Here is a 57,309-nt window from a genome sequence, read left to right on the forward strand (position 1 = left end):
GCGATTGAAGATTCACGCGTCATTCGTCGCAGCGCGCTGCAGTATAAAGTGCACTATGACACTACGCTGAATGGCGGCTTCGCCACGGCGATGTCGCTGAATGCGGATCCCACGGAAAAAGTGATTTCTGTTCAGGAAATGCACGCGCTTATTAACGGTTAATTTCCGTTCATAATTAAACGGCCCTTTTGGGCCGTTTTTTTTATTTTTTTATCACCAAATTTGATAATAAATAACTATAAACGATTAAAGTTTTGCTTATTTGTCTTTAGGCTTAGCGCATGGTGCTATTGCTGACATTTTCAGATAAAATCGCACAAATTTATAAAGCGAAAGCGCATCGGCTCAGCGTAATATTTCGCCGCCCATTCTTCCGGGCCAATCAGGGACCTATAAAAAAATGAAAATGCGTGCTTTCACACTAAGCGCTATTGCTGCGTTAATGGCTGCTGCGCCATTTGCCAGCCAGGCTGAAATTACTCTTCTTAAACAAGATCCGCAGGCAGGCGATCCGCTGAGCCGTCTGAACTTCACCGTGGGCGGCAGTATTCGTCCGCAGTTTGAACATCAGACCGGCGTCAACGACAAATCTTACAAACGTAATGGCTTCGACGGCGGTACGCGTTTCCGCTTCGCCGCTGATTATTATCTGTTCGATGATATTAGCTGGGCCAGCTATTACGAAGTGGGCGTAAATATTCCGGCCGTATTTGACTGGGATAACCATTATAAAGATGGCGCCAACGATACCACGCGTCGCCAGCTCTATACCGGTCTGAAAAGCAAAACCTGGGGCGAGATCTATTTCGGCCAGCAGAACAGCGTCTTCTATGACGTGGTGGGCGCGAAGACCGATATCTGGGACTACGACATGAAAGGCCAGGCGCCGGGCAACGGCATCAACGGCGACTATGACGGCTCCTACCGCTCGCGCAAACAGCTGAAGTATAAAAACACCTTCGGCGCGGTCGATCTCTACGCTTCTTACCTGTTCAGCGACAACGAATATCTGCCGGGCAACGGCCTGCGCTACAAGCGCAAAGGCGGCGGTTCGCTGGGCGTGGATTACCACATCACGGATGACCTGACCTGGGGCACCGCGTGGAACTATACCCGCGCCACTATGCGTAACCCGCGCAACGGCGATGACGGCGACTACAACCAGAACATCTACGGCACCGCATTAAGCTGGAAGCCGGGCAACTGGACGCTCTCTGCGGGCGGTGGCTGGTATCAAAACTTCCTGCTGACCAAACGCAGCAATGTTAACGACTACTTCGCCGACGACGCGTGGGGCCTGGAATACTTCGCCGGCTATAAAATCCCGGTCAAGCAGTACGGCCTGAAAGCCGTTCAGCCTTACGTGATGGGCGATCGTCTGGAGTATGTGAACGGCCGCAACTACCAGCGCATCGACAACGGTCTGGGCGTGACGCTGTTCCTCGACTACGGCTTCCGCGTCGACTACGAACACGTCTTTACCTCCAGCACCGACAACCTGGGCGATATCAACGTGGTACGTCTGCGTTACGATTTCTAATCGTCAAAAGCGTAAAACGGCTCCCGAGGGAGCCGTTTTTTTTACTGGGCTGGCGCCGCCTCATCCAGCGGATCGGGACCAAAGCGGTTTGGGCCGACCGTACCGCGCAGGCAAAAGTAAATCAGCAGCAGCAGCGTTCCCAGCAGGGGAATAAGCATAATCAGCAGCCACCAGCCGGAGCGATCGAGATCGTGCAGGCGGCGCACGCCGACGGCGACAGAAGGGATCAGAACAGCAACGGAATACACCAGCGAAAGCAGACCCTGGTCAGAAAAAACCTTCAGTCCGAGCAGTTCGTCTACCGCGCTACATGCCAGCGAAAACAGCGTGCTGAATAATAAAAAGAGCCAGAATGTTTTACGACGGCAGCGGCCATTGACCACCGCATACATTTTTAAAACGGTCAGATAGTGGTGCACTTAAATTTTCCTTTTTGATGAAACCCCGAGCTGCAGCTTCCGTTACGTCAAGCTGAAACGCACTATTCCTGCCCTTGTGCCAGGTAACCTATTTTATCTGGCGGCTTAGGGTACTGCACAGGTAAAAAGCGGTGTAAAACTCTGTCGAGTAATAAAAACGTGGAGGCAAAAGCGCTTTACGTAATTAGACTCTTCCCGCTATCGACGAAAGTTTCGCCTTTACGTATGATGGCGCCAATTTTTTATCTGTGAGTCTTTTAACATGATTAGTCTGATCGCGGCATTAGCAGCGGATCGCGTCATTGGTATGGAAGGTGCCATGCCGTGGAACCTGCCTGCAGATTTGGCGTGGTTTAAACGTAACACCTTAAACAAGCCGGTGATTATGGGGCGTCTGACCTTTGAATCAATTGGTCGTCCGCTGCCGGGACGTCTCAATATTGTGGTCAGCCGTCAGCCGGGCACTGCGGAAGGCGTCACCTGGGTCACCTCGCTGGATGAGGCGATTAAAGCGGCTGGCGACGTACCGGAGATTATGGTGATTGGCGGTGGGCGTATTTATGAGCAGATGCTGAAGCGCGCCGATCGTCTTTATCTCACGCATATCGACGCTGAAGTAGAAGGGGATACGCAGTTCCCGGATTACGAACCGGATGAGTGGCAGTCGACCTTTAGCGAGTTTCACGATGCCGACGAGCAGAACTCGCATAGCTACTGCTTCGAAATTCTTGAGCGTCGCTAACAGCCGACAGGTTTAAGAGAAGGGCAACCTTACGATCGCGCCCTCTCTACCGCCGCGGCACGCTTTGCAGCATTTCACGCCTTGTCTCTGACAAGGCGTTTTCGTTTGCGCGTCGTCAGGCGGACTGCTGCGGCGGGACGCTGTCAGTTGCCGACGGCTGGCGGTTCGATGCCTGCGTATAGTAGCGCTGGCTCTCCCAGTGCAGCAGCGTCAGCACGCCGCCCCAGCAGCAGCCGGTATCCAGCCCAATCACGCCGCGCGGCGTGCCTTTGCCCTCCAGCGAGGCCCAGTGGCCGAAGACCTGGGTATAACCGTCCGGCAGCTTGCCTGGAATAGTGAACCAGGGTTTCAGCGGCGGCGGCGCGGACTCCGGCGCCTCTTTGCAAATCATATCGAGCTGGCCGTTGGGAAAGCAGAAGCGCATGCGCGTCAGCGCGTTGGCGGAGAAACGCAGGCGCGCCAGACCGCTCAGTTCCGGCGTCCAGTTATTCGGCATATCACCATACATGGCGTCCAGGAACAGCGGGTAGCTGTCGCTGGAGAGCACGGCTTCCAGCTCGCGCGCGCAGGCTTTCGCCGTTTCTAAATCCCACTGCGGCGTAATACCGGCGTGCGCCATAACCAGCTTTTTTTCTTCATCTACCTGCAACAGTGGCTGACGGCGAAGCCAGTTGATTAGCTCGTCGGCATCTTCCGCGTCCAGCAGCGGCGTCAGGCGATCTTTGGGCTTGTTGCGGCTGATGCCGGCAAACACCGCCAGCAGATGCAAATCGTGATTGCCCAACACGATACGCACACTCTGGCCCAGCGATTTTACGTAGCGCAGCACGTCAAGCGAGCCAGGGCCGCGCGCGACCAGATCGCCGGTCAGCCACAGCGTATCCTGTTCAGGCGTAAAGTCGACTTGCTTCAGCAGGGCGCGCAGCTCATCGTAACAACCGTGAACGTCGCCAATCAGATATGTGCTCATAGAGAATAATCCGCAATAAAAAACCGCGCCCGGCAGAACCGGGCGAAGCGTAAAAAGATCAGTGTATGTGGGTTTCTACAGCGAGGCGAAACACCGGGATGTCGATGTTAAAGGTTTCACCCTCTTCATCCTGCATCACATAGTGTCCCTGCATGGTGCCCATCGGCGTTTCGATAATGGCGCCGCTGGTGTACTGAAATTCGCTACCGGGCGCGATCACGGGCTGTTCGCCCACCACGCCTTCGCCCTGAACTTCGGTTTCGCGCCCGTTGCCGTTAGTGATTAGCCAGTAGCGACCCAGCAGCTGCACGGCATTGCGGCCCAGATTGCGGATGGTGATGGTATAAGCAAAGACGAAGCGCTCCTCTTCCGGCGAAGACTGGGAAGCGATATAGAGACTTTGTACCTGAACAGACATCCGGGCCGATTCACTCATGCATTACTCCAGCGGTTCACCTTGATGTGTCGCCAGCCAGTTGGCTAACTGACAATATTGCGCCACCGACACGTTTTCCGCACGTAAACCTGCATCGATGCCCAGCTCATCCAGCGCGCCGGCTTCAAACAGATAGCCGAGGCTATTGCGCAGGGTTTTGCGGCGCTTACCGAAGGCCTCGGTAGTGATGCGGCTCAGTACGCGAATATCGCTTACCGGATGCGGCGGCTCCGCATAGGGCACCAGGCGCACTACGGCCGAATCCACTTTAGGCGGCGGCGTAAACGAGTGCGGCGGTACTTCAAGCACCGGGATGACCTGGCAATAGTATTGCGCCATCACGCTGAGTCGGCCGTAGGCCTTGCTGCCTGGGCCTGCGACGAGGCGGTTAACCACCTCTTTCTGCAGCATGAAGTGCATATCTTTGATCGAACCAGTATAGCTGAAAAGGTGAAACATCAGCGGGGTCGAAATATTGTAAGGCAGGTTGCCAAATACGCGCAGCGGCTGGCCTTTTTCCTGCGCCAGCGCGGCGAAATCGAAAGCCATCGCATCCTGCTGATAGATCGTCAGTTTGGGGCCGAGAAACGGATGGGTCTGCAGACGCGCAGCCAGATCGCGGTCCAGCTCGACCACCGTTAAGGCGTCGAGACGTTCGCCGACGGGTTCCGTCAGCGCGCCGAGGCCAGGGCCGATCTCCACCAGCGCTTCGCTGCGCTGCGGATGAATGGCGGAGACAATGCTATCGATAATGTACTGATCGTTCAGGAAGTTCTGCCCGAAACGTTTACGGGCATAGTGCCCCTGATGGACGCGATTATTCATTACTGCTCTTGATCATAGTGATGGCGAGGTTAAGCGCCGTAATAAAGCTGCCCGGCTCCGCCTGACCCAGTCCGGCCAGCTCAAGCGCAGTGCCGTGGTCAACGGAGGTACGGATAAAGGGCAGGCCAAGCGTGATATTCACCGCGCGGCCGAACCCCTGAAATTTTAGCACCGGCAAACCCTGATCGTGATACATCGCCAGCACCGCATCGGCGTGCTGCAAATATTTTGGCTGGAACAGGGTGTCGGCCGGAAGCGGCCCGGTGAGATGAATGCCCTGTTCGCGCAGGGAGTCGAGCGCCGGAATAATTGTGTCGATCTCTTCGCGTCCCATATGTCCGCTCTCGCCCGCATGGGGATTAAGCCCACAGACAAAGATATGCGGCTGCGGGATAGCGAACTTCTGCTGCAGATCGCGATGCAGAATGGTAATAACTTCACGCAGGCTGGCATGGGTAATCGCCGCAGAGACATCTTTCAGCGGCAAATGCGTCGTCGCCAGCGCGACTCGCAGCTCTTCGGTCGCCAGCATCATCACCACGCGATGGCCGCCAGCGCGATCGGCGAAGAATTCGGTATGCCCGGTAAACGGGATGCCCGCATCGTTAATCACCCCTTTATGTACCGGGCCGGTGATCAACGCGGCGAATTCGCCGTTCAGGCAGCCGTCGCAGGCGTGCGCCAGGGTCGCCAGCACGTAGGGACTGTTAGCGGCATCGAGTTTGCCGGGCGTAACCGGCTGAGCGAGCTCTACCGGCAGAATCGTAAGCGAGCCCGCCTGCTGCGGCTGCGGCGCAAGGCCGGGCTGATAGTCGCGCAGCGTCAGCGGCAAACCGAGCTGAGCGGCGCGTTCACGCAGCAGCTGTGGCGACGCGCATACGACCAGCTCAACTGGCCAGTTCTGCTGGGCCAGTTGAATGGTGAGATCGGGACCAATCCCGGCGGGCTCGCCGGGAGTGATCGCTACGCGATAGTTACTGGGCATTGCCATCCAGAATCTTCACGTAGGCGCTGGCACGCTGTTCCTGCATCCAGGTTTGCGCTTCTTCAGCAAACTTGCGGTTGAACAGCAGGCGATAGGCGCGCTCTTTTTGCGCCGCATCGGTCTTGTCGACCTGACGGGTATCCAGCAGCTGAATCAGGTGCCAGCCGAAGGAAGAGTGAACCGGCTGGCTGGTCTGGCCTTTTTGCAACTGCAGCAGGGCGTCGCGGAACGCCGGATCGAACGCTTCCGGCGAGGACCAGCCCAGATCGCCGCCCTGGTTGGCAGAGCCCGGATCGTCAGAGAATTGCTTGGCGGCAGCGGCGAAGCTGGTTTTACCGCTGCGGATATCCGCAGCAATCTCTTCCACTTTCGCGCGCGCCTGGGCATCGGTCAGAATCGGCGACGGTTTGATCAGGATATGACGCGCATGCACCTCGGTGACGGAGATATTTTTGCTCTCGCCGCGCAGGTCGTTCACCTTCAGAATATGAAAGCCGACGCCGGAGCGGATCGGGCCGACAACATCGCCTTTCTTCGCTGTCGATAGCGCCTGTGCGAACAGGGTAGGCAGCTCTTCAATCTTGCCCCAGCCCATGTTGCCGCCTTTCAGCGCCTGCGGATCGGCGGAGTAGGTCACGGCCAGCTTGCCGAAATCCGCGCCGCCTTTCAGTTCGCCCATCAGCTGCTTAGCCAGCGCTTCCTGATCGTCTACCTGCTGCTGCGACGGGTTTTCCGGCAGCGGCAGCAGGATCTGGCTGACGTTCAGCTCGGTGCCCTGGGCATTTTGCGCGCCGACCTGAGTAGCCAGCGTATCGACTTCCTGCGGCAGGATAGTGACGCGACGACGCACTTCATTGTTGCGCACTTCGGCGATCAGCATCTCTTTACGGATCTGTCCGCGATAGTCGCTGTAGTTAACGCCGTCATAGGCCAGGCGGCTGCGCAGCTGATCGAGGCTCATATGGTTCTGCGCGGCGATATTGCTGATTGCCTGGTCGAGTTGCTGATCGTTGATCTGCAGGCCCGCTTTTTCGCCCATCTGCAGGATGATGTTGTCCATGATCTGACGTTCAAGGATCTGGTGGCGCAATGTCTTGTCGTCCGGCAACTGCTGGCCGGCCTGTTGCGACTGCGCTTTTACGGTGCGCAGCATATTATCTACGTCACTCTCCAGAACGACGCCGTTATTCACAACGGCAGCGACTTTATCAACCACTTGTGGTGCTGCGAACGCGGTGTTGGCGGCTACCGCCACACCCAGAATCAGCATTCTCCAGTTCTTCATACTTTTTCCATAGTTGTTTCCGCAGAGCGGGAATTACCAGTCAAACATCGCAACATCAGAAAGCGCGCTGATAAGGGATAATGCCCTGACGCAGCATCTGCTCGGTGCCTAAGCCATAACCAGAGCTCAAACCGCGCAGCTCAATGTTGAATGAGATTTGGTTGTCATACTTACTGTCGTTGTTTTCCCAACCGTTGATCTTACGTTCGTAACCGACGCGGATCGCGTAGCAGCAGGAGCTGTACTGCAGGCCAACCAGCTGCGAAGCGGGTTTGCTGTTGCGCGTATCGTAGTAGTACGCACCCACCACTGACCAGGCGTCTGCGATGGGCCAGCTGGCGGTGCCGCCGACCTGGGAAATCCCGTTTTTATAGATCGGGTTGTTCACCAGGCTGGAGTTGTTCAGCGCGGTCGCTACATACTCCGGACTGCTGTAGCGATAGCTCAGCTGCACAACGCGGTCGGCGTCGCGACGATACTCCAGCACGGTATTGCCCTGTGCGACGTTATCGAGACGGGTATCGTACTGCAGCCCGCCGCGTACCGCCCAGCGATCGCTGACTTTCCAGTAGGTGTCACCGGCCCAAATCAGGCTGCCGGTGTCATCTTCTTTGTTAGTCTGGTTTACGCCGGTACGTGAAGGGGTAAACGAGTAGATTTGACCCACGGAAACGTTAAAACGTTCAACCAGATCCTGATCATAAATACGCGAGGTGACGCCGGTCGACACTTCGTTAGCCGAGGCGATACGATCCAGGCCGCTATAGGTGCGGTCGCGGAACAGGCCGGTATAGTCAGTCTGCAGCAGCGTCGAGTCGTACGGATAGATGTCGCTCTGGTTGCGGTATGGAATATAGAGATACTGAACGCGCGGCTCGAGCGTCTGGGTATAGCCTTCCGCCCAGTCCATATCGCGATCGAATACCAGTCTGCCGTCGACCTTGAATTGCGGCAGGGTGCGGTTCACCGAACTTTTCAGCTGGCCGCTCTGACTGTTCTCGTTATTCGCCAGATTAGCGTTGTAGTAATCCAGCGAATCCTGCTGGTAGTGCGTCGCCAGGAACTTCGCTTCGGTATCCAGGCTCGCCCAGCCGTTGGAAAGCGGCAGGTTAAGCGTTGGTTCGATATGCAGACGAGTTGCTTCAGGCATGCGATCATTTACATTGGTGAACTTCACCGCCTGCGCATAGATACGGCCGTCAAACGGACCCATATCGTTCTGGTAGAAGTTCAGATCCAGCTGCGGCTGCGCGCGATAGACGTTGCTATTGCTGGTGTCGCCGAAGACCTGGAAATCACGACTGGAGAGCGTGGCGTCCCAGTTGGTGTCGGCGTAGCCGAAGCTAAATTTCTGCGTCGCGTAGCCGTCGGTCGAATTGTAATATTTCGAGTCGAGATCGTTAAAGTAATAAGGATCGCTGACTTTGGTGTAGTCGGCGTTGAAACGCCAGTGCTGGTCATAGACACCGGCGTGGCGCCAGTAGAAGAGCCAGCGGTCATTGCTTTTATCTTCCGCGATGCCGCGTACCGCTTTGTCTTTATCGTACTGGTCGTCTGACGGCAGATAGTCAAACTCCATCAGGCCGGCGCCGAACTGCGTCAGATAGCGGAATTCGTTCTCCAGCTGCATGCCGCGCTTCGACATATAGTGCGGCGTAATGGTGGCATCCGCCTGCGGCGCGATGTTCCAGTAGTAGGGCAGAATAAACTCGAACCCTTTGCTGCTGCCATATTTCGCGTTGGGGATCAGGAAGCCGGAGCGGCGGCGATCGCCAATCGGCAGCTGCAGATAGGGGCTGTAGAAGATCGGTACGGAGCCTAGCTTAAAGCGCGCGTTCCAGATCTCCGCCACTTCTTCCTGGCGATCCTGGATCACCTGCGATCCCACTACGCTCCAGCTATTGTAGCCGGGCAGACAGGAGGTGAAGCTGCCGTTTTCCAGAATGGTATAGCGATTATCGGCGCGCTGCTTCATCAAATCGGCGTCGCCGCGCCCCTGACGTCCCACCATCTGGTAGTTACCGTTCCAGACGTTGGTATCTTTACTGTTCAGATTGGACCAGGCTTTCGGACCTTTCAGGATGACCTGATTGTCGTCGTAGCGCACATTACCCAGCGCGTCGACGGTGCGTACCGGCGTGGTTTGCCCCTCTTGCTGGCGCTGATGCAGCTGCATTTCATCCGACTGCAGACGGCTGTTGCCCTGCTGAACATCTACGTTTCCGGTGAATACCGCGTCGTCCGGATAGTTTCCCTTCGCCGCGTCGGAATGGATCGTGACCGGCAGCTGGTTCGTCTGGCCATTGACCAGCGGGCGATTATAGCTCGGCACGCCCAGCATACACTGCGACATAAGATCGTCGGCCAGAGCAGACTGACTGGATATCGCTGCGCCAATCATGGTGGCCAGCAGGGTAGGTAGTCGTTTATTCATACGCGGTATCGAGAATTCCATGAAAACTGGCATCATGCCGACAATCGGGTCAGAGACTAACGTACTGCCCGGCGTTGTGCCAGTGTTAATCCTTGTCTGTCCGCGTTGCCGTTAGGCGCTGGGGTAAATGACAGGTATGATAATGCAATTTTCAGCCGCAAGCATGGCGAATTGAGGAGTTTATGCGCTACTGGGGAAAAGTTATTGGGCTGGTGCTGGGGCTGCTTTCCGGCGCCGGTTTTTGGGGCATTGTGTTCGGCCTGCTGATTGGCCATTTGATCGATAAGGTTCGCAGCGCAAAAGGACAGGCCTGGTTCGCGAATAACCAAACCCGCCAGACGCTGTTTTTTCAGACCACATTTCAGGTAATGGGCCACCTTACCAAATCGAAAGGGCGCGTTACCGAAGCCGATATTCAAATCGCTTCTTTATTAATGGATCGCATGCAGCTGCATGGCGAGGCGCGTACTGCCGCGCAGCGCGCCTTCCGCGAAGGCAAACAGGGCGATTATCCGTTACGCACCAAACTGCGCGAACTGCGCAGCGCCTGTTTCGGCCGCTTCGATCTGATTCGGATGTTTCTGGAAATTCAGATTCAGGCTGCCTTCGCCGACGGTTCGCTGCACCCGAATGAGCGGCAGGTGCTTTACGTCATCGCCGAAGAGCTGGGCATTTCGCGCATTCAGTTCGATCAGTTCCTGCGCATGATGGAGGGCGGCCAGCAGTTTGGCGGCCAGGGCGGCGGCTATCAGCAGGCGCAGCGCGGGCCGACGCTGGAGGACGCCTGCAGCGTGCTGGGGGTCAAAAGCAGCGATGACGCCACCACCATTAAGCGCGCCTACCGCAAGCTGATGAGCGAGCACCATCCCGACAAGCTGGTGGCGAAAGGTCTGCCGCCGGAGATGATGGAGATGGCGAAACAGAAGGCGCAGGAGATTCAGGCGGCTTACGATCTGATTCGCCGCGAGAAAGGATTTAAGTAACCGCAGGCGCGAGGTTAAAAATCTGCTGGCTGGCGAAACGTCATGCTGTTGCCGAACGCCGGATGGGTAATAGTCAGCGACTCGGCATGCAGCAGCAGACGCGGCGCGCGCGCCTTCGCCTCAGGATGAGCGTAAAAGCCGTCGCCGAGAATAGGATGACCCAGCGCCAGCATATGCACGCGCAGCTGGTGCGAACGGCCGGTAATCGGCTTTAGCGCCACGCGCGCGCTGTTGTCGGCCAGATACTCCAGCACTTCATATTCGGTCTGCGCCGCTTTGCCGGTTTCAAAACAGACCTTCTGTTTTGGCCGGTTCGGCCAGTCGCAAATCAGCGGAAGATCCACCACGCCTTTTTCCGCAGCCGGATGACCCCAGACGCGCGCCACGTAGCGTTTAGAAGGTTCGCGCTCGCGAAACTGACGCTTCAGCTCGCGCTCCGCCGCTTTGGTCAGCGCCACCGCAATCACGCCGCTGGTGGCCATATCGAGGCGATGCACCGACTCCGCCTGCGGGAAATCGCGCTGAATGCGTGTCATTACGCTGTCTTTGTGCTCTTCCAGACGGCCAGGTACCGACAGCAGTCCGCTCGGCTTATTGACCACCATAATGTGCGCATCCTGATAAAGGATATGCAGCCAGGGTTCGCGTGGCGGATTGTAGGGTTCCATTTTTATATCTGCTTATAGATCAAAGAAAAGGGGCGAGATGGCCCCTGCGTATATTCTCACTTCGCCAGCGCGGCGAGAGGGCGCTATAGCAAAGACGTTAAAGGCGCGTCCCGCCTCATCTCTGATGCGGAACGCTGCCGCTTCGGTTCCTCTCGCCCGACGGAGAGAGATTACTGATGCGTGACCACGATCAGGCGCAGCGCGTCGAGACGCCAGTTCGCCTGACTCAGGCTTTCCAGCACCTGCTGACGATTGCTCTCCAGCGCCTCAATCTCATCTTCACGGATGTTGGGATTGACCGCCTTCAGCGCTTCAAGACGCGACAGCTCCGCGCCCAGCCTCTCATCCGCTTCGGCGCGCGCCGCGTCGATCAGCGTCTGCGCTTCCGCCACCACTTTCTCTTCAGCCTGCATCAGAATCGCGTGTACGTCCTGCTGCACTGCGTTGACCAGCTTGCTGCCGGTGTGGCGATTCACCGCATTGAGCTGACGGTTAAAGCTTTCAAACTCGACCTTGCCCGCCAGGTTGGTGCCGTTGCGATCCAGCAGCATGCGGATCGGCGTCGGCGGCAGAAAACGGGTCAGCTGCAGATGCTTCGGCGCCTGCGCTTCTACCACATAGATCGTCTCGACCAGCAGCGTGCCTACCGGCAGCGCCTTGTTTTTCAGCAGCGACAGCGCGCAGCTGCCGGTGTCGCCGGAGAGGATCAGATCCAGACCGTTGCGGATCAGCGGATGTTCCCAGGTGATGAACTGGGTATCTTCACGCGACAGCGCCTGGTCACGGTTAAAGGTGATGGTGCAGCCATCTTCCGGCAGACCAGGGAAATCGGGTACCAGCATATGATCGGAGGGCGTCAGCACGATGAGGTTATCGCTGCGATCCTCCTGATTGATACCGACGATATCGAACAGGTTGAGCGCGAAGTTCACCAGCTCGGTGTCGTTATCCTGCGCGGCGATCTCCGCCGCCAGCACCTGCGCCGCTTCGCCGCCGTTGGAGTTGAGCTCCAGCAGACGGTCGCGCCCGTGCTCCAGCTGCGACTTCAGCGACTCGTGCTGCTTGCGGCACTCGGCGATAAATTCATCCAGACCTTCGCTGTTTTCCGGCGCGGCAAGGAAGTTAATCAGCGGCTGATGGACGCTGTCGTAGATAGTGCGGCCGGTCGGGCAGGTATGCTCGAACGCGTCGAGCCCTTCGTGATACCAGCGCAGCAGCACCGCCTGAGCGGTCTTCTCCAGCCAGGGCACCATAATCTGAATGTCGTGCGCCTGACCGATACGATCGAGACGACCGATGCGCTGCTCCAGCAGATCCGGATTAAAGGGCAGATCGAACATCACCAGGCGGCTGGAGAACTGGAAGTTACGCCCTTCAGAACCAATTTCCGAGCAGAGCAGCACCTGCGCGCCGTTCTCTTCCGAGGCGAACCAGGCGGCGGCGCGGTCGCGTTCGATAATCGACAACCCTTCGTGGAACACGGCGGCGCGGATGCCTTCGCGCTCGCGCAGCACCTGCTCCAGCTGTAGCGCGGTGGCCGCTTTGGCGCAGATCACCAGCACTTTCTCTTTGCGGTTGCTGGTCAGGTAGCCAAGCAGCCACTCGACGCGCGGGTCGAAGTTCCACCAGGTGCCGCTGTCGCCTTCAAACTCCTGATAAATTTGCTCGGGGTAGAGCAGGTCGCGTGCGCGCTCTTCCGCGCTTTTGCGGGCGCCCATAATACCGGAGACCTTGATGGCGGTCTGATACTGAGCGGGCAGCGGCAGACGGATCTGATGCAGCTCGCGTTTCGGGAAGCCCTTCACGCCGTTACGCGTGTTGCGGAACAGCACGCGGCTGGTGCCGTGGCGATCCATCAGCATAGAGATCAACTCTTTGCGCGCCTCGAGTTTGCCGTCGCGCTCGCTGTTGGCGACCTGCAGGAGCGGCTCAATATCCTCTTCGCCCACCAGATCGTTGATCATATTCATCTCATCCTGCGAGATGGCTTTATCAGCCAGCAGTGAGGAGACCGCGTCGGCAATCGGACGAAAATGCTGTTGCTCCTCGAGGAACTGCGCGAAGTCGTGGAAACGATCAGGGTCGAGCAGACGCAGACGCGCGAAGTGGCTCTCCATACCCAGCTGTTCCGGCGTCGCGGTCAGCAGCAGCACGCCGGGGATCTGTTCCGCCAGTTGTTCAATAACCGCATATTCGCGGCTCGGCTCCCCTTCGCTCCAGGCGAGATGGTGCGCTTCGTCGACCACCATCAGATCCCATTCAGCCTCCGCCAGCAGTTCAAGGCGCTGCTTGTTGCGACGAACGAAATCGAGCGAGCAGATAATCAGCTGTTCGGTCTCAAAGGGGTTGTCGCTGTCGTGCTGCGCCTCGGCGTAGCGATCGTCGTCAAACAGCGCGAAACGCAGGTTAAAGCGGCGCAGCATCTCTACCAGCCACTGATGCTGCAGGGTTTCCGGCACGATGATCAAGACGCGATCGGCGCGCCCGGCCAGCAGCTGCTGCTGGATAATCATGCCGGCTTCAATGGTTTTGCCGAGGCCCACTTCGTCCGCCAGCAGCACGCGCGGCGCGTGACGGCGGCCCACGTCGTGGGCGATATGCAGCTGATGCGGGATCAGGTTGGTGCGCATGCCGCGCAGACCGCTGACCGGCAGGCGATACTGGGCGCTCTGATATTTGCGGGCGCGATAGCGCAGGGCGAAGCGGTCCATGCGGTCGAGCTGACCGGCGAACAGGCGATCCTGCGGTTTGCTGAACACCAGCTTGCTGTCGAGCATCACTTCCCGCAGCACCACTTCGCTTTCGTCAGTATCAAGACGCGTGCCGATATAGGTCATCAGGTCATTTTCATTGCGTACTTCATCGACGCGCATTTGCCAGCCTTCGTGGCTGGTCACCGTATCGCCCGGATTAAAGATAACGCGAGTCACCGGGGAGTCGTTACGGGCATAGAGGCGGTTTTCACCCGTTGCCGGAAACAGCAGCGTAACCATGCGCGCGTCTGCCGCCACGACCGTGCCGAGTCCCAGTTCACTTTCCGTATCACTAATCCAGCGCTGACCTAATGTAAAAACCATATCTTTTTAGCTCGAATTTTTAAGGTGTTTTTGGTAATGTTTCCCCGCCACAGGCAATACCTTTTCCCCAGACAAAGGGAGGTCTGGTCAGGTTTTAAGAGCGGTGAGATGCAGGAAGGGCGCTATGGTACTGGAAGGCAGGCCGTTCGTCACCTGTCAAAAAAGCCCCAGCTGCCCAGTAATCAGTGTAGCAAAGTCGCCGTCGACGAAAGGCAAAATGCCGTCGGCCACCGGCTGTAGCTGCTTGCTGACGTAGTGATCGTAATCAAGCGGCGTGACGCGCGCCTCCAGTGGTTCAGGGCCTGCCGTGGCGATAACATAGCGGATCGAGCCACCGTTCTGATACTGCAAAGGGCGGTTCAGCTTGCGGTTCTGCTCATCCGCCAGCCGCGCGGCGCGCACGTGCGGCGGCACGTTGCGCTCATAGTCAGCCAGGGGACGGCGCAGCCGTTTTTTATAGATCAGCAGGTCGTCCAGTTCGCCCGCCAGCAGCCGCGCCACCGTGTCGCGCACGTAATCCTGCCAGGGTTCGCCGCGGAAGATATGGCCATAGAGCGCCTGCTGAAACTGCTGCGCCAGCGGCGTCCAGTCGGTGCGCACCGACTCCAGACCTTTGAATACCAGCCGCTCCTGCGCGCCGTCGCGGATCAGCCCGGCGTAACGCTTTTTGCTGCCCTGTTCGGCGCCGCGAATGGTTGGCATCAGGAAACGGCAGAAGTGGTTTTCATACTCCAGCTCCAGCGCGCTGGCGAGGCCGTACTGCTGCTGCAGATGCTCACGCCACCACGCATTTATCTGCTGCGCCAGAGAGCGGCCGATCGCTGCCGCCTCCGCTTCGCTGTGCGGCGATTTCAGCCAGACAAAGGTCGAATCGGTATCGCCGTAAATAACGTCGTAGCCCTGCGCCTCTATCAGTTCGCGCGTCTGCTGCATAATAAGGTGGCCGCGCAGCGTAATTGATGAGGCGAGACGAGGATCGAAGAAGCGGCAGGCGCTGGTGCCGAGCACGCCGTAAAAGGCGTTCATAATGATCTTCAGCGCCTGCGACAGCGGTTTGTTGCCCTGTTTTTTAGCCGCTTCGCGCCCCTGCCAGATCTGCTCGACGATAGCGGGCAGGCAGTGGGTGTGACGCGAAAAGCGCGCCTCGCGGAAGCCGGGCACTGAATCGGCGTCGTCCGGGTGGGCCAGGCCTTCAACCAGCCCGACCGGATCGATCAGGAAGGTGCGGATAATCGACGGGTAAAGGCTTTTGTAATCCAGCACCAGCACCGAGTCGTAGAGGCCGGGGCGGGAATCCATCACGTAGCCGCCGGGGCTCGCTTCCGGCGTAACTTCGCCGAGGCCGGGTGCCACAAAGCCCGCGCGGTGCATACGCGGAATATAGAGATGGCTAAAAGCCGCCACCGATCCGCCGTGGCGATCCACCGCCAGGCCGTTGACCGCCGCGCGCTCCAGCAAAAAGGGCATAATCTCGGTTTTATGGAAAATGCGCGTCACCAGCTCGCAGTCTTTCAGGTTGTAACGCGCCAGCGCTGGCTTATCGTTGGCGAAGCGCCAGTTGATCTCTTCCATGCGATGCCAGGGATTATCGATCGCTTTGCCTTCGCCCAGCAGCTGTTGCGACACCGCTTCCAGACTGAATGAGGGAAAAGTCCAGAAGGCGGATTTCAGCGCCTCGATGCCGTCGATAATCAGGCGGCCAGCGGCGCTGGCAGAAAAGACGCCGGGCTTAAAACCGTGTTCGCGCCACTCCAGCGGCGCATTCTGGCGTCCCAGGCGCAGCGGGATGGCGTAGCGGTCGGCATGTTTCTGCAGGACACGCAGGTCGAACTGCACTAGGTTCCAGCCGATTATCACGTCGGGATCGTGCTGCGCAAACCAAGCGTTGAGCGCCTCCAGCAGCTGCGGACGCGTATCGCAATAGATCAGTTCGAAATCGAGCGCGCTGGCGTCGCCGTTGGGCGGCCCCAGCATAAAAACCTGACGCTGGCCGCAGCCTTCAAGGCCGATGCAGTAGAGTTCGCCGTGTTGGGTGGTCTCGATATCCAGCGACACCCACTTAAGCGGTGGACGGTAGTCGGGATGGGGCTTCAGGCGGGCATTGATCAGCGCGTCGCCCTGCGGCTCGCCGCTGAACCAGACCGGCGCGGTGATAAAGCGCTCCATCAGAAAACGCTCCGGCGGCCGGATATCCGCCTCAAAGACCGGGATGCCCTGTTCGCGCAGCAGCTTCTCCAGCCGCTGCAGCTGACGGTGCTGGCGGCAGTAGAGGCCGAATACCGGACGACGGCGAAAATCCTTTAGTTCCAGCGGCTGCAGGCGCACCTGACGTTCGTCACGCAGCAGTGCTTCCACCTGCGGCTGATAGTCGCGCGGAATAAAGGCCACCGACTCCTGAACCGGCAATACCAGACGCTGCGGGCCGTTGTCTGTCGCCAGCCAGAAAATGATTTCGGTGCCCTGAGCGCTGTCGCGCCAGTGGCGGGTAAGCAGGAATCCTGCGCGGGGCGTATTCACGTCGGCTCCAGAGGAAAAAACAGCCAGAGTATAACATGGTTATTTATCCAGTGCGCGCGGCGTGCTTTTGTCAACATCGCCCTACAATTCTTGCCTTGACGCTGTCACGCCGCCTCTGGACAATCCAGCTTCGAAATTTTGTTAAGGAAGGTTATGGAAGCCTGGATTCAACATCTGTTTACGCAGTCGCTGGAGTATGCGCTTATTGCCGTTGCGCTGGTGACCTTTCTTGAATCGCTGGCCTTTGTCGGCCTGCTGCTGCCGGGCACCGTTATGATGGCAAGCCTGGGCGCGCTGGTTGGCAGCGGACAGATCGGGCTTTATCCCGCGTGGGCGGCGGGCTTTGTCGGTTGTCTGGTGGGCGACTGGCTCTCTTACGGCATCGGCTGGAAGTTTCAGGGACCGCTGCACCGCTGGAAATATCTGCAAAAGTATAAAGGCCTGCTGGATAAAACCGAGCACGCGCTGCACCAGCACAGCATGTTCACCGTTCTGGTCGGGCGGTTCGTCGGGCCGACGCGTCCGCTGATCCCGCTGGCGGCTGGCATGCTGGAGCTGCCGGTGCGCAAGTTTCTGCCGCCGAACCTGATCGGCTGCCTGCTATGGCCGCCGCTCTATCTTCTGCCGGGCATTCTGGCGGGCGTGGCGATCGACGTGCCGAAGGATGCGCAGAGCGGCGCATTCAAGTGGCTGCTGCTGCTGGTCGCGCTGCTGGTCTGGCTGGGCTGCTGGCTCGGCTGGCGCTGGTGGCGCAGCGGCAAAAGCCGCGACTGGGCCACGGCCTGGCTGCCGCCGCAGCGTCTGCGCTGGCTGGCGCCGCTGGGAATAGCCATCGCGCTTGCCGCCTTTACGGCGATCCAGTTCCATCCGATGATGCCGATGTTCCGCCAGCTTTTATGGCGCGTCTTCTTTGCCTGACGAGCGCGCAATGCCAAGCACGTCGGCCTCGTGCGTGTCGCCCGACAGCAGCGTTTCGGTCGCGCCATCCCAGTAGACGCGGCCATCCACAATCACCAGACTGCGCGGCGCAATCTGCTGCGCATCCTCAAGGCTATGCGACACCATCAGCAGGGTAATGGCCCGCGCCTCGCAGACGCGCCGTACCAGCTGCAACATCTCATTACGCAGGGCGGGATCGAGCGCCGAGAAGGGCTCGTCCAGCAGCAGGACCGGACGGTCGCGCAGCAGGCAGCGCGCCAGCGCCACACGCTGCCGCTGACCGCCGGAGAGCTGGCCCGGCAGGCGCGTCAGCAGATCGCTTAATCCCACCTGATGGGCAATCTCCTCCAGCTGTTGCCGCTGCGCGGCGTTCAGCTTCAGGCCAGGATGCAGGCCCAGCGCCATGTTCTGCTGCACGCTGAGGTGCGGGAACAGGTTGTTCTCCTGAAACAGCATCGAAACCGGGCGCTGCGCCGGTACGCTGTGGGTGTGATCCGCGCCATCAATGCGCAGCGCGCCCTGGCTGACCGGCAAAAATCCGGCGATCAGGCTGAGTAGCGTGCTTTTGCCTGCACCGCTCGGGCCGAGCACAGCCAGCCGCTCGCCGCGCTCAGCGCTAAAGCTGAAACGCATCGGCAGATGTTGATAGAGGTAGGTCAGATTAGTCAGTGTCAGCATGGCGGCCTGGTAATTTTTCCATCAGGGTAAAGAGCAGCAGGCAGATCGCTAACAGCAGCAGGGCGGTGACCGCGCCGTCCGCACCGCGATAGGCGCCAGTCTGCTGGTAGAGGTAAAAGGGCAGCGTGCGGAAGTCGGCGCTGCCAAACAGCGCCACTACGCCGAAGTCGCCGATCGACAGCACGCAGGCGAAGGCGAGCGCCTGCGCCAGCGGGCGTTTCAGCGCGCGCAGCTCGATCAGCCACAGCCGGTTCCAGCCGCTGATGCCCAGCGAGGCGCACAGGTGAGCGTAGCGCTCGGCGCTGTCGCGCATCGGGTTTTCCAGCACCTTTAATGCATAGGGAATAGCGAGCAGAGCGTTGGCGAAGATGACCAGCCCGTCGGGCGAGTCGGGCAGGCCCGTGGTGGCGTTGAACAGCAGAAAGAAGCCCGTTGCCAGCACGATGCCGGGCATCGCCAGAATCAGCATGCCGCTGGTCTCCATCAGCTGCGCAGGCAGCGCGCGCTGGCGCAGACGCAGCTCGCGGCTGCTCCACAGCAGCATCATGGTCAGCGTGACGCAGAGCACGCCCGCGCCGATTGCGATACGCAGCGACGTCAGGGTCGCCTGCCAGAGCGCTGGCTGGGCCAGCGCGCCGCCCAGTCCGCCGCGCAGCCCGTCAACGACGACCGCCAGCAGCGGCGGCAGCAGCAGCAAGAGCGCCAGCGCGATAATCAGACCGTCGCCGACCTGCGCGCGCCGCGAGTCCTGCGGATCGCGCCAGCCTCGTAGCAGCGCCCGGCCAGCCGGGATCGCCTTGCTGAAACGCTGGCTCAGCAGCACCAGCGTCAGACAGAAAGCGAGCTGGATCAGCGCCAGCAGCGCGGCGCGACCAGGATCGTAGTCGAAACTCAGCGCCTGAAAGATCGCCAGCTCAATGGTGGTGGCCTGCGGGCCGCCGCCGAGCGAGAGGACGGTCGCGAAGCTGGCGAAGCAGAGCATGAAAATCAGCGCGCCGGTCGGCAGCAGCTGACGGCGCAGCCAGGGCCACTCCAGCAGGCGGAAAAAGTGCCAGCCGCGCAGGCCGAGCTGGGCGGCGAGCTGGCGCTGTTCACCCGGAATATTTTCCAGCGTCTGGAGCATCAGACGCGTCGCCAGCGGCAGATTAAAAAAGCAGTGCGCCAGCAGAATGCCCTGCAGCCCATAGGGGGAGAAGCGGTAGTCGATGCCGAGCAGCTGACAGATCTGCGCCAGCCAGCCGACGCGGCCATAGACCATCAGCAGGCCAAATACCGCCACCAGCACCGGCAGCACCAGCGTCATGGCGCAGAGGCGCAGCAGCAGCTGACGGCCGGGGAAGCGCCTGCGGTAAAGCGCGCGCGCCAGCGGTATTGCCGGCAGCAGCGAGAGCAGGGCGGAGAGCAGCGCCTGCATGAAGGAGAAAAGCACTACATGGCGCAGATAGCTGTCGTGCAGCAGCGCGCGCCAGTCGCCTTGCGGCGCGCTGAACCAGAGCGCGCCGAACGCCAGCAGCGCCACGGCGCACAGCAGCAGCGCGGCGCTGCTGCCAGGCACCATCCACAGCGGGATTAGCGGCTGACGGCGCGTTGCCATGCACTGATCCAGTTTGCGCGCTGCTGCGCCACTTCCTGCGGGCTGTACTGGAGCGCGGTTTGTGGCACGCTAAGCGTCTGGAAACCTGCCGGCAGGTCGCTTTTAATTACCGGATACATCCAGTTGCCCGTGGGGATCGCGTTCTGAAAGGCAGGCGTCAGCATAAACTGCATAAACTGCTGCGCCAGCTTCGGCTGCTTGCTGCTGGCGAGCTGCGCGGCGACCTCAACCTGCAGATAGTGGCCTTCGGTGAACGGCGCCGCGGCGTAGTTCTCTTTCTTCTCTTCGATAAGATGATAAGCGGGCGAGGTGGTGTAGCTCAGCACCAGATCGCCTTCGCCTTTCAGGAACAGGCCGTAGGCTTCGCTCCAGCCTTTGGTGACGGTAACGGTTTTGCGCGCCAGCTTCTGCCAGGCTTCCGGCGCGTTATCGCCATAAACCTTCTGCATCCAGAGCAGCAGACCCAGGCCAGGGGTGCTGGTGCGCGGATCTTCATAAATCACGCGCCATTTTTCTGGACTCTCCACCAGCTCTTTCAGGCTGGTCGGCGGGTTTTTAAGGCGTTTTTTGTCGTAGACGAAGGCGAAGTAGCCGTAGTCGAAAGGCACAAAAGTCTGATCCTGCCAGCCGCCCGGCAGCGCCAGCGTGCGGGTATCGACCCCGCTTTTGGCGAACAGGCCGGTCTGCTGTGCGGCCTGCAGCAGATTGTTGTCGAGGCCGAGTACCACGTCAGCTTTACTGTTTTTACCCTCCATGCGCACGCGGTTCAACAGCGAGACGCCATCCTCCAGCGCCACATAGCGCAGCTCGCAGCCGCACTGCGCTTCGAAGGCTTTTTTCACCGCCGGGCCGGGGCCCCATTCTGCAGAGAACGAGTCGTAGGTGTAGACGGTCAGGAGAGGTTTTGCCGCCAGCGCTGGCAAGGACAGTAACATCAGCAGAGGGAGAATCTGTTTAACCACTTTGCGCTCCTTGGGGAGAGTTGTTATGAGTCGCAAAGGATCTGAGCGTAGCAGCCTCTCAAATCCCTACGTCGGTATTAACCGAATCAGGTTCGACGGGTTTCTCTCAGCCTTTTGCAGGCACCCCGTTGAGAACGGCTCATTCTAGACATTTCGTCGACAGGGGGAAAGCGTCACAGCGTCGGCGGCGCGAACCAGGCGGATTTAAAGTCAAACCAGCCGAGCGTATTGAGCCGCACGCCGCGCATGCTGCGCTGGCCCTCCAGCAGTAGCCAGTGATGGAACAGCGGATGCACACCGTCTGTGTCCAGCAGCCGTTTGCTCCATTCGGCGAGCGGCAGCGCTTTACGTCGCCAGCGCGCGGCGTCCTCTTCCCAGTCGAGCGGCAGGCAGCGATGCAGCAGCGGGATCTCATAAAGCTGGGCAAACAGCGCATACTCCAGCGGCAGAGTGAAGTTCACGCTGCCGAGCCAGACATCGCTTTCCGCTTCGCCCTGATGCCAGGTCTCGTAGTCGACCGCGCGGGTAATCAACCGTACATTATGCTGTGCCAGCAGCGGACGCAGCGCGTTGGCAATGCCCTCATGTTCGACGTGCTGGCTGTACCAGGTCAGCGTCAGGCTCTCAAGTCCGGGCGGTTTCGTCGCTGGCGTCAGGTCGCGGCGGTGATGCCAGCGCGGCAGCAGCCCGTAAGCGGGATACCAGTAGCGCTGATAGCCCGTCTCGGCATGATTGAGAAGGGCGACAGGGTTAAACAGATGACAGAGCCAGCGCCGGATAGCCGCGTCGCGCCCCTGGGCCGAACGCTGGTCGAACAGTAAAAAATAGCAGCCCTCTTCAAGGCGGCTCTCTTCCAGTTTTTCATCCTCGGCGGCGCCTTGCAGCCGCACGCCAGAATAGACCAGCTCGTCGCTAATCTCCGGCAGCACCCAGATAGAGACGTCATCTATCAGCGCGCGAAAGCCGAAGTAGTCGTCAAACGCCTCGATCTTCAGCTGGCTGTGCTGGTTGCGCACCACGCGGTAGGGACCGGTGCCGACGGGATGGCGTGCGAAGTCGCGCATCTGCGGCCACTCGCGCGGCAGGATCATGGCGCTGACGCTGCCGAGCAGCCACGGCAGCCAGTCGTCCGGCACGCTGAGACTGATATCCAGCGTCCAGGGGGCGGGCGAATCGATCTGGCGGATATGGGAGAAGAGCGGCAGCGCACGCAGGCGCTCCAGGCTTGCCATCACATCCGCTATTTCCAGTTCGCGACCGTGATGAAAGCGGATCGCCGGGCGGACGTAAAAGCGCCAGTGCAGCGGCGAAAGCGCCTGCCAGTGATGCGCGATATCCGCCTCGACTTCCCCATTTTCCTCATTTATGCGCGTCAGACCGTTAAAAATCTGGCGGGCAAGATGCGTTTCAGAGCGGCGCAGCGGCGAACCGGGAAGCAGATTCAGCAGCGGTCGATAGTAAAGCACGCGCAAAATATGTTTGCCCTGCCGGAAACTGCGGCCAAGATGTGCGCGGATCATCTGGCCCACTTCCGCCTTGTCGCCAACCAGTTGCACCAGCTGATCGATGCGATCCTGCTCCAGCAGATCTTCAGCGCGCTGCTGCTGTAGCGCGAGGCCGGTGTAGCAAAAGGTGAGCTGTGAACGTTTGCCGCGCCCCGCCTCCGCCTGCCAGGTAAGCCAGCCCGCCTCCTGCATCGCATTGAGCAGGTTGCGCATATGGCGACGCGAACAGTGCAGCCGCTCGGCCAGTTCGTTTAGCGTCACCAGCTGGCTTTCGCCCTGACAGCTTTGCCACAGCCGGATGAACTGCTGCTTGAGGCGTGATGAGGACATAAAAGAGGAACTCCCTGTGAAAAGCGCTCAGTTTTTCCTGCCTCATATTAAGGGCAAACTTAGCACTATTGGAAGAGCGGGAGGCATTCACGACTGAATGGCGCTCGACCATGATGCCGCTGCGGCGGGATCTTTTCTGAGTAGGGTGCAATTACACCGCCAGCAGAGATTTTTCCTGCTGGCTTTTTTATGTTGCGTTAGAATTTATCTTCTTGTTTTTCCTGCTTCGACTTCAAAGGGATTTCGCTATGAAATCGCTGTTAACCCGGAAGCGCCGTATCAATCCGGTCTTTCTTGCCTTTATGGCAGCCTCTTTTATGATTGGCGTCGCCGGCGCGCTGCAGGCGCCGACGCTGAGCCTGTTTCTGACCCGTGAAGTACAGGCACGTCCTTTCTGGGTAGGGCTGTTTTTTACCGTTAACGCCATCGCAGGTATTGCCGTCAGCATGCTGGTGGCGAAGCGCTCCGACAGCCGCGGCGATCGCCGCACGCTCATCCTCTTTTGCTGTCTGATGGCCTTTTGTAACGCGCTGCTGTTCGCCTTTACCCGCCACTATCTGACGCTGATTACGCTTGGCGTGCTGCTCTCGGCACTGGCCAGCGTCTCGATGCCGCAGATTTTCGCGCTGGCGCGCGAGTATGCCGACCAGTCGGCGCGCGAAGCGGTGATGTTCAGCTCGGTTATGCGCGCGCAGCTTTCGCTTGCCTGGGTAATTGGCCCGCCGCTGTCGTTTGCGCTGGCGCTTAACTTTGGCTTCGTTACGCTCTTTCTGGTGGCGGCCGCGCTGTTTCTGCTCTGTATTCTGCTGATCAGGTTTACGTTGCCTTCGGTGCCGCGCGCCGCGCCGCTGATGCAGAGCGGCGGTATGCCGTTGAGCGGCTGGCGCGACCGCGATGTACGCCTGCTGTTTATCGCCTCGATGACCATGTGGACCTGCAATACCATGTATATCATCGATATGCCCCTTTATATCAGCGTGACGCTGGGGCTGCCGGAGAAGCTGGCGGGTCTGCTGATGGGGACGGCGGCTGGGCTGGAGATCCCGGTGATGCTGCTGGCCGGGCACTATGCGAAGCGCGTCGGCAAGCGCAATCTGATGCTGATCGCGCTGGCGGCGGGCATCCTGTTTTACGCCGGGCTGGCGATGTTCGCTTCGCAGACCGCGCTGATGGCGCTGCAGCTGTTTAACGCGGTTTTTATCGGCATTATCGCCGGTATCGGCATGCTGTGGTTTCAGGATTTAATGCCGGGCAGGCCGGGGGCGGCGACCACGATGTTCACCAACTCCATTTCTACCGGGATGATTCTGGCAGGTGTGATTCAGGGGACGTTAAGCGAGCGCTTCGGGCATATTGCGGTCTACTGGCTGGCGCTGGGACTGGCTGTCGCGGCCTTCGCTATGTCGGCGCGCGTGAAGAACGTATAAAAGGAAGGGCGACGCAGTGGTCGCCCTGGGCTTGAACCGTGGCCGGCGTGGGTGGCATGGGCCGATCGCAAAGTCGCTCAAGGCATCCATGCTCGCTCGGCCCATGGCACCCGCGCTTTAACTCTGGTGTCGTCTGGGCTTGAGGCTTTATCCGCCTTAATTCAGAAACGCAGGCTGGCGCTGTTCGTAGTCGCTGATAGCGGTTTCGTGCTGCAGCGTCAGACCGATGCTGTCGAGGCCGTTCAGCATGCAGTGACGGCGGAAGCTGTCGATCTCGAATGGATAAACTTTATCGCCCGCCGTTACCGTCTGCGCTTCAAGATCGACGGTAAAGCGAATGCCCGGCTGCGCCGCGACAAGCTTAAACATCTCGTCGACCTGCTCGTCGCTGAGGCGAACCGGCAGCAGCTGGTTGTTAAAGCTGTTGCCGTAGAAAATGTCAGCAAAGCTCGGCGCAATCACAACGTGAAAACCAAAGTCGGTCAGCGCCCAGGGGGCGTGCTCGCGCGATGAGCCGCAGCCGAAGTTTTCACGCGCCAGCAGAATGCTGGTGCCCTGAAACTCCGGCTTGTTCAGCACAAAGCTGGCGGTAGGCACGGTGCCCGCGTCGTCGTCAAAACGCCAGTCGTGAAACAGATGTGCGCCAAAGCCGGTGCGCGTTACCTTCTGCAGGAACTGTTTGGGAATAATGGCGTCGGTGTCGACGTTCGCCGCGTCCAGCGGGGCGACGATGCCGGTATGCTGAGTAAATTTATTCGCCATGATTAAGCTCCTGTCAGTTCACGGATATCGGCAAAATGGCCGGAAACAGCGGCGGCGGCGGCCATCGCCGGGCTGACCAGGTGGGTGCGTCCGCCGCGGCCCTGGCGGCCTTCGAAGTTACGGTTGCTGGTGGAGGCGCAGCGCTCGCCCGGATTCAGGCGGTCATTGTTCATCGCCAGACACATCGAGCAACCCGGCAGACGCCATTCAAAGCCAGCCTCGAGGAAAATCTTGTCCAGACCTTCCGCTTCTGCCTGCGCTTTTACCGGGCCGGAGCCTGGCACCACCATCGCGACCACGCCCGGCGCGACCTTACGCCCTTTGGCGATAGCCGCTGCGGCACGCAGATCTTCAATACGCGAGTTGGTGCAGGAGCCGATAAATACTTTATCGATCGCCACGTCAGTCAGGCGAATGCCCGGCTGCAGATTCATATAGGCCAGCGCTTTCTCAGCGGAGGCGCGCTCGACCGGATCGGCAAACGAGGCCGGATTCGGGATCGCCTGATCCACGGCGATCACCTGGCCTGGGTTGGTGCCCCAGGTCACCTGCGGCGCGATATCGGCGGCGTTCAGCGTGACGACGGCGTCATAGTGCGCGCCTTCATCCGACTTCAGGGTACGCCAGTACTCTACCGCCTGTTCCCACTTCTCGCCCTGCGGCGCGAACTGACGACCTTTCAGGTAGTTGAAGGTGGTATCGTCCGGCGCGACCAGACCCGCTTTGGCGCCCATCTCAATCGCCATATTGCACAGCGTCATACGACCTTCCATGCTCAGCGCTTCGATAGCCGGACCGCAGAATTCGACCACATGGCCGGTGCCGCCCGCGCTGCCGGTTTTACCGATAATCGCCAGCACGATATCTTTCGCGGTAATGCCTGGGGCGGCTTCGCCCAGCACTTCGATTTTCATGGTCTTCGCGCGACCCTGCTTCAGCGTCTGGGTAGCGAATACATGCTCTACTTCCGAGGTGCCGATACCAAAGGCGAGCGAACCGAATGCGCCGTGGGTGGCGGTGTGCGAATCGCCGCAGACGATGGTCATGCCCGGCAGCGTCATGCCTTGCTCAGGCCCGATAACGTGCACGATGCCCTGGAAGGGATGGTTCAGATCGTAGAGCTGCACGCCGAACTCGGCGCAGTTCTTGATCAGCTCTTGCATCTGGATGCGCGCCATCTCGCCAGAGGCGTTGATGTCTTTGGTCTGGGTCGAGACATTGTGATCCATGGTGGCGAACGTCTTCGACGGCTGACGCACCTTGCGGCCATGCGCGCGCAGACCGTCAAAAGCCTGCGGAGAGGTCACCTCATGAATCAGGTGACGATCGATATAGAGCAGCGGCGTCTCGTCAGGCGCTTCGTGAACGACATGTGCATCAAATAACTTCTGGTATAAAGTTTTCATTATTTTATTTTTCCTCGGCGATAAAGCGGGCAATGATGCTGCCCATCTCATCAGTCGTGACGGCGGGGCCGTCACCGGCCAAATCTCGGGTGCGGTAGCCTTCTTCCAGCGCGCGGCTGATGGCGCGCTCAATGCTGTCGGCGGCAGCGTCTGCATTCAGGCTGTAGCGCAGCAGCAGCGACAGCGACAGGATCTGCGCCACCGGGTTAGCGATATTCTGTCCGGCGATATCCGGCGCGGAGCCGCCTGCCGGCTCATACAGACCAAAGCCCTCTTCGTTCAGGCTGGCTGAGGGCAGCATGCCCATCGAGCCGGTAATCATGGCGCACTCGTCAGAAAGGATGTCGCCAAACAAGTTCGAGCAGAGCAGGACGTCGAACTGCGACGGATCTTTAATCAGCTGCATGGTGGCGTTGTCGATATACATATGGCTCAGCTGCACATCGGCATAATCCTGTGCCACTTCATTCACGATCTCGCGCCACATCACTGACGTTTGCAGCACGTTGGCTTTATCGATCGAGGTGACTTTATTGCGGCGCTTGCGCGCCGATTCAAAGGCGATGCGCGCAATGCGTTCAATCTCGAAGCGGTGGTAGACTTCGGTGTCAAAGGCGCGCTCATGCGGGCCGCTGCCTTCGCGTCCTTTCGGCTGGCCGAAGTAGATGCCGCCGGTCAGTTCGCGCACGCACAGGATATCGAAACCTTTTGCGGCGATATCGGCGCGCAGCGGGCAAAAAGCTTCCAGACCCTGATAAAGCGCGGCTGGGCGCAGGTTGCTGAACAGTTTGAAGTGCTTGCGCAGCGGCAGCAGCGCGCCGCGTTCCGGCTGTGAAGCGGGCGGCAGGTGCTCCCATTTCGGGCCGCCGACCGAGCCGAACAGAATCGCGTCGGCCTGCTCGCAGCCCGCAACGGTGGCGGGCGGCAGCGGTTCGCCGTGACGGTCGATGGCGATGCCACCGACGTCATATTCGCTGGTGGTAATACGCATATCAAAGCGGTGACGAATGGCGTCCAGCACTTTCAGAGCCTGCGCCATAACTTCCGGGCCGATGCCGTCGCCAGGCAATACTGCGATATGAGAAGAGGTAGACATAGTTACACCGTTTCCTTCTGAAATTTGCGCTGCAATTCTTTTTCGACTTCTTTGGCGCGCCAGATGTTATTCAGCGCGTTAACCATCGCTTTCGCAGATGATTCGACAATATCGGTCGCCAGACCGACGCCGTGGAATTTGCGGCCGTTGTAGTTGACCACGATATCCACCTGGCCCAGCGCATTCTCGCCGTGGCCTTTCGCCGTTAACTTGTAGTTCATCAGCTCGGCTTCAAAACCGGTAATGCGGTTGATCGCCTGGTAAACCGCGTCGACCGGGCCGTTGCCGGTGGCGGCATCCGCTTTGGTCTCTTCGCCGCAGCCCAGCTGCACTGACGCGGTTGCCGTGACGCTGGAGCCGGTCTGCACGTTGAACTCGTTCAGCTGGAAATATTCCGGCTCTTCATGCTGCTTGTTGATAAAGGCCAGCGCTTCCAGATCGTAATCAAATACCTGGCCTTTTTTATCAGCCAGCTTCAAGAAGGCGTCATACAGCGCGTCCAGGCTGTAGTCGCTCTCTTTGTAGCCCATCTCTTCCATACGGTGTTTCACCGCGGCGCGGCCGGAACGCGACGTCAAGTTCAGCTGGATTTTGTGCAGGCCGATCGATTCCGGCGTCAGGATTTCGTAGTTTTCACGGTTTTTCAGCACGCCGTCCTGGTGGATGCCGGAGGAGTGCGCAAAGGCGTTAGAGCCGACCACCGCCTTGTTCGCCGGGATCGGCATGTTGCAGATCTGACTGACCATCTGGCTGGTGCGGTAAATTTCCTGGTGATTGATGTTGGTATGGACGTTCAGGATCTGCTGACGGGTTTTAATCGCCATAATGACCTCTTCCAGCGCGCAGTTGCCGGCGCGCTCGCCCAGGCCGTTCAGTGTGCCTTCGACCTGACGCGCGCCCGCCTGGACCGCGGCCAGCGCATTGCCGGTCGCCATGCCTAAATCGTCATGGGTGTGCACCGACAGGATCGCTTTATCGATATTGGGCACCCGATTGATCAACTGGCTGATGATACTGGCGTATTCGCCCGGCAGGGTGTAACCCACGGTGTCTGGAATGTTGATAGTGGTTGCGCCCGCGTTGATTGCCGCTTCTACCACGCGACACAGGTCGTCAATCGGCGTACGGCCGCCATCTTCGCAGGAGAATTCAACGTCGTTAGTGTAGTTACGGGCGCGTTTCACCATCTGTACCGCGCGCTCAATCACTTCAGGCAGCGTGCTGCGCAGTTTGGTGGCGATATGCATCGGCGACGTCGCGATGAAGGTGTGGATACGATAAGCCTCCGCCACGCGCAGCGCTTCATAAGCTGCATCAATATCTTTTTCGACGCAGCGTGCCAGTCCGCAGACGCGGCTGTTTTTAATGGTGCGCGCGATGGTCTGTACGGATTCGAAGTCGCCCGGCGACGAGACCGGAAAGCCGACTTCCATCACGTCTACGCCCATGCGCTCCAGCGCCAGTGCGATCTGCAATTTTTCTTTCACACTCAGGCTGGCCTGTAATGCCTGCTCACCGTCGCGCAGAGTGGTATCGAAAATAATGACTTGCTGGCTCATCGTATTCATCCTTATTCGTTAGCTTCACCGTGCAACGAGCATAAAAAAACCCGCGCAAGGCGCGGGTTTTTAACTTTCAGCAGGTTCGAATCAGTGTTTGATTCTGCCCACGAGTCTACCGCGCAAACTGAATGCGTTAAGTAGTAGACCGAGTAGGCGGAATGAATGAAACATGGATTCGAACCTCGTAAATTTTGTGCTGCACATATTGGTACTGGAATCAGGTCGGGATGTCAACCATAAGCAAAAGGGTATTTTCAATGCGCGCTAAGGAAAATATCCTGCGATTTACCGCCAGCTTAGTGGAACTGGTAATCCCTGAAAAAACAGGGCGTAAATCGGCCTTTATGACAGGAGCTGTTTATTTTAACTCTTTGAAAGTTATCTTTTTTACTGATTGTTTATCGCCTGCTGCCCAGAATTATTTTACCGCTGTGGGGCAGCATATTGTCGCGCGTCGGCTTTATTTAAGAGTTAATAACGCCAGAAATGAATTTTACAGGAAAATTGTGGGCTAAAGGATACGGAATTATTTTTTTGTTATTTCTTATAACCCGCTGGAAATGAATTGGTCTCCAGCATTTTCTTCTGCCTAACTTCCGGTGAATTAGATAATTCCGCGCGCGGTCAACTTATCGCGCAGAGGCTTTAAAGCCCGCTTAACGATAAGTGCGGAGTCTGACGTTTGCCTGCCGGGTTTTCTACGGTTATGGTAATCGACCAACTCTTAAAACAATCAACCAAGCAGATTTCTCTGTATCTGGATGTCGGAAACGAATTCCGGCGTCTGCGCATAAACATAAGGTTTTGATCTTAACTGGCGAAACTGGGGCAGGATGCCAGTGGCGCGCTGGAACAGCGAGCGTCAGTGGATTCAGTTCCTCAAGCCTGGAGGCAGAAAATGGAGATGTTGTCAGGAGCCGAGATGGTCGTCCGTTCGTTGATCGATCAGGGCGTAAAACAGGTGTTCGGTTATCCGGGCGGCGCGGTGCTGGATATTTATGACGCGCTGCAAACCGTCGGCGGAATTGATCACGTACTGGTGCGCCATGAGCAGGGCGCGGTGCATATGGCGGATGGCCTGGCACGCGCCACGGGCGAAGTCGGCGTGGTGCTGGTGACGTCGGGTCCCGGCGCAACCAATGCGATCACCGGTATCGCCACCGCCTATATGGATTCGATCCCGCTGGTGATCCTGTCGGGTCAGGTGCCTTCCTCGCTGATTGGCTACGACGCCTTTCAGGAGTGCGACATGGTGGGGATTTCCCGTCCGGTGGTGAAGCACAGCTTTCTGGTGAAAAGCACCGAAGAGATCCCGACCGTGCTAAAAAAAGCCTTCTGGCTGGCGGCCAGCGGGCGTCCAGGCCCGGTCGTTATCGATCTGCCGAAGGACATTCTGAACCCGGCCAATAAACTGCCTTACGTTTATCCGGAATCGGTGAGCATGCGCTCCTACAACCCGACCATTCAGGGGCACAAAGGGCAGATCAAACGCGCTTTAAACACGCTGCTCGCCGCGCACAAACCGGTTATTTACGCTGGCGGCGGCGCGATTACCTCAGCGTGCGAAGCGGAGCTGCTGCAGCTTGCGGAAAAGCTGAATATTCCGGTCACTACGTCGCTGATGGGGCTGGGCGCGTTTCCCGGCACGCACCGTCAGGCAGTGGGTATGCTCGGCATGCATGGCACCTATGAAGCCAACATGACGATGCATAACGCCGATCTGATCTTTGCCGTCGGCGTGCGCTTTGACGATCGCACCACCAATAATCTGGCTAAATATTGCCCGAACGCGACGGTGCTACATATCGACATCGATCCTACCTCGATTTCGAAAACCGTGGCGGCGGATATCCCTATCGTTGGCGATGCGAAGCAGACGCTGCAGCAGATGCTGGAGCTGCTGGCGCAGAGCGAAACGAAGCAGGAGTTCGACAGCCTGCGCGACTGGTGGCAGAGCATTGAAGGCTGGCGCAGCCGTAAATGTCTGGCGTTCGATCGCAGCAGCGACGCGATTAAACCGCAGGCGGTGATCGAGACGATCTGGCGCCTGACCAACGGCGACGCTTACGTCACCTCGGATGTCGGCCAGCATCAGATGTTCGCGGCGCTTTACTATCCCTTTGATAAACCGCGTCGCTGGATCAACTCAGGCGGACTCGGCACCATGGGCTTCGGTCTGCCAGCCGCGCTGGGCGTCAAAATGGCGCTGCCAGAGGAAACGGTGATTTGCGTGACCGGCGACGGCAGCATTCAGATGAATATCCAGGAGCTCTCTACCGCGCTGCAGTACGATCTGCCGGTGCTGGTGCTGAGCCTGAATAACCGCGTCCTCGGCATGGTGAAACAGTGGCAGGATATGATCTATTCAGGCCGCCATTCGCAATCTTATATGGAGTCGCTGCCGGACTTTGTGCGTCTGGCTGAGGCCTACGGTCACGTCGGCATCGCCATTCAGCATCCTTCCGAACTGGAAGAGAAACTGCAGCTGGCGCTGGATACGCTGGCGAAGGGCCGCCTGGTATTTGTCGACGTCACCGTCGACGGCAGCGAGCATGTGTACCCGATGCAGATTCGCGGCGGGGCGATGGATGAGATGTGGCTGAGCAAAACGGAGAGAACATAATTATGCGTCGTATTTTATCGGTTCTGCTGGAGAATGAATCCGGCGCATTGTCGCGCGTGGTGGGCCTCTTTTCTCAGCGCGGCTACAACATCGAAAGCCTGACCGTCGCGCCGACTGACGACCCAACGCTGTCGCGTATGACCATTCAAACCGTCGGTGACGAGAAGGTGCTGGAGCAGATTGAAAAGCAGCTGCATAAGCTGGTGGACGTGCTGCGCGTCAGCGAGCTGGGGCAGGGCGCCTACGTCGAACGCGAGATCATGCTGGTGAAGCTGCAGGCCACCGGTTACGGCCGCGAAGAGGTAAAGCGCAGCGCCGAAATCTTCCGCGGTCAGATTGTCGACGTGACGCCAACGCTGTACACGGTTCAGCTTGCGGGCACCAGCGATAAGCTCGACGCCTTTCTCAATACCGTGCGCGAAGTCGCTGAGATTGTCGAAGTGGCGCGTTCCGGCATCGTCGGCGTGTCGCGCGGCGATCGCATTATGCGTTAATCACAACAGGTTACTGTCTCTAACCCGGCGTAATGCCGGGTTTTTTTATTTTATGCGCTAAACAGGGATCGCTAAGAAAAGCGGTTGCTCAGCGCGGAGTTCTGCTGTTAGATGTTACAAACGAGTTACCCTTAGCTTAGTTGCGGACATCTGTCGCAACGCGGCTCGCCGTGAAGTATGGAGTTATCGTGAAACTGGATGAAATCGCGCGTCTGGCGGGCGTGTCGCGCACCACGGCCAGTTATGTCATCAATGGCAAAGCGCGGCAGTATCGTGTCAGCGAAAAAACCGTCGAGAAAGTGATGGCGGTCGTGCGTGAGCATAACTATCACCCTAATGCAGTGGCGGCGGGCCTGCGCGCCGGCCGCACGCGTTCTATCGGCCTGGTGATCCCCGACCTGGAGAATACCAGCTACACCCGCATCGCCAATTATCTGGAGCGTCAGGCGCGTCAACGCGGCTATCAGCTGCTGATCGCCTGTTCAGAAGATCAGCCCGACAATGAAATGCGCTGTATCGAACATCTGCTGCAGCGTCAGGTTGATGCGATTATCGTTTCTACCTCTTTGCCGCCTGAGCATCCCTTTTATCAGCGCTGGATCAACGATCCGCTGCCGATTATCGCGCTGGACCGCGCGCTGGATCGCGAGCATTTCACCAGCGTCGTCGGCGCCGATCAGGACGACGCTTTTGCCCTGGCGGCTGAATTGCGTCAGCTGCCGGTAAAAAACGTCCTGTTCCTCGGCGCGCTGCCGGAGCTTTCCGTCAGCTTTTTACGCGAAATGGGGTTCCGCGATGCCTGGAAAGAGGATCCACGACCCATCGACTATATCTACTGCAACAGCTTCGAGCGTACGGCGGCGGCCGCGCTGTTTGAGAAGTATCTTGACGATCATGATATGCCAGAGGCGCTTTTCACCACCTCGTTCGGCCTGCTGCAGGGCGTTATGGACGTGACGTTAAAACGTGACGGGCGGCTGCCGACCGACCTCGCTATCGCGACCTTTGGCGACCACGAATTACTGGACTTTCTGGACTGTCCGGTGCTGGCCGTAGGGCAGCGTCATCGCGATGTTGCGGAGCGCGTGCTGGAGTTAGTTCTGGCTTCGCTTGATGAGCCGAGAAAACCGAAACCGGGATTAACGCGTATTCGGCGAAATTTATTTCGCCGTGGGCAGCTAAATCGCAAAATTAAATAGCCGACGGGCAGCAATACCGCTGCCCTTAAATTTTTATGTATTAATATTCGTCAATTTTTAGGGTAAAAAAGCGTAAATCTGCGACACCTCATCTAACAAATTAGCGGCGATGTGATTGTTAATTGTCCATTTCTTCGGGCTGACAACCCCTCCCGCCGTGCCTGGGGCGGGTGTGGCCGCTTTCAGAAATCCCCTAAAATGTAGCCCCTGTCTCAGAAACAGTGAAGAATATTAGCGCAGACCATCAGGTTTATTTTTAATCATTTTTTTAAGCACTATGGTTTTTATTCCACTATTCATCAGGTTAATTTTTAAAATTGACCTTTTGACCCCTTTGTCGCTTTTCAATCAGCGAAATTCCCCCCTGTAAATAGTTATATTCCCGCCGCGCTTCGGCTTGACAACGATTTCATCGCCTCCGTAAACTCGTGGCGTGGTAAAAAGTGGGGTAAAGTGGTGAAAACGGGAAGTTGAGGGGAAGACTGGCATGTTCCGTGGGGCAACGTTAGTCAATCTCGACAGCAAGGGGCGACTGGCCGTACCTGTGCGCTATCGCGACACGCTGATCGGGGAATCTCAAGGGCAGATGGTATGCACCATCGACCTTCATCAGCCCTGCCTGTTGCTTTATACCTTGCCCGAATGGGAAATCATCGAAAAAAAGCTGTCTCGCTTATCCAGCATGAACCCCGTTGAGCGACGCGTACAGCGTCTGCTGCTGGGCCATGCCAGTGAGTGTCAGATGGACAATGCAGGCCGTTTACTGCTGGCGAATACGCTTCGGCAGCACGCGGGCCTGACAAAAGAAGTGATGCTGGTCGGCCAGTTCAATAAGTTTGAACTGTGGGATGAACAGACCTGGTATCAACAAGTTAAGGATGACATTGACGCAGAACAGTCGGCTCAGGAACCGTTATCTGAGCGGTTGCAGGACTTGTCGCTATAGCTATGCAGGAAAATTTTAAACATACCACGGTGCTACTGGACGAGGCGGTTAACGGCCTCAACATCAGGGAAGACGGCATCTACATCGACGGCACCTTTGGTCGCGGCGGACATTCACGATTGATTCTGTCGCAGCTGGGCGCGCAGGGACGGCTTATCGCCATCGATCGCGACCCGCAAGCTATCGCTGCAGCTGCTGAAATCGCCGATCCGCGCTTTTCCATTGTGCATGGCCCGTTCTCCGAGCTGGCCGAGTATGTCGAAGCGCTGGAGTTAAGCGGCAAAATTGACGGCATCCTGCTTGATCTTGGCGTGTCGTCGCCGCAGCTGGATGACGCCGAACGCGGTTTCTCTTTTATGCGTGATGGGCCGCTGGACATGCGAATGGACCCGACGCGCGGGCATTCCGCCGCTGAGTGGCTGTTGCAGGCCGAAGAAGCGGATATCGCCTTTGTGCTGAAGACCTACGGCGAGGAGCGTTTTGCTAAACGTATCGCGCGCGCCATCGTGGAGCGTAACCGCGAGCAGCCGATGACGCGCACCAAAGAGCTGGCCGAAGTCATCGCGGCGGCGACGCCGGTGAAAGATAAGTTTAAACATCCAGCAACGCGCAGCTTTCAGGCGATACGTATCTGGATCAACAGCGAGCTGGAAGAGATCGAAAAGGCGCTGAAAGGCGCGTTAACGGTGCTGGCACCTGAGGGGCGTCTCTCCATTATCAGCTTCCACTCGCTGGAAGATCGCCTGGTAAAGCGTTTTATGCGCGATCAGAGTCGCGGTCCGCAGGTGCCAGCAGGGCTTCCGATGACCGAAGCGCAGCTTAAGGCACTGGGCGGACGTCAGCTGAAGCTGCTCGGCAAAATGACGCCGGGCGAAGCGGAAGTGGCGGACAATCCACGCGCGCGCAGTTCGGTTCTGCGTATCGCGGAGAGAACCGACGCATGATCGGCAACGAACGTCACAGTCTGCCTGGGGTTATCGGCGGCGATCTGCTGCGATTCGGCAAAATCCCGGTGATTTTGCTTATCGCCGTATTGGTGTCGGCCATCATGGTGGTGACAACGACGCACAAAACGCGTCTGCTGACCGCGCAGCGCGAGCAGCTGGTATTAGAGCGCGACGCGCTCGACATTGAATGGCGTAACCTGATCCTTGAGGAGAACGCGCTGGGCGATCACAGTCGGGTGGAGCGTATCGCTACCGAGAAGCTGCAGCTACAGCATGTCGATCCCTCTCAGGAAAACATTGTGGTACAGAAATAAGGAACGCTAAATCGCCATGAGCGGCGCAAGCAAAACGCTGAAGTTGAAAAAACAGGAAGATAAAGCCAGCTTTGTAAGCTGGCGTTTTGCGTTGCTGTGCGGCTGTATTTTACTGGCGCTGTTCGGCTTGCTGTCTCGCGTCGCCTGGCTGCAGGTCATCAAGCCGGATAAGCTGGTGAAAGAGGGCGATCTGCGCTCCTTGCGCGTACAGGCTATCCCCACCGCGCGCGGCATGATCAGCGATCGCGCTGGTCGTCCGCTGGCGGTCAGCGTGCCGGTCAACGCCATTTGGGCCGATCCCAAAGAGCTGCACGACGCGGGCGGCGTGACCCTCGACAGCCGCTGGAAGGCGCTTGCCGACGCGCTCTCGATTCCGCTCGATCAACTGGCGACGCGCGTCAACGCCAATCCCAAAGGACGTTTCATCTATCTGGCGCGTCAGGTCAATCCCGCCATCAGCGACTACATCAAAAAGCTCAAGCTGCCTGGCATCCATCTGCGTGAAGAGTCACGTCGCTACTATCCCGCCGGTCAGGTGACGTCTCATCTGATCGGCTTTACCAATATTGACGGGCAGGGCATCGAAGGCATCGAAAAGAGCTTCGATAAGTGGCTGACCGGCGCGCCTGGCGAGCGAACGGTGCGTAAAGATCGCAACGGCCGCGTCATTGAAGATATCTCATCGGTAGACAGCCGCGCCGCCCATAACCTGACGCTCAGCATTGACGAACGTCTGCAGGCGCTGGTTTACCGCGAGCTCAATAACGCCGTCGCGTTCAATAAAGCTGAATCTGGCTCCGCCGTGCTGGTCGAGGTTAATACCGGCGAAGTGCTGGCGATGGCGAACAGCCCGGCTTACAACCCTAATAACCTCGGTAACACGCCGAAAGAGATCATGCGCAACCGCGCCATCACCGATATTTTCGAGCCGGGCTCGACCGTTAAGCCGATGGTAGTGATGACGGCGCTGCAGCGCGGCGTGGTGCGGGAAAACAGCGTGCTTAATACCGTGCCGTATCGCGTTAATGGTCATGAAATCAAAGACGTGGCGCGATACAACGAACTGACCCTTACCGGGGTTTTGCAGAAGTCGAGTAACGTCGGTGTTTCACGACTGGCGTTAGCGATGCCCTCCTCAGCGCTTGTAGATACTTACGCGCGCTTTGGCCTGGGTAAACCGACCAATTTGGGGCTGGTCGGGGAAAGTAGTGGCTTATACCCTCAAAAACAACGGTGGTCTGACATAGAGAGGGCCACCTTCTCTTTCGGCTACGGGCTAATGGTAACCCCGTTACAGTTAGCGCGTGTCTACGCGACGATCGGCAGCTACGGCATCTTTCGACCGCTGTCGATTACTAAAGTCGATCCGCCTGTGGCGGGTGAGCGCGTCTTCCCGGAGTCGCTGGTGAAAACCGTGGTTCATATGATGGAAAGCGTCGCGCTGCCGGGCGGCGGCGGCGTGAAAGCGGCGATTAAGGGCTACCGCATCGCGATTAAAACCGGTACCGCGAAAAAAGTCGGACCGGATGGCCGTTACGTTAACAAATATATTGCTTACACCGCAGGCGTCGCGCCTGCCAGTCATCCTCGTTTTGCGCTGGTGGTGGTGATCAACGATCCCCAGGCCGGTAAATATTACGGTGGTGCGGTCTCCGCGCCGGTGTTCGGTGCCATTATGGGCGGGGTTTTACGCACCATGAATATCGAGCCGGACGCGTTGCCGACCAATGACAAAAACGAGCTGGTGACTAACAGAAGTGAGGAAAAAAGTGACAGATCGTAACCTGCGCGACTTGCTGGGCCCGTGGGTGCCAGGCGCGCCGGCGCGTCCCCTGGGTGACATGACACTGGACAGCCGCAAAGCGGCCTCCGGCGATCTGTTTGTGGCCGTCGCAGGCCACCACGCCGACGGACGGCGTTTTATTCCGCAGGCGATCGCGCAGGGCGTTGCCGCCGTGATCGCGGAAGCTGAAGGCGAAGCCAGCGATGGCGATATTCGTGAGATGCACGGCGTGCCGGTGATTTACCTGGCGCAGCTGGCGCAGCGCCTCTCCGCGCTGGCGGGGCGTTTTTATGGTCAGCCGGGCGAAAAGCAGAAGCTGATAGGCGTAACCGGCACCAATGGTAAAACCACTACCACGCAGCTGCTGGCTCAGTGGGCGCAACGGCTGGGTGAAACCGGCGCGGTGATGGGCACGGTCGGCAATGGCCTGCTCGGGCAGCTGACCGCCGCAGAGAACACGACCGGATCGGCCGTCGAGGTGCAGCATCTCTTACGGGATCTGGCGCAGCAGGGCGCAACGCTGACCGCGATGGAGGTCTCCTCGCACGGTCTGGTGCAGCATCGCGTTGCCGCGCTGCCGTTCGCCGCTGCGGTCTTTACCAACCTCAGCCGCGATCATCTTGACTACCACGGCGATATGCAGACCTACGAATCGGCTAAGAAGCTGCTTTTTACCGACCATCAGGTTGGCGAAATGATCCTTAACGCCGATGACGAAGCCGGGCGCCGCTGGCTGGCGACGCTGCCGGACGCCGTCGCCGTCACCATGGCAAATAATTTACAGCCGGGCTGTCACGGTCGCTGGGTGAAAGCCGAAGAGGTGAAGTATCACGATAACGGCGCCCATATCCGTTTCAGCTCAAGCTGGGGCGAGGGCGAATTCGACAGCCGACTGATGGGCGCGTTTAACGTCAGCAATCTGCTGCTGGCTTTCGCTACGCTGCTGGCGCTTGATTATCCGCTCGCCGATCTGGTGCGGACCGCGCCGCAGCTTCAGCCGGTCTGCGGCCGCATGGAAGTTTTCAGCGCGCCGGGCAAACCGACTGTTGTAGTGGATTACGCCCATACGCCGGACGCGCTGGAAAAAGCGCTGGAGGCTGCGCGCCTGCACTGCAAAGGCAAGCTGTGGTGCCTGTTTGGCTGCGGCGGCGATCGCGATAAAGGCAAGCGTCCCCTGATGGGCGCGATCGCCGAGCAGTTCGCGGATATTGTGGTGATTACCGACGACAATCCGCGCAGCGAAGATCCGCAGGCCATCGTTAACGACATTTTGACCGGCCTGCTCGAACCGCATCGCGCGCGCGTCGTGGCGGGACGTGCGCAAGCGGTCACTAACGCTGTGTTGCAGGCGCAACCTGACGACATCGTGCTGGTGGCGGGCAAAGGTCATGAAGATTATCAAATCGTGGGGAATCGTCATCTGGATTACTCCGACCGCGCCACGGTTGCTGCGTTATTAGGAGTGACGGCATGATCCCGGTTTCCCTTACCACTCTGGCTGAGATCAGCGGCGGCACGCTTCACGGCGGCGATCTTACGCTTAACGACGTCACTACCGATACGCGCAAAGTAACACCGGGCAGCCTCTTTGTGGCGCTGGTCGGTGAACGCTTCGACGCGCATGACTTTGCCGCTGACGCTATCGCCAGCGGCGCGCAGGCGCTGTTAGTGAGTAAGTATTTACACGTCTCCGTACCGCAGGTCGTGGTTGCCGACACGCGCATTGCGTTCGGCAAGCTGGCCGCCTGGGTGCGTCAGCAATCGAAAGCGCGCGTAGTCGCGCTCACCGGTTCGTCCGGTAAAACCTCGGTCAAAGAGATGACCGCCTCCATCCTGCGTGAATGCGGCGAAACGCTCTATACCGCGGGCAATCTGAATAACGATTTCGGCGTACCGATGACGCTGCTGCGCCTGACCGAGCAGCATCAGTATGCGGTTATCGAACTGGGCGCGAATCACCAGGGCGAAATCGCCTATACCACCGAGCTGACGCGTCCTGAGAGCGCACTGGTGAATAACCTGGCGGCGGCGCATCTGGAGGGCTTCGGTTCGCTGGCGGGCGTAGCGAAGGCGAAAGGGGAGATCTTCAACGGCCTGCCCGCGAACGGCACTGCCATTCTGAACGCCGACAGCAACGACTGGCCGCACTGGCAGGCGAACCTGCACGGCAAGCGCGTATGGCGCTTCTCGCCACAGGCGGCCGACAGCGATTTTACCGCGCGCGATATCCGTCTGACCGTAGACGGCACTCATTTCATCATGCAGACGCCGCGCGGCGACATCGACGTTACGCTGCCGCTGCCGGGTCGTCATAACATCGCTAACGCGCTGGCTGCCGCCGCGCTGGCGCTGTCGGTCGACGCGCCGCTTAGCGCCATTCAGAGCGGGCTGAAAAGCCTGCAGGCCGTTCCTGGCCGCCTGTTCCCGATTCGTCTCTCTGAGAAGCAGCTGCTGCTCGACGACAGCTATAACGCCAATGTCGGCTCGATGACGGCCGCCGCGCAAGTGCTGGGCGAAATGCCCGGCTACCGCGTAATGGTAGTAGGCGATATGGCGGAGCTGGGCGAAGAGGCGGAGCAGTGCCATCGCGAGGTCGGGCTGGCGGCGAAAGCCGCAGGGGTCGATCGCGTGCTGAGCGTCGGCGCGCTGAGCGCGCACATTAGTGAAAGCAGTGGGGTTGGCGAACATTTCGCCACAAAAACCGCGCTGACTGAACGTTTACGGACGCTGTTGTCCGAACATCGGGAATTAACCGTTTTGATTAAAGGTTCGCGTAGTGCTGCCATGGAGCAGGTCGTGCAGAACCTACAGGAGATGGGAACATGTTAGTCTGGCTGGCCGAGCATCTGGTCGCTTTTTATTCCGGCTTCAACGTCTTTTCGTATCTGACGTTTCGCGCCATTGTCAGCCTGCTGACCGCTTTATTTATCTCTTTATGGATGGGGCCTCGCCTGATTGCCTGGCTGCAAAAGCTGCAAATCGGCCAGGTAGTGCGCAACGACGGTCCGGAATCGCACTTCAGCAAGCGCGGTACGCCGACCATGGGCGGGATTATGATCCTCACCTCGATCACCGTTTCGGTGCTGATGTGGGCTTATCCTTCGAATCCCTATGTCTGGTGCGTACTGGTGGTGCTGGTGGGCTTTGGCATCATCGGCTTTGTCGATGACTATCGCAAAGTGGTGCGTAAAGACACGAAGGGCCTGATCGCGCGCTGGAAATATTTCTGGATGTCGGTGATTTCGCTGGGCGTGGCGTTTGCGCTCTACGCCGCCGGTAAAGGGACGCCCGCGACGCAGCTGGTGGTGCCTTTCTTCAAAGATATCATGCCCCAGCTTGGCCTGTTCTACGTGGTGCTCGCCTACTTCGTTATCGTCGGCACCGGCAACGCCGTTAACCTGACCGACGGTCTGGACGGGCTGGCAATTATGCCGACCGTATTCGTCGCGGCAGGGTTCGCGCTGGTGGCCTGGGCGACCGGCAACGTTAAGTTCGCTGAGTATCTCCATATTCCCTATTTACGCCATGCGGGCGAGCTGGTGATCGTCTGTACCGCTATCGTCGGGGCAGGGCTGGGCTTCTTGTGGTTCAACACCTATCCGGCGCAGGTCTTTATGGGCGACGTGGGTTCGCTGGCGCTGGGCGGCGCGCTCGGCACGCTGGCTGTGCTGCTGCGTCAGGAGTTTTTGCTGGTGATTATGGGCGGCGTGTTTGTGGTCGAGACGCTCTCTGTGATCCTGCAGGTAGGATCGTTCAAGCTACGCGGACAGCGCATTTTCCGCATGGCACCGATTCATCATCACTATGAACTGAAAGGCTGGCCGGAACCGCGCGTGATCGTGCGCTTCTGGATCATCTCGCTGATGCTGGTGCTTATTGGCCTGGCCACGCTGAAGGTACGTTAATTATGGCTGACTATCGGGGCAGAAAAGTCGTCATTATCGGGCTGGGCCTGACCGGGCTCTCCTGTGTTGATTTCTTTTTAGCGCAAGGCGTAACGCCGCGCGTGATGGATACCCGTGTGTCGCCGCCGGGACTCGACAAGCTGCCTGAGCAGGTAGAGCGCTATACCGGCGGGTTGAACAGCGACTGGCTGCTGGCGGCGGATCTTATCGTCGCGAGCCCAGGCATCGCGCTGGCGCATCCGGCGCTCAGCGAGGCGGCAGATGCGGGCGTTGAGATCGTCGGCGATATTGAGCTTTTCTGCCGCGAAGCGCAGGCGCCGATCGTCGCGATCACCGGTTCCAACGGCAAAAGCACCGTCACCACGCTGGTTGGCGAAATGGCGCGGGCCGCTGGCTGGCAGGTTGGTGTCGGCGGCAATATCGGCCTGCCGGCGCTGTCGCTGCTGAAGTCGCCCGCGCAGCTCTATGTGCTGGAGCTTTCCAGCTTTCAGCTGGAGACCACGTTCAGCCTGAAGGCCGCGGCGGCGACCATTCTTAACGTCACCGAAGATCATATGGATCGCTATCCGCTCGGCATGCAGCAGTATCGCGCCGCGAAGCTGCGTATCTATGAAAATGCGCGAGTATGCGTAGTCAACGCTGACGATGCGATGACGATGCCGGTGCGCGGCGCCGATGCGCGCTGCGTCAGTTTCGGCATCGACTTTGGCGACTATCACCTTAACCGCCAGCAGGGCGCGACCTGGCTGCGCGTGAAGGGCGAAAAAGTGCTCAACACCGACGAGATGAAACTGGTGGGGCAGCACAACTATACCAATGCGCTGGCGGCGCTGGCGCTGGCGGATGCCGTGGGCCTGCCTCGCGCTTCCAGCCTGGCGGCGCTGACCAGCTTTAGCGGGCTGGCGCATCGTTTTCAGCTGGTGCATGAGGCGAAGGGCGTGCGCTGGATCAACGACTCTAAAGCCACCAACGTCGGCAGCACCGAGGCGGCGCTTAACGGTCTGCAGGTTAAAGGCCGACTCTGGCTGCTGCTGGGCGGCGACGGCAAATCGGCCGATTTTTCCCCGCTGGCGCGCTACGTGCAGGACGAGAAGGTTCATCTCTACTGCTTTGGCCGCGATGGCGACGCGCTGGCTGCGCTGCGCCCTGACAGCGCCGTGCGCACCGAGACGATGCAGCAGGCGATGGAGCAGATTGCGCCGCAGCTGCAGCCTGGCGATATGGTATTGCTCTCGCCAGCCTGCGCCAGCCTCGATCAGTTCCGTAATTTCGAGCAGCGTGGCGACCGCTTCGCGCAACTGGCGAAGGAGTTAGGCTGATGCGTATTCCTGGCGCCGGACTGATAATCGGACTTTTTGCTTTTGTCGGCAGCCGACTGAAAGACTGGGTAATGGGCGCGCGCGAAAGCGACGACTCCGCGCTGGTGCTCTATGACCGCACGCTGCTGTGGCTGACCTTCGGCCTGGCGATTGTGGGCTTTGTGATGGTGACCTCGGCTTCTATGCCGGTCGGTCAGCGTCTGAACGACGATCCCTTTTACTTCGCCAAGCGCGACGCGTTCTATATTGCGCTGGGTCTCGGCATCGCGCTGGTCACGCTACGCGTGCCGATGGATTTCTGGCAGCGCTACAGCAACGCCATGCTGCTGGCTTCGGTAGTGATGCTGCTTATCGTGCTGGTCGTGGGCAGCTCGGTGAACGGCGCGTCTCGCTGGATCGCTCTGGGTCCGCTGCGTATTCAGCCCGCGGAGCTGTCGAAGCTGTCGCTGTTCTGCTATCTCGCCAGCTATCTGGTGCGTAAGGTCGAGGAAGTGCGAAATAACTTCTGGGGCTTCTGCAAACCGATGGGCGTGATGGTGGTGCTGGCTGTGCTGCTGCTGGCGCAGCCTGACCTCGGCACCGTGGTCGTGCTGTTCGTCACCACGCTGGCGATGCTCTTCCTGGCGGGCGCGAAGCTGTGGCAGTTCCTGGCGATTATCGGCTCCGGCATTTTCGCCGTGGTGCTGCTGATTATCGCCGAGCCCTACCGCATGCGTCGCGTGACTTCCTTCTGGAACCCCTGGGAAGATCCCTTCGGCAGCGGTTATCAGCTGACGCAGTCGCTGATGGCGTTTGGCCGCGGCGAGTTCTGGGGACAGGGGCTCGGTAATTCGGTGCAAAAGCTGGAATATCTGCCGGAAGCGCATACCGACTTTATCTTCTCCATCATCGGCGAGGAGCTGGGTTATATCGGTGTGGTTTTAGCGTTGTTGATGGTATTCTTCGTCGCTTTTCGTGCGATGTCGATTGGCCGCCGCGCGCTGGAGATCGATCAACGTTTTTCCGGCTTTCTGGCCTGCTCGATCGGCGTGTGGTTCAGCTTCCAGGCGCTGGTAAACGTCGGCGCGGCAGCGGGCATGCTGCCGACGAAAGGTCTGACGCTGCCGTTAATCAGCTACGGCGGCTCCAGCCTGCTGATTATGTCGACCGCGATCGTGTTTTTGCTGCGTATTGATTATGAAACGCGCCTGACCAAAGCGCAGGCGTTTACCCGAGGTGCCCGATGAGTGGGAAGCGTTTGATGGTGATGGCGGGCGGAACCGGCGGGCATGTCTTCCCCGGTCTGGCCGTCGCCCATCATCTGATGGAACAGGGGTGGCAGGTTCGCTGGCTCGGTACGGCCGACAGAATGGAAGCGGATCTGGTGCCGAAACACGGTATTGAGATTGATTTTATCCGCATCAGCGGCCTGCGCGGCAAGGGGCTGAAAGCGCTGCTGCTGGCGCCGATGCGTATTTTCAACGCCTGGCGTCAGGCGCGCGCCATTATGCGGGCGTGGAAGCCGGATGTGGTGCTGGGCATGGGCGGTTACGTCTCGGGGCCTGGCGGCCTCGCCGCCTGGAGCTGCGGCATCCCGGTGGTGCTGCATGAGCAGAACGGCATTGCCGGACTGACCAACAAGTGGCTGGCGAAGATCGCCAGCAAAGTGATGCAGGCGTTTCCCGGCGCCTTTCCGCATGCGGACGTCGTCGGCAACCCGGTACGTACCGATGTGCTGGCGCTGCCGCTGCCGGAGCACCGTCTGGCTAACCGCAGCGGCCCGGTCCGCGTGCTGGTGGTCGGCGGCAGCCAGGGCGCGCGCGTGCTGAATCAGACGCTGCCGCAGGTCGCGGCCGCGCTGGGCGACACGATCACGCTGTGGCACCAGACCGGTAAAGGGGCGCTGCAGGATGTGCTTAAGGCCTATCAGCAGGTCGGCCAGACACAGCATAAGGTTACGGAATTTATTGATGATATGGCGGCCGCCTACGCCTGGGCGGATGTGGTGGTTTGCCGCTCCGGCGCGCTGACCGTCAGCGAAATCGCCGCAGCGGGTTTACCGGCGATTTTCGTGCCCTTTCAGCATAAAGATCGTCAGCAGTACTGGAATGCGTTGCCGCTGGAAAAAGCGGGCGCAGCCAAAATTTTTGAGCAGCCGCAGTTTACCGCGGATGCCGTGGCGGAGACGCTGCGCCACTGGGATCGCCCCACACTATTGAACATGGCGGAAAAAGCCCGTCAGGTGGCGATCCCCGATGCAACCGAACGGGTTGCGCAAGAAGTGGCGCGCGCCGCGAAGTGATAAATCGGGTCAGCGTAGCTGGCCGGTGCCGCAACAGGCACAGATAAAGATGACAGGTAACTGAGAACGATGAATACACAACAACTGGCAAAACTGCGCTCCATTGTGCCCGAGATGCGTCGCGTCCGGCACATTCACTTTGTCGGCATCGGCGGTGCCGGCATGGGCGGTATTGCCGAAGTGTTGGCGAACGAGGGTTACCATATTAGCGGCTCCGATCTGGCGCCGAACGCGGTGACGCAGCATCTGGCGGCGCTGGGCGCCATCATTTATTTCAACCATCGCCCGGAGAACGTCACCGACGCCAGCGTCGTGGTGGTCTCCAGCGCGGTGGCGCAGGACAACCCGGAACTGGTCGCGGCGCGCGAACAGCGTATCCCCGTTATCCGTCGCGCTGAGATGCTGGCGGAGCTGATGCGTTTTCGGCATGGCATCGCCATTGCCGGAACGCACGGCAAAACCACGACTACAGCGATGGTATCAAGCATCTATGCCGAAGGCGGTCTGGATCCGACCTTCGTCAACGGCGGGCTGGTTAAGGCCGCGGGCACGCACGCGCGGCTCGGCAGCAGCCGTTACCTGATTGCGGAAGCGGACGAGAGCGACGCCTCTTTCCTGCATCTGCAGCCGATGGTGGCGGTGGTGACCAATATCGAAGCTGACCACATGGACACCTATCAGGGCGACTTTGAGAACCTGAAGCAGACATTTATTAATTTTCTGCACAACCTGCCGTTTTACGGCCGCGCGGTCATGTGCATTGATGATGTGGTGATCCGCGATCTGATCCCTCGGGTCGGACGGCACATCACCACCTACGGTTTCAGCGACGACGCTGACGTGCGCATTGAGCACTATGAGCAGCGCGGCGCGCAGGGGCATTTTACGCTGGTGCGTCATGACAAGCCGCGCCTGCAGGTGACGCTGAACGCCCCTGGCCGCCATAACGCGCTCAACGCGGCGGCGGCAGTTGCGGTAGCGAGCGAAGAGGGCATTGAAGACGACGCCATTCTCGCCGCGCTGGAAAGTTTCCAGGGCACAGGCCGTCGCTTCGACCTGCTGGGCGAATTCCCGACGGAGCCGGTGAATGGCAACCCGGGCACCGCGATGCTGGTAGATGATTACGGCCACCATCCGACGGAAGTTGACGCCACGATTAAGGCGGCGCGCGCCGGCTGGCCGGATAAAAAGCTGGTAATGGTCTTTCAGCCGCACCGTTATACGCGCACCCGCGACCTGTTCGACGATTTCGCCAATGTGCTGTCGCAGGTCGACGTGCTGCTGATGCTGGATGTCTACTCGGCGGGCGAAACGCCGATTCCAGGCGCGGACAGCCGGGCGCTGTGCCGCTCTATTCGCGGCCGCGGCAAGGTCGATCCGGTACTGGTGCCGGATCATGACGCGCTGCCGGAAATGCTGGCGCCGCTGCTGTCGGGCAACGATCTGATTCTGGTGCAGGGCGCCGGTAACGTAGGCAAAGTGGCGCGCAAGCTGGCGGAGTGCAAGCTGCAGCCGGAGCGTAAAGCGGAGGAGCGTCATGGCTGATAAAGTCGCTGTCCTGATGGGCGGCACCTCGGCGGAGCGCGAGGTTTCGCTGATGTCGGGCAAGGCAGTGCTGGCGGGGCTGCGCGAAGCGGGCATCAACGCGCACGCGGTCGACACGCGCGAAGTCTCGGTGCTGACGCTGAAAGAGCAGGGCTTCGACGCTGCCTTTATTGCGCTGCACGGTCGCGGAGGCGAAGACGGCACCCTGCAGGCGGTACTGGAATTTTTGCAGCTGCCCTATACCGGCAGCGGCGTAATGGCGTCAGCCATTACTATGGATAAGCTGCGCACCAAATTACTCTGGCAGGGGCGCGGTTTACCGTCAGGCCGTTTTGTCTGGCTGACGCGCGAGCAGTATCAGGCAGGTCTGACCGCGGAAACGCGCAACGCCGTTGAGGCGCTCGGCCTGCCGCTGTTCGTCAAGCCGAGCAGCGAAGGCTCAAGCGTCGGCATCAGCCGCGTCAACGCGCTGGAAGCGCTGCCTGCGGCGCTGGATGAAGCCTTTCGTCATGACGATAACGTGTTAATCGAAGCTTTTCTCAGCGGCGCTGAGTACACCGTCGGCATTATTGGCGATCACATTCTGCCTTCAATACGCATTCAGACCGCCAGCGAGTTCTATGACTATGAAGCAAAATACATTTCTGACGATACTCAATACTTCTGCCCGGCAGGATTAAGCGCGGAGCGGGAGGCGGAGCTGCAGAAACTGGTATGGGACGCATGGCGCGCGCTGGGCTGTAGCGGCTGGGGACGCGTAGATGTTATGGCGGACGGTGAAGGCAATTTCCAGCTGCTGGAGGTGAATACCTCGCCGGGAATGACCAGCCACAGCCTGGTGCCGATGGCGGCCAGAGAAGCGGGAATGAGCTTCTCCCGGCTGGTGGCGCGTATTCTGGAGCTGGCCGACTGATATGTCACAGGCGGCACTTAACGCACGGAACCGCGAGCCTCAGGAGCGCGTGCGCACGGGGCGCAGCAACGGGGCCAGACTTTTCGGCATCGTTTTTTTGCTGATGGTCATTGGCATTATGATTTTCGGCGGGCTGGTCGTGCTGAAGTGGATGAACGACGCGTCGCGACTGCCGCTCTCAAAACTGGTGGTGACGGGCGAAACCCACTACACCACGCACGATGATATTCGCCAGGCGATTTTGTCGCTGGGCGCGCCGGGCACCTTTATGTCGCAGGATGTCAACATCCTGCAGCAGCAGATTGAGCGTTTGCCGTGGATTAAGCAGGTCAGCGTGCGCAAGCAGTGGCCTGACGAGCTGAAGATCCATCTGGTGGAGTATGTGCCGGTGGCGCGCTGGAACGATCTGCATATGGTGGATGCGGACGGCGTCTCCTTCAGCGTACCGGCCAGCCACATCGGCAAAGAAACGATGCCGATGCTGTACGGACCGGAAGGCAGTGAAAAAGAGGTGTTGGCGGGTTACCACAGCATGAGCGACGTGCTGAAGGCCAACAAATTTACCCTGAAGGTAGCGTCGATGACGGCGCGGCGGTCATGGCAGCTGGTCACCAGCGACGATGTGCGCATCGAACTGGGACGCGGCGAACCCATGAAACGTCTCAACCGATTTATTGAGCTCTATCCGGCGTTGCAGCAGCAAGGGCAGAACGAGCACAAGCGTATCAGCTATGTGGATTTGCGGTACGACTCGGGTGCAGCCGTGGGCTGGACGCCGGAGCCCGTAGAGCTCCAGGACAGTAATCAGCAACAGAACCAGGCACAGGCTAAACAATGATCAAGGCAACGGACAGAAAACTGGTAGTTGGACTCGAAATTGGCACCGCGAAGGTTGCCGCCCTGGTTGGGGAAATTCTGCCCGATGGCATGGTCAACATTATCGGGGTGGGCAGCTGCCCGTCTCGCGGTATGGATAAAGGCGGCGTAAACGACCTTGAGTCGGTGGTGAAATGCGTACAGCGCGCCATCGATCAGGCCGAGCTGATGGCGGATTGCCAGATCTCTTCCGTCTATCTTGCTTTATCGGGCAAACATATCAGCTGTCAGAACGAAATCGGGATGGTTCCGATTTCCGAAGAGGAAGTGACTCAGGATGATGTGGAGAATGTCGTACACACTGCGAAGTCAGTGCGCGTGCGCGATGAGCACCGCATCCTGCATGTTATTCCTCAGGAATACGCTATCGATTATCAGGAAGGCATTAAAAATCCGGTGGGTCTCTCGGGCGTGCGCATGCAGGCGAAAGTGCACCTGATCACATGTCACAACGATATGGCGAAAAATATCGTCAAAGCCGTTGAACGTTGTGGCCTGAAAGTTGACCAACTGATTTTTGCCGGCCTGGCGTCCAGTTTTGCCGTGTTGACGGAAGACGAACGTGAACTTGGCGTCTGTGTTGTCGACGTCGGTGGCGGTACAATGGATATCGCTGTTTATACAGGCGGGGCGCTGCGTCACACTAAAGTGATCCCTTATGCAGGTAACGTGGTCACCAGCGATATCGCCTATGCTTTCGGCACGCCGCCGACAGACGCAGAGGCGATTAAGGTTCGCCACGGTTGCGCGCTGGGTTCGATTGTCGGCAAAGACGAAAACGTCGAAGTGCCGAGCGTTGGCGGACGACCGCCGCGCAGTCTGCAACGGCAGACGCTGGCTGAAGTGATCGAGCCGCGATACACCGAATTGCTGAATCTGGTTAATGACGAGATTTTGCAGCTACAGGAACAACTGCGTCAGCAGGGCGTTAAGCATCATCTGGCTGCCGGGATCGTGCTGACCGGAGGTGCTGCGCAAATTGAAGGGCTGGCCGCCTGCGCGCAACGCGTTTTTCATACGCAGGTGCGCATTGGACAGCCGCTCAATATCACAGGATTGACGGATTACGCGCAGGAACCTTATTACTCAACCGCAGTGGGGCTGCTGCACTATGGCAAAGAGTCCCATATGAACGGCGATGCAGAGACGGAAAAACGCGCATCGGTGGGCAACTGGTTCAAGCGCATTAATAGCTGGTTGAAGAAAGAATTTTAATTTTAGAAAGGAGACCATGCAGGCACTGTTTATGGTCTCCAGGCGACAGGCACATAACGGAGAGAAATCATGTTTGAACCGATGGAATTGACCAATGACGCGGTGATTAAAGTCATCGGCGTCGGCGGCGGCGGCGGCAACGCCGTAGAGCACATGGTACGCGAGCGTATCGAAGGTGTAGAATTCTTCGCTGTGAACACCGACGCCCAGGCGTTGCGTAAAACAGCGGTTGGCCAGACGATCCAGATCGGCACCAATATCACCAAAGGTCTGGGTGCTGGGGCGAATCCGGAAGTTGGTCGTACCTCGGCTGAAGAAGATCGCGAAGCACTGCGTTCTGCGCTGGAGGGAGCAGACATGGTGTTTATCGCTGCCGGTATGGGCGGCGGTACCGGTACCGGCGCTGCGCCGGTAGTCGCGGAAGTGGCCAAAGACCTGGGCATTCTGACCGTTGCGGTCGTGACCAAGCCGTTCAACTTCGAAGGCAAAAAGCGTATGGCTTTTGCCGAGCAGGGCATCGCTGAACTGTCGAAGCATGTGGATTCGCTGATCACTATCCCGAACGACAAGCTGCTGAAAGTGCTGGGTCGCGGCATCTCTCTGCTCGACGCCTTCGGCGCGGCAAACGACGTGCTGAAAGGCGCGGTACAGGGCATCGCCGAGCTGATTACGCGTCCGGGCCTGATGAACGTCGACTTCGCTGACGTGCGCACCGTTATGTCCGAAATGGGCTACGCCATGATGGGCTCCGGCGTCGCTTGCGGTGAAGACCGTGCGGAAGAAGCGGCAGAAATGGCGATTTCCAGCCCGCTGCTGGAAGATATCGATCTTTCTGGCGCGCGCGGCGTGCTGGTCAACATCACGGCGGGCTTCGACCTGCGTCTGGATGAGTTCGAAACCGTGGGTAACACCATCCGCGCCTTCGCCTCCGACAATGCGACCGTGGTTATCGGTACCTCGCTGGATCCAGAGATGAACGACGAGCTGCGCGTTACCGTGGTAGCAACCGGCATCGGTATGGACAAGCGTCCTGAAATCACGCTGGTGACCAACAAGCCTGCCAGCCAGCCGGTCATGGATCATCGCTATCAGCAGCACGGCATGTCGCCGCTGCCGCAGGAGCAAAAACCGGCAGCGAAAGTGGTCAACGACCAGAGCGCGCAGTCAAACAAAGAGCCCGATTACCTTGATATTCCAGCGTTTCTGCGTAAGCAGGCCGACTAGGAATAACCTGAGAATTGGGATTCTCCGCTCTTTGTGCTAAAGTGTTCGCCCGCTGGTAAAGTATACTAGCGGTCGGATGGGTAATATTGCGAGATAATACGATGATCAAACAAAGGACTTTAAAACGTATTGTTCAGGCGACTGGCGTCGGTTTGCATACCGGCAAGAAAGTCACACTGACATTACGCCCTGCGTCGGCTAATACCGGGGTCATCTATCGTCGCACTGACTTGAATCCACCGGTTGATTTCCCGGCTGATGCAAAATACGTGCGCGACACCATGCTGAGTACCTGCCTGGTGAATGATGAAGGCGTGCGTATTTCAACGGTTGAGCATCTGAACGCCGCGCTGGCCGGTCTGGGCATCGACAACATTATTGTTGAAGTGGATGCGCCAGAAATCCCGATCATGGACGGCAGCGCCGCGCCCTTTATCTATCTGCTGATGGATGCGGGCATTGAGCAGCTGAACAGCGCGAAGAAATTTGTGCGCGTTAAGCAGACTGTTCGCGTGGAAGATGGCGATAAGTGGGCTGAGATTAAGCCGTACAACGGTTTTTCTCTCGATTTCACTATCGACTTCAACCATCCGGCGATCGACTCCAGCTCTCAGCGCTATCAGCTGAACTTCTCTGCCGACTCTTTTGTTCGTCAGATCAGCCGCGCCCGTACCTTCGGCTTTATGCGTGAAATCGAGTACCTGCAATCCAAAGGCCTGTGCCTGGGCGGTAGTCTGGATTGCGCTATCGGCCTCGACGATTTTCGCGTGCTGAACGAAGAAGGCTTGCGTTTTGAAGACGAATTCGTTCGTCATAAAATGCTTGATGCAATCGGCGACCTGTTTATGTGCGGCCATAATATTATCGGCGCGTTTACCGCGTTCAAATCAGGCCACGCACTGAACAACAAGCTGCTGCAGGCCGTCCTGGCGAAACAGGAAGCCTGGGAATGGGCTACCTTCGAAGACGAAGCGGAACTCCCGCTGGCATTCAAGGCACCAAACCTGGTTCTGGCTTAATTACCCCAGAACGTTGAAAGGCTGGTTATGCTGACACCCCTCTCCGGTCAGCGGCGCCAGCTTTTTTATTGCCTGTTTTGCTCCTCTGAGATTTCCGGCACGCCTCGCAATAAATGATGTCATGCTGCTGAAACGCTGAACAATCAGGCGTCTTTTCTTCCAGAGCGACTTTAAACACTGATGTGGTCGCCCCACATTAATGGTACTATCAGGCGCTCTGAAAAGCTGAGCGCCGCTGTTCAAAGACGAGCGGCAAACCCCCAACAACGACGCGATCGTTGATGCGCAATGGAAGAGCTGTGATCGGAATTTTTCTACGCTGGCGACACTTAGGCAGACGCTATTTCTGGCCTCATCTTCTGTTGGGGATGGTGGCGGCCAGCTTTGGTTTGCCTGTCTGCGCGCAGAGTGCCGAACTTAACACCTCATCTGAATCCTCTTCCAGCAGCCTGTTCGTCGGTAACGCCGCGCGCTTCGATCACCTGATCCGGCTGCAGGAAACGGCGCGACGTCCCAGCTTTACTATCGATTACTGGCATCAGCACGCCATCCGCACCGTTATCCGCCACCTTTCGTTTACCTTAACGCCGCAGGCGGAAACACCGGATACTGTCCCGCTGGCTGCGCATAAGCTGGCGCTTATCGATTCGCTCCAGGCGTTACTGACCACGCACACTTCTCTGCGTCAGCCGTCGCAGCAGGTCGCGCAGGCGCCGCGTGAAGCCCTCGTACCTGTCACTTCGCTGGCCGACTGGCGCAGCAAAACGCATGCAATTCGCGCCGGACCGTCTACGCTGCTTGTCTGAAACCGTTATTTAAATACCCTTTTTCATTATCGCAGCCCGTGTAAAGCGGCTGAATTGAGAAGTTTTTAATATGTTAATCAAACTGTTAACGAAAGTATTTGGCAGCAGCAACGATCGTACTCTGCGCCGTATGCGCAAAGTGGTAGACGTCATCAACAAGATGGAGCCGGATTTCGAGAAACTTTCAGACGATGAGCTGAAAGCGAAAACCAATGAATTCCGTGAGCGTCTGAAAAAGGGCGAGTCGCTGGAAAGCCTGATCCCGGAAGCTTTCGCAACGGTACGTGAAGCGAGTAAGCGTGTCTTCGGCATGCGCCACTTTGACGTGCAGCTGATTGGCGGCATGGTGCTGAACGATCGCTGTATTGCTGAGATGCGTACCGGTGAAGGTAAAACGCTGACCGCGACGCTGCCTGCCTATCTCAATGCGCTGAGCGGCAAAGGCGTGCACGTCGTGACCGTCAACGACTATCTGGCGCAGCGCGATGCGGAAAACAACCGCCCGCTGTTTGAATTCCTTGGCCTGAGCGTCGGCATTAACCTGCCTGGCATGCCTTCTGTGGCGAAGCGTGAAGCCTACGCGGCAGATATCACCTACGGCACCAACAACGAATATGGTTTCGACTATCTGCGCGACAACATGGCGTTCAGCCCGGAAGAGCGCGTACAGCGCAAGCTGAACTACGCGCTGGTGGACGAAGTTGACTCCATTTTGATCGATGAAGCGCGTACGCCGCTGATTATTTCCGGCCCGGCTGAAGACAGTTCTGAGCTCTATATCAAGGTCAACAAAATCATCCCTAGCCTGGTACGTCAGGAGAAAGAAGATTCTGATAACTTCCAGGGTGAAGGCGATTTCTGGGTCGACGAGAAAGCGCGCCAGGCGCATATGACCGAGCGCGGTCTGGTCAAAGTCGAAGAGCTGCTGGTTAGCCAGAACATTATGGCCGAGGGCGAATCGCTCTACTCGCCGACCAACATTATGCTGATGCATCACGTCACGGCGGCCTTACGCGCGCATGCGCTGTTTACGCGCGACGTAGATTACATCGTAAAAGATGGTGAAGTGGTTATCGTCGACGAGCACACCGGCCGTACCATGCAGGGCCGCCGCTGGTCTGACGGCCTGCATCAGGCGATTGAAGCTAAAGAAGGCGTAGAAATCCAGAACGAGAACCAGACGCTGGCTTCCATCACCTTCCAGAACTACTTCCGTCTCTATGAGAAGCTGGCCGGTATGACCGGTACGGCGGACACCGAGGCTTTTGAGTTCAGCTCCATCTATAAACTCGACACGATTGTGGTGCCAACCAACCGTCCGATGGTGCGTAAAGATCTGCCCGATCTGGTCTATATGACCGAAAAAGAGAAGATCGACGCGATCATTGAAGATATTCGCGAGCGTACCGCAAATGGCCAGCCGGTGCTGGTGGGTACGATTTCCATCGAAAAATCGGAAGTGGTCTCTAACGAACTGACGCGCGCGGGCATCAAGCACAACGTGCTGAACGCCAAATTCCACGCCCGTGAAGCGGACATCGTGGCGCAGGCTGGTCAGCCGGGCGCGGTCACCATCGCGACCAACATGGCGGGTCGTGGTACCGACATTATGCTGGGCGGCAGCTGGCATGCGGAAGTTGCTGAGCTGGAAGAGCCCACCGAAGCGCAGATTGAAGCGATCAAAGCCGCGTGGCAGCAACGCCATGATGCGGTACTGGCTTCAGGCGGTCTGCACATTATCGGCACTGAGCGTCATGAATCGCGCCGTATCGACAACCAGCTGCGCGGCCGCGCCGGTCGTCAGGGCGACGCCGGTTCTTCCCGTTTCTATCTGTCGATGGAAGATGCGCTGATGCGTATTTTCGCCTCGGATCGCGTCTCTAATATGATGCGTAAACTGGGTATGAAGCCTGGCGAAGCGATTGAGCACCCGTGGGTGACCAAAGCTATCGCCAACGCGCAGCGTAAAGTGGAAAGCCGCAACTTCGATATTCGTAAGCAGCTGCTTGAGTATGACGACGTGGCGAACGACCAGCGTCGCGCTATCTACAGCCAGCGCAACGAATTGCTGGACGTCGCCGACGTCAGCGAAACCATTAACAGCATTCGCGAGGACGTATTCAAAACCACCATCGACAGCTACATTCCGCCGCAGTCGCTGGAGGAGATGTGGGACGTGCCGGGTCTTGAAGAGCGTCTGCGCAACGACTTCGATCTTGATCTGCCGATCGCCGAGTGGCTGGATAAAGAGCCGGATCTGCATGAAGAGACGCTGCGCGAGCGCATCATGACGCATGCCCGTGAGAGCTACGCCAGTAAGGAAGAGGTTGTCGGCGTTGAGATGATGCGCAACTTCGAAAAAGGCGTGATGCTGCAGACGCTGGACTCGCTGTGGAAAGAGCATCTGGCGGCGATGGACTACCTGCGTCAGGGCATCCATCTGCGCGGCTACGCGCAGAAAGATCCGAAGCAGGAGTACAAACGCGAATCTTTCGCTATGTTCGCGGCGATGCTGGAGTCGCTGAAGTATGAAGTGGTCAGCACCCTGAGCAAGGTGCAGGTTCGTATGCCGGAAGAAGTCGAAGCGATGGAGCAGCAGCGTCGCGAAGAAGCTGAACGTCTGGCGCAGCAGCAGCAGCTCAGCCATGTCGATGATGAAGCCGCCGCAGCGGCGTCGCTGGCGGCGCAGAGCGGCGAGCATAAAGTCGGACGCAACGATCCTTGCCCATGCGGCTCCGGTAAAAAATATAAGCAGTGTCATGGCCGACTGGCCTGACAGACGCTAAGAAAAAGGAGCTTCGGCTCCTTTTTTCTTGCCCGCGGAGTGTGATTAACATTACGCCGCCCATGCTTTAGAATCAGCGCACATTGACTCACCTGACGTGGAAAAACCTTATGAAGCACCTGCAGGTTGCCGTTGGCATCATCCGTAACGCCGATAAACAGATCTTTCTGGCTCAGCGCCCGGCCTCATCGCATATGGCGAATATGTGGGAGTTCCCCGGTGGCAAAATCGAGGCGGGGGAGAGCGCTGAAGAGGCGCTGAAGCGCGAGCTGCTGGAAGAGACAGGCATTGACGTGACGCAGGCGACAGCGATTGGCGCAGCGGATCATACCTACGAAGATCTGCGCGTTACGCTGAACTTCTTTCTGGTGGAAGGCTGGAACGGCGAACCGTGGGGACGTGAAGGGCAGCCGCAGCGCTGGGTGGCGCAAAGCGCGCTGGTGGCGGAAGAGTTCCCGCCAGCTAACCATACGCTGATTGCACGTCTGGTCGCCGGCGAGCTTTAACAGCAGGGGCTGCGCCCCTGCTCTCAGTGCTGCTCTTCGCTCCAGTCCTCGCTGTCGTTCAGATCGCCCTCGCTGGGAATGCGTTTCTCTTCCTCTGCCCATTCGCCTAAGTCAATCAGCTGGCAGCGCTTGCTACAGAATGGGCGCCACGGGCTGAGTTCATCCCAGATTACATCTCTACCGCAGTGCGGGCACTGAACGGTAATCACTTCATTTTGCATAGCTACCTCTAACAACAGGCCAGTTCAAAGTTGAGTCGTGCGGGTACTTCGCCATGTTCGCTGTCCAGCGGCAGGAAACGGATGGCGTAACGACTTTTGTGGCCGGAAACCTGGGGGTAAAGCGCATCTTCCAGCTGCAGCTGCAGGCGCAGCAGTTCCGCACCCTCCGCATTATCCTGATAAAAACCGTTCAGGCTGGTCTGATGGCGGAATGCCCCCGACTGACGAATAAGATCCAGAATCATCGCCAGGCTCTGATGCAGCGGCTCCAGCGTCTCCAGCCAGGCGGCGACGTGGCTGTCGCGCATCTCCTGAGGCTGATGCAGCCAGATATGCAGTCCTGGCAGATCGAAACTACAGCATCCGCCGGGAATGCTAAGCCGTTGACGCACCAGCCCGATAAGCCGATCCTCACGCAGCTGCTGCCCCATACGCGGCGCACTGTTGAGCTGAACTGCCTGCGCGCGTAGCTGGTCGCGCAGCGCATCGACCACGGCCATATCAACGCCGGGTACGTCAGCCCAGGCGCGCAGTTTTTGCTGCTGACGCTCCAGCTCTTTCAGGAGTTCAGTGCGCATATCGCCGCGCTCGAAAATATCCAGCAGCTCGCCGATGATGCGGAAAAAGGTCAGGGCCGAGGCGGTACGGGTTATCGGCACGGTTTCCTGCAGCTGCTGGATCAGGAATTCCACGCGCAACCAGGTGCGCATTTTTTCATTCAGAGGATGTTCAAACAGAACGACTGTACTCATGGCGTTAATCCTGTTGCGTTGCCGCCAGCGCCAGATAGCGCTGGTGCAGGGCGGCAACCTGCGGCAGCGCCTCATCGGGCGTGCCGCTGTTATTGATGACGTCGTCGGCTACGGCGAGGCGCGCGCTGCGCGTCGCCTGAGCGGACAGAATATTTTGCGCCTGCTGTCGGTCGATGCCGTCGCGCTGGATAGTGCGCATGAGCTGTGTCGCTTCATCGACGTCGACGACCAGTACGCGATCCGCCTGGCGCTGCAGGCCATTCTCGACCAGCAGCGGCACGACCCACAGCACATAGGGCGCTGTGGTCAGCGCTTTCAGCTGCTGCGTGCGGGCGTTAATCAGGGGATGAAGCAGATTATTCAGCCAGGTTTTTTCATCAGGCGACCGGAAAATAATGTCTCTCAGCCGGGCGCGATTCAGCGTACCTTCTTCCGTCAGGATGCCGTTGCCGTGGCGCTCTGCGATTTTCTGTAGCGCCGCCGAGCCTGGCTCG

The 57,309-nt window shown here is 58.6% G+C and carries 51 protein-coding genes and 1 riboswitch (2 of these 52 cut by a window edge); of the genes, 29 read left to right on the forward strand and 22 right to left on the reverse strand.

Translation table 11 applies throughout. From position 1 onward, the window contains the following. Both carB and D7S44_RS13595 read left to right on the forward strand, forming a co-directional pair. A protein-coding gene (gene carB, locus D7S44_RS13590) for a carbamoyl-phosphate synthase large subunit (protein WP_120455656.1) crosses the window boundary here: on the forward strand, window positions 1–162 show its final stretch. Its footprint begins 3,063 nt before the window's first position; 162 of the gene's 3,225 nt are visible here — the last part of the coding sequence; its start codon lies beyond the left edge, outside the window; it ends in the stop codon at window positions 160–162. Window positions 163–400: 238 nt separating this feature from the next. Further along, entirely contained in the window at window positions 401–1,540 is a 1,140-nt protein-coding gene (locus D7S44_RS13595; RefSeq protein ID WP_120455658.1) for a porin, read from the forward strand. Between the two features lie 41 nt (window positions 1,541–1,581). Here the strand turns inward: D7S44_RS13595 and D7S44_RS13600 are convergent, their stop codons facing one another. After that, window positions 1,582–1,959 carry a DUF805 domain-containing protein gene (locus D7S44_RS13600; RefSeq protein ID WP_120455659.1) on the reverse strand — a complete coding sequence of 126 codons (378 nt, stop codon included), beginning with the start codon at window positions 1,957–1,959 and terminating at the stop codon, window positions 1,582–1,584. 262 nt (window positions 1,960–2,221) lie between these two features. On the opposite strand from D7S44_RS13600, the gene folA reads away from it, so the two are divergent. Continuing rightward, window positions 2,222–2,701 carry a type 3 dihydrofolate reductase gene (folA, locus tag D7S44_RS13605; protein ID WP_120455661.1) on the forward strand — a complete coding sequence of 160 codons (480 nt, stop codon included), beginning with the start codon at window positions 2,222–2,224 and terminating at the stop codon, window positions 2,699–2,701. 115 nt (window positions 2,702–2,816) lie between these two features. On the opposite strand, the gene apaH is transcribed toward folA, so the two are convergent. The 6 genes from apaH to lptD are packed head-to-tail and all read right to left on the reverse strand — an operon-like array spanning window position 2,817 to window position 9,636. Then, window positions 2,817–3,671: a bis(5'-nucleosyl)-tetraphosphatase (symmetrical) ApaH gene (gene apaH, locus D7S44_RS13610; RefSeq protein ID WP_120455663.1), complete on the reverse strand. Its 855-nt coding sequence runs from the start codon at window positions 3,669–3,671 to the stop codon at window positions 2,817–2,819. A gap of 58 nt (window positions 3,672–3,729) precedes the next feature. After that, window positions 3,730–4,107: a Co2+/Mg2+ efflux protein ApaG gene (apaG, locus tag D7S44_RS13615; protein WP_120455664.1), complete on the reverse strand. Its 378-nt coding sequence runs from the start codon at window positions 4,105–4,107 to the stop codon at window positions 3,730–3,732. A gap of 3 nt (window positions 4,108–4,110) precedes the next feature. Then, window positions 4,111–4,932, reverse strand: coding sequence for a 16S rRNA (adenine(1518)-N(6)/adenine(1519)-N(6))-dimethyltransferase RsmA (rsmA, locus tag D7S44_RS13620; RefSeq protein ID WP_120455666.1), 822 nt, complete (start codon window positions 4,930–4,932; stop codon window positions 4,111–4,113). Beyond that, window positions 4,925–5,917 carry a 4-hydroxythreonine-4-phosphate dehydrogenase PdxA gene (gene pdxA / locus D7S44_RS13625; RefSeq protein WP_120455906.1) on the reverse strand — a complete coding sequence of 331 codons (993 nt, stop codon included), beginning with the start codon at window positions 5,915–5,917 and terminating at the stop codon, window positions 4,925–4,927. The genes rsmA and pdxA overlap by 8 nt, the downstream gene beginning before the upstream one ends. Continuing rightward, window positions 5,907–7,202 (reverse strand): peptidylprolyl isomerase SurA, encoded by a 1,296-nt coding sequence (gene surA, locus D7S44_RS13630; RefSeq protein ID WP_120455668.1) that lies wholly within the window; start codon window positions 7,200–7,202, stop codon window positions 5,907–5,909. The genes pdxA and surA overlap by 11 nt, the downstream gene beginning before the upstream one ends. Before the next feature lie 55 nt (window positions 7,203–7,257). Further along, complete coding sequence (gene lptD, locus D7S44_RS13635; protein ID WP_120455908.1) at window positions 7,258–9,636, reverse strand: LPS assembly protein LptD; 2,379 nt, start codon at window positions 9,634–9,636, stop codon at window positions 7,258–7,260. A gap of 182 nt (window positions 9,637–9,818) precedes the next feature. On the opposite strand from lptD, the gene djlA reads away from it, so the two are divergent. Next, window positions 9,819–10,619, forward strand: coding sequence for a co-chaperone DjlA (djlA, locus tag D7S44_RS13640; RefSeq protein ID WP_120455670.1), 801 nt, complete (start codon window positions 9,819–9,821; stop codon window positions 10,617–10,619). A gap of 14 nt (window positions 10,620–10,633) precedes the next feature. Here the strand turns inward: djlA and rluA are convergent, their stop codons facing one another. The 3 genes from rluA to polB all read right to left on the reverse strand — a co-directional run bounded on the left by rluA (window position 10,634) and on the right by polB (window position 16,881). After that, window positions 10,634–11,293, reverse strand: a complete 660-nt coding sequence (rluA, locus tag D7S44_RS13645) for a bifunctional tRNA pseudouridine(32) synthase/23S rRNA pseudouridine(746) synthase RluA (RefSeq protein WP_120455672.1) — start codon at window positions 11,291–11,293, stop codon at window positions 10,634–10,636. Between the two features lie 164 nt (window positions 11,294–11,457). After that, complete coding sequence (gene rapA / locus D7S44_RS13650; protein WP_120455674.1) at window positions 11,458–14,364, reverse strand: RNA polymerase-associated protein RapA; 2,907 nt, start codon at window positions 14,362–14,364, stop codon at window positions 11,458–11,460. Between the two features lie 156 nt (window positions 14,365–14,520). Further along, a complete protein-coding gene (gene polB, locus D7S44_RS13655; RefSeq protein WP_120455675.1) occupies window positions 14,521–16,881 on the reverse strand; it encodes a DNA polymerase II in 2,361 nt (786 codons plus the stop codon). Window positions 16,882–17,034: 153 nt separating this feature from the next. Between polB and D7S44_RS13660 the strand changes: the two genes are divergently transcribed. Then, on the forward strand, window positions 17,035–17,799 hold the full coding sequence (locus D7S44_RS13660) for a DedA family protein (protein ID WP_120455677.1): 765 nt from the start codon (window positions 17,035–17,037) through the stop codon (window positions 17,797–17,799). Here D7S44_RS13660 and thiQ read toward each other — a convergent pair. The 4 genes from thiQ to sgrR form a co-directional block, all read right to left on the reverse strand. Beyond that, complete coding sequence (gene thiQ / locus D7S44_RS13665; protein WP_120455679.1) at window positions 17,776–18,498, reverse strand: thiamine ABC transporter ATP-binding protein ThiQ; 723 nt, start codon at window positions 18,496–18,498, stop codon at window positions 17,776–17,778. The two genes, D7S44_RS13660 and thiQ, sit on opposite strands and share 24 nt — an antisense overlap. Continuing rightward, window positions 18,482–20,092: a thiamine/thiamine pyrophosphate ABC transporter permease ThiP gene (gene thiP / locus D7S44_RS13670; RefSeq protein ID WP_120455681.1), complete on the reverse strand. Its 1,611-nt coding sequence runs from the start codon at window positions 20,090–20,092 to the stop codon at window positions 18,482–18,484. The genes thiQ and thiP overlap by 17 nt, the downstream gene beginning before the upstream one ends. Then, the gene (thiB, locus tag D7S44_RS13675) at window positions 20,068–21,054 is read right to left on the reverse strand and encodes a thiamine ABC transporter substrate binding subunit (protein WP_120455683.1); all 987 of its coding nucleotides are present in this window, start codon (window positions 21,052–21,054) and stop codon (window positions 20,068–20,070) included. Before thiB ends, thiP begins: the two co-directional genes overlap by 25 nt. A gap of 45 nt (window positions 21,055–21,099) precedes the next feature. After that, a riboswitch (TPP riboswitch) is annotated at window positions 21,100–21,192 on the reverse strand. Window positions 21,193–21,227: 35 nt separating this feature from the next. Next, the gene (gene sgrR, locus D7S44_RS13680; protein WP_120455685.1) at window positions 21,228–22,889 is read right to left on the reverse strand and encodes an HTH-type transcriptional regulator SgrR; all 1,662 of its coding nucleotides are present in this window, start codon (window positions 22,887–22,889) and stop codon (window positions 21,228–21,230) included. A 248-nt stretch (window positions 22,890–23,137) separates the two neighbouring features. On the opposite strand from sgrR, the gene D7S44_RS13685 reads away from it, so the two are divergent. After that, window positions 23,138–24,316 (forward strand): MFS transporter, encoded by a 1,179-nt coding sequence (locus D7S44_RS13685; protein WP_120455687.1) that lies wholly within the window; start codon window positions 23,138–23,140, stop codon window positions 24,314–24,316. A 156-nt stretch (window positions 24,317–24,472) separates the two neighbouring features. Here the strand turns inward: D7S44_RS13685 and leuD are convergent, their stop codons facing one another. The 5 genes from leuD to leuL form a co-directional block, all read right to left on the reverse strand. Next, a complete protein-coding gene (gene leuD, locus D7S44_RS13690; protein WP_120455689.1) occupies window positions 24,473–25,078 on the reverse strand; it encodes a 3-isopropylmalate dehydratase small subunit in 606 nt (201 codons plus the stop codon). 2 nt (window positions 25,079–25,080) lie between these two features. Next, window positions 25,081–26,484, reverse strand: coding sequence for a 3-isopropylmalate dehydratase large subunit (gene leuC / locus D7S44_RS13695; protein WP_120455691.1), 1,404 nt, complete (start codon window positions 26,482–26,484; stop codon window positions 25,081–25,083). A 4-nt stretch (window positions 26,485–26,488) separates the two neighbouring features. Further along, the gene (leuB, locus tag D7S44_RS13700) at window positions 26,489–27,580 is read right to left on the reverse strand and encodes a 3-isopropylmalate dehydrogenase (protein ID WP_120455693.1); all 1,092 of its coding nucleotides are present in this window, start codon (window positions 27,578–27,580) and stop codon (window positions 26,489–26,491) included. Window positions 27,581–27,582: 2 nt separating this feature from the next. Next, window positions 27,583–29,139 carry a 2-isopropylmalate synthase gene (gene leuA, locus D7S44_RS13705; RefSeq protein ID WP_120455695.1) on the reverse strand — a complete coding sequence of 519 codons (1,557 nt, stop codon included), beginning with the start codon at window positions 29,137–29,139 and terminating at the stop codon, window positions 27,583–27,585. A 90-nt stretch (window positions 29,140–29,229) separates the two neighbouring features. Beyond that, the gene (gene leuL / locus D7S44_RS24115; protein ID WP_120455697.1) at window positions 29,230–29,346 is read right to left on the reverse strand and encodes a leu operon leader peptide; all 117 of its coding nucleotides are present in this window, start codon (window positions 29,344–29,346) and stop codon (window positions 29,230–29,232) included. 23 nt (window positions 29,347–29,369) lie between these two features. On the opposite strand from leuL, the gene D7S44_RS13715 reads away from it, so the two are divergent. The 23 genes from D7S44_RS13715 (at window position 29,370) to mutT (ending at window position 55,842) form a co-directional block, all read left to right on the forward strand. Further along, entirely contained in the window at window positions 29,370–29,657 is a 288-nt protein-coding gene (locus D7S44_RS13715; protein WP_147402106.1) for a hypothetical protein, read from the forward strand. A gap of 383 nt (window positions 29,658–30,040) precedes the next feature. Beyond that, window positions 30,041–31,765 (forward strand): acetolactate synthase 3 large subunit, encoded by a 1,725-nt coding sequence (ilvI, locus tag D7S44_RS13720; RefSeq protein ID WP_120455701.1) that lies wholly within the window; start codon window positions 30,041–30,043, stop codon window positions 31,763–31,765. Between the two features lie 2 nt (window positions 31,766–31,767). Next, window positions 31,768–32,259 (forward strand): acetolactate synthase small subunit, encoded by a 492-nt coding sequence (gene ilvN, locus D7S44_RS13725; RefSeq protein WP_120455703.1) that lies wholly within the window; start codon window positions 31,768–31,770, stop codon window positions 32,257–32,259. A gap of 188 nt (window positions 32,260–32,447) precedes the next feature. Continuing rightward, entirely contained in the window at window positions 32,448–33,458 is a 1,011-nt protein-coding gene (gene cra, locus D7S44_RS13730) for a catabolite repressor/activator (protein WP_120455705.1), read from the forward strand. A gap of 487 nt (window positions 33,459–33,945) precedes the next feature. Then, complete coding sequence (gene mraZ / locus D7S44_RS13735) at window positions 33,946–34,404, forward strand: division/cell wall cluster transcriptional repressor MraZ (protein ID WP_120455707.1); 459 nt, start codon at window positions 33,946–33,948, stop codon at window positions 34,402–34,404. Window positions 34,405–34,406: 2 nt separating this feature from the next. After that, entirely contained in the window at window positions 34,407–35,348 is a 942-nt protein-coding gene (rsmH, locus tag D7S44_RS13740) for a 16S rRNA (cytosine(1402)-N(4))-methyltransferase RsmH (RefSeq protein ID WP_120455708.1), read from the forward strand. Further along, window positions 35,345–35,665 carry a cell division protein FtsL gene (gene ftsL, locus D7S44_RS13745; RefSeq protein WP_120455710.1) on the forward strand — a complete coding sequence of 107 codons (321 nt, stop codon included), beginning with the start codon at window positions 35,345–35,347 and terminating at the stop codon, window positions 35,663–35,665. Before rsmH ends, ftsL begins: the two co-directional genes overlap by 4 nt. Window positions 35,666–35,681: 16 nt before the next feature. Next, the gene (locus D7S44_RS13750) at window positions 35,682–37,448 is read left to right on the forward strand and encodes a peptidoglycan glycosyltransferase FtsI (protein ID WP_120455711.1); all 1,767 of its coding nucleotides are present in this window, start codon (window positions 35,682–35,684) and stop codon (window positions 37,446–37,448) included. After that, the gene (gene murE / locus D7S44_RS13755) at window positions 37,435–38,922 is read left to right on the forward strand and encodes a UDP-N-acetylmuramoyl-L-alanyl-D-glutamate--2,6-diaminopimelate ligase (RefSeq protein WP_120455713.1); all 1,488 of its coding nucleotides are present in this window, start codon (window positions 37,435–37,437) and stop codon (window positions 38,920–38,922) included. Before D7S44_RS13750 ends, murE begins: the two co-directional genes overlap by 14 nt. Beyond that, on the forward strand, window positions 38,919–40,277 hold the full coding sequence (gene murF, locus D7S44_RS13760) for a UDP-N-acetylmuramoyl-tripeptide--D-alanyl-D-alanine ligase (protein ID WP_120455715.1): 1,359 nt from the start codon (window positions 38,919–38,921) through the stop codon (window positions 40,275–40,277). The genes murE and murF overlap by 4 nt, the downstream gene beginning before the upstream one ends. Continuing rightward, window positions 40,271–41,353: a phospho-N-acetylmuramoyl-pentapeptide-transferase gene (mraY, locus tag D7S44_RS13765; protein WP_033749483.1), complete on the forward strand. Its 1,083-nt coding sequence runs from the start codon at window positions 40,271–40,273 to the stop codon at window positions 41,351–41,353. Before murF ends, mraY begins: the two co-directional genes overlap by 7 nt. A gap of 2 nt (window positions 41,354–41,355) precedes the next feature. Next, a complete protein-coding gene (gene murD, locus D7S44_RS13770) occupies window positions 41,356–42,672 on the forward strand; it encodes a UDP-N-acetylmuramoyl-L-alanine--D-glutamate ligase (RefSeq protein ID WP_120455716.1) in 1,317 nt (438 codons plus the stop codon). After that, window positions 42,672–43,898 carry a cell division protein FtsW gene (gene ftsW / locus D7S44_RS13775; RefSeq protein WP_120455718.1) on the forward strand — a complete coding sequence of 409 codons (1,227 nt, stop codon included), beginning with the start codon at window positions 42,672–42,674 and terminating at the stop codon, window positions 43,896–43,898. Before murD ends, ftsW begins: the two co-directional genes overlap by 1 nt. Continuing rightward, a complete protein-coding gene (gene murG / locus D7S44_RS13780; RefSeq protein WP_120455719.1) occupies window positions 43,895–44,953 on the forward strand; it encodes an undecaprenyldiphospho-muramoylpentapeptide beta-N-acetylglucosaminyltransferase in 1,059 nt (352 codons plus the stop codon). The genes ftsW and murG overlap by 4 nt, the downstream gene beginning before the upstream one ends. A gap of 69 nt (window positions 44,954–45,022) precedes the next feature. Continuing rightward, on the forward strand, window positions 45,023–46,498 hold the full coding sequence (gene murC / locus D7S44_RS13785) for a UDP-N-acetylmuramate--L-alanine ligase (RefSeq protein ID WP_120455721.1): 1,476 nt from the start codon (window positions 45,023–45,025) through the stop codon (window positions 46,496–46,498). Continuing rightward, window positions 46,491–47,411 (forward strand): D-alanine--D-alanine ligase, encoded by a 921-nt coding sequence (locus D7S44_RS13790; RefSeq protein WP_120455722.1) that lies wholly within the window; start codon window positions 46,491–46,493, stop codon window positions 47,409–47,411. The genes murC and D7S44_RS13790 overlap by 8 nt, the downstream gene beginning before the upstream one ends. A gap of 1 nt (window position 47,412) precedes the next feature. Further along, the gene (gene ftsQ / locus D7S44_RS13795; protein ID WP_120455724.1) at window positions 47,413–48,249 is read left to right on the forward strand and encodes a cell division protein FtsQ; all 837 of its coding nucleotides are present in this window, start codon (window positions 47,413–47,415) and stop codon (window positions 48,247–48,249) included. Beyond that, window positions 48,246–49,502: a cell division protein FtsA gene (gene ftsA / locus D7S44_RS13800; RefSeq protein ID WP_033749492.1), complete on the forward strand. Its 1,257-nt coding sequence runs from the start codon at window positions 48,246–48,248 to the stop codon at window positions 49,500–49,502. Before ftsQ ends, ftsA begins: the two co-directional genes overlap by 4 nt. Window positions 49,503–49,571: 69 nt before the next feature. After that, window positions 49,572–50,726 (forward strand): cell division protein FtsZ, encoded by a 1,155-nt coding sequence (ftsZ, locus tag D7S44_RS13805; RefSeq protein WP_120455726.1) that lies wholly within the window; start codon window positions 49,572–49,574, stop codon window positions 50,724–50,726. A gap of 101 nt (window positions 50,727–50,827) precedes the next feature. Beyond that, window positions 50,828–51,745, forward strand: a complete 918-nt coding sequence (gene lpxC, locus D7S44_RS13810; protein WP_120455727.1) for a UDP-3-O-acyl-N-acetylglucosamine deacetylase — start codon at window positions 50,828–50,830, stop codon at window positions 51,743–51,745. A 299-nt stretch (window positions 51,746–52,044) separates the two neighbouring features. After that, entirely contained in the window at window positions 52,045–52,551 is a 507-nt protein-coding gene (gene secM, locus D7S44_RS13815) for a secA translation cis-regulator SecM (RefSeq protein ID WP_205685229.1), read from the forward strand. 70 nt (window positions 52,552–52,621) lie between these two features. Then, window positions 52,622–55,327, forward strand: coding sequence for a preprotein translocase subunit SecA (secA, locus tag D7S44_RS13820; RefSeq protein WP_120455731.1), 2,706 nt, complete (start codon window positions 52,622–52,624; stop codon window positions 55,325–55,327). A 119-nt stretch (window positions 55,328–55,446) separates the two neighbouring features. Next, window positions 55,447–55,842, forward strand: coding sequence for an 8-oxo-dGTP diphosphatase MutT (gene mutT / locus D7S44_RS13825; protein ID WP_120455732.1), 396 nt, complete (start codon window positions 55,447–55,449; stop codon window positions 55,840–55,842). A 23-nt stretch (window positions 55,843–55,865) separates the two neighbouring features. On the opposite strand, the gene yacG is transcribed toward mutT, so the two are convergent. The 3 genes in view from yacG to coaE are tightly spaced (at most 8 nt apart) and all read right to left on the reverse strand, a layout consistent with a single transcriptional unit that may run on beyond the window. Next, window positions 55,866–56,063, reverse strand: coding sequence for a DNA gyrase inhibitor YacG (gene yacG / locus D7S44_RS13830; RefSeq protein WP_120455734.1), 198 nt, complete (start codon window positions 56,061–56,063; stop codon window positions 55,866–55,868). Between the two features lie 8 nt (window positions 56,064–56,071). Then, entirely contained in the window at window positions 56,072–56,815 is a 744-nt protein-coding gene (gene zapD / locus D7S44_RS13835; protein ID WP_120455736.1) for a cell division protein ZapD, read from the reverse strand. A gap of 4 nt (window positions 56,816–56,819) precedes the next feature. After that, window positions 56,820–57,309 carry the 3' portion of a dephospho-CoA kinase gene (gene coaE / locus D7S44_RS13840; protein ID WP_120455738.1) on the reverse strand. 119 nt of this gene lie beyond the right edge of the window, so only the last 490 of its 609 coding nucleotides appear in the window; the start codon falls outside the window, past its right edge — the gene reads right to left on this strand; its stop codon occupies window positions 56,820–56,822.

It is taken from the genome of Pantoea piersonii, assembly GCF_003612015.1.
Lineage (GTDB): Bacteria > Pseudomonadota > Gammaproteobacteria > Enterobacterales > Enterobacteriaceae > Pantoea > Pantoea piersonii.

Excerpts from the sequence above, each read along its gene's own strand:
- D7S44_RS13595 (WP_120455658.1), top strand. The coding sequence starts at position 401 with ATGAAAATGCGTGCTTTCACACTAAGCGCTATTGCTGCGTTAATGGCT.
- folA (WP_120455661.1), top strand. The coding sequence starts at position 2,222 with ATGATTAGTCTGATCGCGGCATTAGCAGCGGATCGCGTCATTGGTATG.
- apaH (WP_120455663.1), bottom strand. The coding sequence starts at position 3,671 with ATGAGCACATATCTGATTGGCGACGTTCACGGTTGTTACGATGAGCTG.
- apaG (WP_120455664.1), bottom strand. The coding sequence starts at position 4,107 with ATGAGTGAATCGGCCCGGATGTCTGTTCAGGTACAAAGTCTCTATATC.
- rsmA (WP_120455666.1), bottom strand. The coding sequence starts at position 4,932 with ATGAATAATCGCGTCCATCAGGGGCACTATGCCCGTAAACGTTTCGGG.
- pdxA (WP_120455906.1), bottom strand. The coding sequence starts at position 5,917 with ATGCCCAGTAACTATCGCGTAGCGATCACTCCCGGCGAGCCCGCCGGG.
- surA (WP_120455668.1), bottom strand. The coding sequence starts at position 7,202 with ATGAAGAACTGGAGAATGCTGATTCTGGGTGTGGCGGTAGCCGCCAAC.
- lptD (WP_120455908.1), bottom strand. The coding sequence starts at position 9,636 with ATGAATAAACGACTACCTACCCTGCTGGCCACCATGATTGGCGCAGCG.
- djlA (WP_120455670.1), top strand. The coding sequence starts at position 9,819 with ATGCGCTACTGGGGAAAAGTTATTGGGCTGGTGCTGGGGCTGCTTTCC.
- rapA (WP_120455674.1), bottom strand. The coding sequence starts at position 14,364 with ATGGTTTTTACATTAGGTCAGCGCTGGATTAGTGATACGGAAAGTGAA.
- D7S44_RS13660 (WP_120455677.1), top strand. The coding sequence starts at position 17,035 with ATGGAAGCCTGGATTCAACATCTGTTTACGCAGTCGCTGGAGTATGCG.
- thiQ (WP_120455679.1), bottom strand. The coding sequence starts at position 18,498 with ATGCTGACACTGACTAATCTGACCTACCTCTATCAACATCTGCCGATG.
- thiP (WP_120455681.1), bottom strand. The coding sequence starts at position 20,092 with ATGGCAACGCGCCGTCAGCCGCTAATCCCGCTGTGGATGGTGCCTGGC.
- sgrR (WP_120455685.1), bottom strand. The coding sequence starts at position 22,889 with ATGTCCTCATCACGCCTCAAGCAGCAGTTCATCCGGCTGTGGCAAAGC.
- D7S44_RS13685 (WP_120455687.1), top strand. The coding sequence starts at position 23,138 with ATGAAATCGCTGTTAACCCGGAAGCGCCGTATCAATCCGGTCTTTCTT.
- leuD (WP_120455689.1), bottom strand. The coding sequence starts at position 25,078 with ATGGCGAATAAATTTACTCAGCATACCGGCATCGTCGCCCCGCTGGAC.
- leuC (WP_120455691.1), bottom strand. The coding sequence starts at position 26,484 with ATGAAAACTTTATACCAGAAGTTATTTGATGCACATGTCGTTCACGAA.
- leuB (WP_120455693.1), bottom strand. The coding sequence starts at position 27,580 with ATGTCTACCTCTTCTCATATCGCAGTATTGCCTGGCGACGGCATCGGC.
- leuA (WP_120455695.1), bottom strand. The coding sequence starts at position 29,139 with ATGAGCCAGCAAGTCATTATTTTCGATACCACTCTGCGCGACGGTGAG.
- leuL (WP_120455697.1), bottom strand. The coding sequence starts at position 29,346 with ATGTGCAGCACAAAATTTACGAGGTTCGAATCCATGTTTCATTCATTC.
- D7S44_RS13715 (WP_147402106.1), top strand. The coding sequence starts at position 29,370 with ATGTCAACCATAAGCAAAAGGGTATTTTCAATGCGCGCTAAGGAAAAT.
- ilvI (WP_120455701.1), top strand. The coding sequence starts at position 30,041 with ATGGAGATGTTGTCAGGAGCCGAGATGGTCGTCCGTTCGTTGATCGAT.
- ilvN (WP_120455703.1), top strand. The coding sequence starts at position 31,768 with ATGCGTCGTATTTTATCGGTTCTGCTGGAGAATGAATCCGGCGCATTG.
- mraZ (WP_120455707.1), top strand. The coding sequence starts at position 33,946 with ATGTTCCGTGGGGCAACGTTAGTCAATCTCGACAGCAAGGGGCGACTG.
- rsmH (WP_120455708.1), top strand. The coding sequence starts at position 34,407 with ATGCAGGAAAATTTTAAACATACCACGGTGCTACTGGACGAGGCGGTT.
- ftsL (WP_120455710.1), top strand. The coding sequence starts at position 35,345 with ATGATCGGCAACGAACGTCACAGTCTGCCTGGGGTTATCGGCGGCGAT.
- D7S44_RS13750 (WP_120455711.1), top strand. The coding sequence starts at position 35,682 with ATGAGCGGCGCAAGCAAAACGCTGAAGTTGAAAAAACAGGAAGATAAA.
- murF (WP_120455715.1), top strand. The coding sequence starts at position 38,919 with ATGATCCCGGTTTCCCTTACCACTCTGGCTGAGATCAGCGGCGGCACG.
- mraY (WP_033749483.1), top strand. The coding sequence starts at position 40,271 with ATGTTAGTCTGGCTGGCCGAGCATCTGGTCGCTTTTTATTCCGGCTTC.
- murD (WP_120455716.1), top strand. The coding sequence starts at position 41,356 with ATGGCTGACTATCGGGGCAGAAAAGTCGTCATTATCGGGCTGGGCCTG.
- ftsW (WP_120455718.1), top strand. The coding sequence starts at position 42,672 with ATGCGTATTCCTGGCGCCGGACTGATAATCGGACTTTTTGCTTTTGTC.
- murG (WP_120455719.1), top strand. The coding sequence starts at position 43,895 with ATGAGTGGGAAGCGTTTGATGGTGATGGCGGGCGGAACCGGCGGGCAT.
- murC (WP_120455721.1), top strand. The coding sequence starts at position 45,023 with ATGAATACACAACAACTGGCAAAACTGCGCTCCATTGTGCCCGAGATG.
- D7S44_RS13790 (WP_120455722.1), top strand. The coding sequence starts at position 46,491 with ATGGCTGATAAAGTCGCTGTCCTGATGGGCGGCACCTCGGCGGAGCGC.
- ftsQ (WP_120455724.1), top strand. The coding sequence starts at position 47,413 with ATGTCACAGGCGGCACTTAACGCACGGAACCGCGAGCCTCAGGAGCGC.
- ftsA (WP_033749492.1), top strand. The coding sequence starts at position 48,246 with ATGATCAAGGCAACGGACAGAAAACTGGTAGTTGGACTCGAAATTGGC.
- ftsZ (WP_120455726.1), top strand. The coding sequence starts at position 49,572 with ATGTTTGAACCGATGGAATTGACCAATGACGCGGTGATTAAAGTCATC.
- lpxC (WP_120455727.1), top strand. The coding sequence starts at position 50,828 with ATGATCAAACAAAGGACTTTAAAACGTATTGTTCAGGCGACTGGCGTC.
- secA (WP_120455731.1), top strand. The coding sequence starts at position 52,622 with ATGTTAATCAAACTGTTAACGAAAGTATTTGGCAGCAGCAACGATCGT.
- mutT (WP_120455732.1), top strand. The coding sequence starts at position 55,447 with ATGAAGCACCTGCAGGTTGCCGTTGGCATCATCCGTAACGCCGATAAA.
- yacG (WP_120455734.1), bottom strand. The coding sequence starts at position 56,063 with ATGCAAAATGAAGTGATTACCGTTCAGTGCCCGCACTGCGGTAGAGAT.
- zapD (WP_120455736.1), bottom strand. The coding sequence starts at position 56,815 with ATGAGTACAGTCGTTCTGTTTGAACATCCTCTGAATGAAAAAATGCGC.